A 57671-nucleotide genomic window follows, 5' to 3' on the forward strand; every position below is an offset into this window, starting at 1 on the left:
TCTTTGGTACGCTGAAGCATGGGAAGAACGATGCGCAAAGCCTTGAGCCAGCAGCAAAGCACAAGAAGATCGATTATCCGAAGCCGGATGGTGTGCTGACCTTTGATCGTCTTTCGTCAGTGTTTCTTTCGAACACCAACCATGACGAAAACGAGCCTGTGCATCTGCAGGTGGCTGACATGAAGCTGCAGCAGACATCGGAACATGATGTCTTTGCAGGTCCATCGACGCGCTACTGCCCTGCAGGCGTTTATGAATGGGTGGATGCTGACGGTAATTCCGCGGCTGATCCGCAGGCCAAGGATGTTCGCTTTGTGATCAACGCGCAGAATTGCGTGCATTGCAAAACTTGCGATATCAAGGACCCGAACCAGAACATCAACTGGGTTCCGCCACAAGGCGGCGAAGGACCGGTTTACGTAAACATGTAATGTTTGCTATTCCTATAGTATACCCTGTGCTGCTCTCTGTGATTGGAAATCCGTGACGTTGAATATAGCACCGGCCTCTTGCCATAGCGCTTGGCTACAATCAGAAGGGCCTTAATTCAGCAATATCATTGGGACGGGTGGCGGCATTCAACATAGGTCGAACCTGCCACACTTGGCAGTTATTTGCTTGATGAGTATAAAATCAGAGCGGTCGTGCCGCAGCTATCGAACCCGCGCTCAATGGCTACCATTCGTTGAGAGAAACACCATTCGAGGCTCCATGGAGAAACTCTGTTCTTTCCATTCGATAACTCTCAACGATAGAATAAAAAATTAACAGATTGTGGGGTCAGATCATCGTTGCGCTCGAAAGGCTGTCGCGAAAGCGGTTGCTTACGGAAACTGATTTTGCGCGCCAAGCTGGTGCATTACCGGCGAAAATACTGAATTTCTTCCCGCTGGTTCAATAAATTAATTCGGAGCGGGTCGTTCTTCGACCCGGTGACGGCCATGCATCTCATTAATCCTGATCGGGAAACAGCCCCGGCATCCACCGTCCCGCGTACTTCGCTGGAAACGCTAGTTTGAGCGCCGCGCGCGTTGATGTGGAGGACAGAGCGCCTATTTCGAGAAGCACGGACGTAACGCGCCGCGCGGTGCGATCACTAGTACCAAGAATCGCCTGGACCTCTCCGCGCTCAATCTGCCCCTGATAGAGGACGGCCTTCATTACGGTATCAGCTTTCGGAGGCAGGGTTCCGGCGCGGATTTCTTCTTCAGCCCAAATCAGGATGCGGCCACGTAACCGATCTGGCCGCATAAGGCTTTCCATGAATTCCACTTGATCGATGCAGGTTTGCAGAAAGAAACGCGTGAAGGAGGCGAGCGCGGCCTCGCTCAAGGTACCGCGCCCCTTCCCGATCCCCGAGGCGGGGGGCATCGCAGGCGGCAAGGTGGCCCTTGTAAGCTGCTTCTTGCCGTGCCAGCCCGCGTGCTACTGACCAAAGACCGCGCGTGTCCAGTGTCCTGCGCAACATGGCGTAGGACATGAGCCGAGCAACCCGACCGTTTCCATCTAGGAAAGGATGCACCCAGAGAAGCCGATGATGGGCACAGGCTGCGGCAAGGATCGGATCTATCCTGCCTGGAATGCTGTAAGCCTTGTGCATTCGTTCGAGAAATCGGGGCACCGCGCCAGGGCTGATGGCGATGTGCCGCCCAGCTTCGACATAGCGGGTGCGCAACTCACCAGGAACAACGGGAATCGTCTCTCCCGTCTCCGGGTTGTGGACAACGAGGAGTTCTGGCGGCAACAACTCGCAGAAACGACGGTGGAGTTCGATCACCGATACGGGTGCGGTCGGCGGCTCCATCATAACGTCTTCATCGATCCATTTCTGAACGGCAACATGCGCTTTGGCTTCAAGTTGAAGATTCCGTTTCTTCGGATCGGTGCTAAAATCGTTTCGCATAGCGCGTTCGATGTCTATTGGATGAGTATCGTGTCCTTCAATGAGGTTGCTATAGTAGCAGTTCATGGCCCGCACGAGATCGGCAAGAGCCTCAGCAATGGAAGCAGGAAGGCCACTTCGGAATGCGGCAGACTTCTCCGCAAGTTCAAGTACGAGATCATTTAAGTGCGCGCGCGAGGGGGAACCTTCCGAGACCATGAGGGGTTCAAACAAGCCTATTGTCTCGCCATTGTCGGGGATCGGCATTTGGCCTTCTTTCTGTCCGCTTCTCTGACCGCTACGGATATCAATGAAAATAGAATAATATCATACGCTTAAAAAAATTCAGTTCCGCCAATTTCCGTATGAATGGCCGGTTTAATGTCCGGTAGACGGGCGACGGAGGTTTTTTGTCACGAGATTACGTTTTTACAATGTATTATGGCGCCGGGAGGAAAATGATCATGATTGCAAGTCGCCCGAACACCGTCTCCAAAATTGCTAGTGTCATTCGCACTGATAGCGCCAGGATAGCAGGTGTTATGTGAAGGCGACTTACAATCGTCTCAGTCGAACGGAAAAGCGAACAGTGTCACGGTCAGGGAGGGAGCTTTTCAAACTGTACACCAGCATGATGCTTTGGGAAGCGGCTTGAGGTGAGCTTCGACTTGGAGTGGTGTCAAACCGCCATCGGCGAAATCCGTTGCCGATACGCGCACGACCAATGGATAATTTTTTTCGACCACATCCCTTACGGAAGCGAAGACGCCACCCACACTCGCCCCGGCCTGCCGTGGCGGGCCAAAGACTTGCACAGAAACCGCTTGGCAGCGATTAAATTAAGGTTTTAGCTGAAATAGAACTCAACCGTATCGCCATAGCTACCGATCGCACGATACAGGTAGAGCCGCTCGCCTTGATCTTAATTTACGTCCATCAAGGTTCCATTTACGTGTGACCTGGCGCTTCTATCGGTTGAACTGTTCAAGCAGTTTTGGACTCTCTTAAGATCCCAGCGATGCAGTTTGGATGGTCCACCTCAACACCATGTTCTGCCATTATCTCCTTCAGATCACCAAGCCTGAGATTGTAAGCAAGGTACCCTCGAACGCACAGCAGAATGACGGATTTATCGAAATGACGGCCTTTAAACATCAAAAATAATCAGATCTTTAAAAGTCAGAATCCTATCAGACCATGCGTTGACAAAAAGTTTGCAACAGATCCCAACAAAAGCGGCTTGCGCCAAAATCCAACGATTTAGGCCAATAGGAGACGCCGTTTTGGTTGGTCCGAACATACTTCGGGTTAGCTTATAAGAACCTCAAAAATGGACGCCCGGATAAGTTTTAGGATTCTAAGATAACGACACTGGCCTTCAACGCGGCTACTTTCAATCATCAGTTAAAGCATTCAACAAGCGCAATTTAGTGCGGTTCAACTCGAATCCGCAGAGGGAAATTCTGTTCTTTTTCAACAAAGGGCGCCCGCAACGAGTAGTGTTGGAGGATCTCGTGAATATAAATTTCAGATCATCGGGTATATCTGCAGAGCGTATCTCAACACGGCGGATTCTTGTAGCAGGCGGTGCAGGATTTCTCGGTTCTCATCTTTGCGAGCGCCTACTGAACGAAGGAAATTTTGTCATCTGCGTCGATAATTTTTCGACGGGGCGGCTTGAGAACCTGCGCAATCTCCTGCGATACGACACATTCAGCTTCGTGCGGCACGATATTGTAAACCCGATCGATCTGCCGGTGGACGAGATTTATAATCTCGCATGCCCCGCATCGCCGCCGCAATATCAAGCCGATCCGGTACATACAATGAAGACGAGCGTCATCGGCTCGCTCAATCTGCTCGAGCTTGCAGCGCATTATCAGGCACGGATTTTTCAGGCTTCAACGTCGGAAGTGTATGGCGACCCGCAAACACATCCACAACCGGAAGCCTATTGGGGCAATGTGAACTCGTTCGGCCCCCGGTCCTGCTATGACGAAGGCAAGCGCTCGGCCGAAACACTGTTCTACGATTTTCACAAGCAGTATGGCGTCGACATCCGCATCGTGCGCATCTTCAACACCTATGGCCCGCGCATGCGACCCGATGATGGCCGTGTCGTGTCGAACTTCATCGTTCAGGCCCTCAAGCGCGAAGACATCACCATCTATGGCGACGGCTCGCAGACCCGTTCCTTTTGCTATGTCGACGACCTGATCGAAGGATTTAGCCGGTTGATGAACAGCCCGATTCAGAAGCCCGTCAATCTCGGCAATCCGGGGGAGTTCACCGTGCGTGAGCTGGCCGAGCAGATCATTGCGCTGACAAACTCGTCCTCGCGCATCGTCTATCGCCCACTGCCCACTGATGATCCGCGCCAGCGGTGCCCCGACATTACACTCGCTAAACGCGAGCTTGGCTGGGAACCACAGATCGCACTGGTCGAAGGATTGAAGCAGACGGTCGCCTATTTTGAACGCCAGTTGGTCAGACCATCGGGCGAGCTTTTCGAGGTGGCGAAATGACCCCGTGGAACATACTGGTCACCGGTGGTGCTGGCTTCATTGGCAGCCATACCGCCAAGCTTCTGCACAAGAGCGGATTCTCGCCGGTCGTCTATGACAACCTGTCGACGGGTCACCGGTCTTCCGTGCGCTGGGGCGAGTTTGTCGAAGGTGATACGCTTTCGCAGGAACAGCTTATCGCTGCCGTCAGGACCTTTGATCCGGTAGCAATCATCCACTTTGCGGCCTCGGCCTATGTGGGTGAATCAGTCACGGACCCCGCGAAATATTATCGCAATAATGTCGGCGGGATCCAGTCCGTTCTGGAAGTCAGTCGCCTGACAGGCGGGCGCCCTGTCATTTTCTCGTCGAGCTGCGCCACCTATGGCATTCCGGATGTGCTGCCGATCCGCGAAAGAGAAGTGCAGAATCCAATCAATCCCTATGGTCGGACAAAGCTAATCGCGGAACATATGCTGGCCGACTATTCAGCAGCCTATCGCATGTCCTATGCGGCGTTGCGCTACTTCAATGCTTGCGGCGCCGATCTGGACGGTGAGCTGGGAGAAATGCACGTTCCTGAAACCCACCTGATCCCGCGCGCCATGCTGGCTGCGGCGGGCATGGCAGATTGTCTGGAAGTCTATGGCGACGATTATGAAACGCCGGATGGCACCTGCATTCGCGATTATATTCACGTGGAAGATCTGGCACGGGCCCATGTGCTTGCGGTCGAGCATCTTCTGAATGGCGGCGGCAATCTGGTCCTTAATCTGGGAACCGGACGTGGGACATCTATCAAGGAAATCGTTGATGCGATACACCGGCTCACCGGACGCAAGGTGCCTGTCGAAATGCGCGCACGCCGGGCTGGTGATCCGCCGGCTCTTTATGCCGACCCGGCTGCAGCGGCTGCAAAGCTTGGCTTTCGCACGCTCCATTCCGATCTCGACACCATCATCCGCACAGCTGCGCCCTTCTTTGGTCTGGAGATTCGGACATGACAAGGCGCGAATTTCATCCGGCCATTGACGGCGAAAATGGCGAAAGGGAACCATTGCTGGCACCCATCTTCACCGGCCGCAAACGGGTGGAATATGTGGTGGGCATCATCCTGTGGGCTCTCGCTATCAGCTATTTCTGGCAATGGTGGTTCATCAGTGCAAAGCACAATCATCTGGTCGGCTCCATTCTGGTAACGGCACTCTTGGCCTGGATCACGATCCTGCCGCTTTATTTCATCACTGTTTTCTTCCATGCAGCGCGCCCGACCGGCCCGCTTCGCATCCCCGCCGGAAGCCGCGTCGCCATGGTCGTCACCAAGGCTCCGTCTGAACCTTTCGAGGTGGTGGCTGAAACATTGCGCGCAATGCTGGCGCAAGATGTGCCGCACGATACATGGCTTGCCGACGAGGATCCTTCACCCTCGACGCTTGCCTGGTGTCGGGAGCACGGCGTGTTCGTTTCCACGCGCAAGGGCCGTGCTGACTATCATCGGCAGACCTGGCCGCGCCGTACCCGCTGCAAGGAGGGCAATCTCGCCTTCTTCTACGATCATTATGGTTATGAGCGCTATGATTTCGTCTCGCAGCTCGATGCCGACCATGTGCCAGAACCGGGTTATCTCTTCAACGTGCTGCGGCCCTTCGCCGATCCCGCTGTGGGTTATGTTTCCGCACCGAGCATCTGTGATCGCAATGCGAATGAAAGCTGGTCGGCCCGGGGGCGTCTCTATGTGGAAGCCAGTATGCATGGCTCGCTGCAGGCCGGTTACAATGGCGGCTTTGCCCCGGTCTGCATCGGCTCTCATTATGCGGTACGCACGGCGGCATTGAAGGAAATCGGCGGTCTTGGACCGGAACTCGCTGAGGATCATTCCACGACCCTGTTCATGAATGCGCATGGCTGGCGGGGTGTTCATGCGCTGGATGCCATTGCCCATGGCGACGGTCCGCGCACCTTTGCCGATCTTGTGACGCAGGAATTCCAGTGGTCGCGCAGTCTTGTGATGATCCTGCTACAATATACGCCGAAGCTGATCGGTCGGTTGCCCCTGCGTCTGAAGATCCAGTTCCTATTCTCGCAACTCTGGTATCCTCTCTACGCGTTCTTCCTGGCGCTGACATTCATTCTGCCGATAGCCATTCTGGCTTATGGCGATAATTTCGTCAGCGTTACCTATCCTGCCTTCCTGACGCACTTCATGCCGCAATCGCTCGTGATTTTGGCGCTGGCATTCTGGTGGCGTTCGAGTAAGACCTTTCGCCCGGTCGACGGCAGGATTTTCAGCTGGGAGGCGATGCTGTTCCTGCTGGCGCGGTGGCCCTGGGTTCTGGCTGGAACCTTCGCAGCTTTCCGTGACTGGCTGACCGGTTCCTTTGTTGATTTTCGCGTCACGCCGAAAGGCTCATCCGAGGTCGATCCTGTGCCACTACGGGTGATCGCTCCCTATGCGCTGATCTCCGGCCTGTCCATTATGCCCGTCCTCTTCGTCAGTGCTGCCGATCAGACACGCGGCTTCTTCGTCTTCGCCATCATCAATGCGTGCTTCTACCTGTTCTTGATGACGATGATCGTGATCCAGCACACACGCGAAAATCACGTGCGGATGACGAGCCGCTTCTATCGGCCAGCAATGGCTTGCAGTCTTACGGCGCTGGTCGCGCTGACTGGGTTTACTACTGTCGAGCGCGGACGCGACGGCATTGAGGCACTGAGTTGGGGCACGAAAAGCTTCACGGTATTTGACGACCGCTTCTCGGTTGCCGGTGCCGGCGTAGGCGGACGTGACGTCCACAGGACAATTTTCAATCCACGCTGGCGCACGAATACCGCTAGCGGAACGGACTAGCAGGAAAGGCGCGACGATTATGAAGATCGCTGTCATTGGTACGGGATATGTCGGATTGGTGAGTGGCACGTGCTTCGCGGCATGGGGACACGAGGTCGTCTGCGTCGACAAGGACGCCCAGAAGATTGTCCGGCTGGAGCGCGGCATCGTGCCGATCTACGAACCTGGGCTGGACGAACTGGTGGAACGCAATTTTGCCTTTGGTCGGCTGAACTTCACCACCAATCTGGAGGAAGCCGTCAAGGGTGCGGAGCTTGTCTTCATTGCCGTTGGCACACCAGCACGGGCGGGCCAAGGCGACGCCGATCTGTCCTTCGTCTATATGGCCGCTCGCGCGCTTGCGCCGCTGATCGACGACCACAGCGTCGTCGTGATCAAGTCCACCGTTCCGGTCGGCACAGGCGATGTGGTGCAGAAGATCATAGGCTCGGTTCGAAGGTCCGGCACATTCTCCGTTGCGTCCAATCCGGAGTTCCTGCGCGAGGGTGTCGCGATCCGCGATTTCCTCGAGCCTGATCGCGTCGTCATCGGTGTGGAAGATGAACGTGCACGTTCGGTACTCGTCGCCCTTTATGCTCCGCCACTCGAGGCAGCAAAGACGCCAATTGTAATTACGCAGCGCCGGACATCGGAACTGATCAAATATGCGGCCAATGCTTTTCTCGCAACCAAGATCACCTTCATCAACGAACTGGCGGATCTGTGTGAGGAAGTCGGCAGCGATGTCACCGAGCTGGCGCTCGGCATGGGGCTGGACAAGCGTATCGGTACCAGTTTTCTCAATGCTGGGCCGGGGTATGGTGGCTCCTGTTTTCCAAAGGATACGGTTGCGCTGTTGCGAACTGCCCAGGATCACGGGGTTGCCCTGCGACTCGTCGAGGAAACGGTCACCGTCAATGAAGCGCGCAAGCGTCGCATGGCGCTGAAGGTTCTGGATGCGCTCGGCGGCAGTGTCGAAGGCCGAACGATTGCCGTCCTCGGCCTCACGTTCAAACCCGATACAGATGATATGCGCGACGCACCGTCCATCCCGCTCATCGAAACCTTGCAGCGCTTCGGTGCCAGCATCCGGGCCTACGATCCCGCCGGAATGGAGAATTCACGCAGTCTTCTCAGGGACGTCGAGTTTTACGACGATCCCTACGAGTGCCTGAGCACTGTCGATGCGGCGGTGGTCGTGACCGAATGGGACAGTGTCCGCAAACTCGATCTCGTTCGGATGAAACAGGTCATGCGGGACGCTGTACTCGTCGATCTGCGCAATGTTTTTTCACCGGCGATTGCCAGGAATCTGGGCTTCCGGATTTCGACAATCGGCCGTCCCATTCAACAGCGGCAGGAAACAAGACCAACAAACGTTCTGCCGCACGCGCGCATCCGTCAAGCGCAAGAACCCTTGGCGGGTGCGCGCAACCTTAAGGTCGTGGGAGGTTCAAATGAAACATGTGATGTATGAAGACCAACGGTACCGATCTGGTCGGAACGCTGATCGGCGCAGATGCGTTCTGCCGCTGGTTGTCCTGCTTGCGGGGCTAAGCGGACCGGCTGGAGCGGCGACAGTTCCGTCAAATGGTTTGCCCGACGGCGCCCGTGTGATGACTCCTGCCGAGCTTTACCTACTCTATCGTGACAAGAACTGGCAGTGGGTTGACGGAGCTGGCCGGATGGAAAGCCAGAACCGTCGTTTCACCGCCCGTGTTGATGGCGAGAAAGGCAAGGCCTGGGCGGAAGGACGCTGGCGGATCACCTGGTCTGGTCAGATGTGTTTCGATGCGAAGTGGCATCTGGATCAGGGAGTTTTTTCGAACAAGACCTGTTTCTCCCACCGCATCGCCGATGGGACGATCTATCAAAAACGCGAGCCGGACGGTGTCTGGTACGTCTTCCGACATGCTGGCGAAAACAAGGATGATGAGGCGCACAAGCTCCTCCCCATCGAAACAATAACGCCAAAAACGGAAGCGCTGAATCTGGTGCTGCCCGTTGGCCTATCGCCCGTACAATAAAGGAGGCGGCGATGAAAACATCATATAAAATAACAACGGCCATTCTTTGCGGTGGGCTGCTTTCAACCGCTGTTTACGCTGCGAGCGGCGTTTCGGGTGCCAATGTCGACACCCGCAACATGTTCCACGACAAACGCCCGGTGATAACACCGCAATCCATCACGTTCGGGGCCTATGATCCGAGCGGGGATTTCACCAACGATCCCAATTCTCGCATCGAACATCTGTTCCTTCCGTGGGAAGATGTGGACCTGACGAGTCTGTCGACCGCTGATGCTTACGCGCAGGCACGGGGCCGTGAATTGCTGATAACCGTCGAGCCCTGGTCATGGGCTCGCGACTGGCGAGTTGCACCGGACGCTCTCCTGAACGGGATCGTGCGAGGGCATTACGATACAAACATGGCTGCCGTCTGCTCCGCTGCGTCGAAGCTGAAGAGCCCTGTCACTATTCGCTGGGCACAGGAAATGGATGACAAAACGGGTCAGTTCACGTGGTCTTACTGGTCGGCACAGAGCTATGTCCGCGCCTATCAGCATGCGGTCAATGTCTGCCGCAAGTCCTTGCCGAACGCCAAATATATGTGGTCCCCGAAGGGAGATGCGGGGCTTGAGACCTATTATCCGGGCGATGGCTATGTCGATGTGATCGGCCTGTCGGTGTTCGGCTATGAACCTTACGATATGCTGGAACTGGGGCATGCGTCCACATTCGTTGAGCGGACAAAACCGGGATACGAACGGGTAGTAGGCTTCAAGAAGCCGATTGTCATCGCCGAACTTGGCTATGAAGGAAGCGACGCCTATGTCCGAGCATGGGCGCAGGAGACCAACAAACCGCAACCTGAATTTCCGGAACTGACTGCGACCGTCTACTTCAATGACCGTGAAGTCTATCCGTGGCCACGGGGTGTTGGGCGGCCTGACTGGCGGGTTGCGAACCATCCGCTTGATTGATCCAGAGGCGCAAGTGCGTCTTGATCAGGTCATGCTCTGGACCGGTTCCAGTTAAAACAGTGTCGCTGGAACCGCTCTAAGCATTTGTTTCGTCGCATTTACCTCACGCAAAATAGCTTCGCACTTTTGCTGGAATTGCTTAACGTCTGAACAGGAATACGACAATGTTTTCGATCCGTTTGAGAACCGTAGGTGCGGCGCTGTCCGTGCTTCTTCTGGCAGGTGCTGCCGATGCGGCGCCGAAACAGAAAACTGAGGACTCGATCGCCGTCAAGGCTGCGGCGGCTGCACCGCTATCAGCCGAAGCGCTTGAGGCGCTTTATTCTGGTAAATCATGGAAATGGAAGGATGGCGGCGGCTATTTCTCTGCCGACGGACATCGTTTCATCGCCTGGTCGCAGAAAGGCAGAGCGTGGTCTAACGGGCAGGGGCGCTGGTACGCTACCAATCGCGGCAAGCTCTGCCTGGAGGCCTATTGGGTCAACAAGATGGGCGGTGGCAGCGATACGACCTGTTTCCTCCATCGCCAGAAAGGTGGCGTCATCTATCAGAAGCGCTCACTGGGTGGTAGCTGGTATGTCTTCCGCAATAATCCGCCACGCTCGACCGATGAGGCCGCCAAGCTATTGCGAGGCGACCGTGTCAGTAGGGGGTTGGCGATCATGAAAGCCAACGCGAGATGATCGCCAGGCACGCATATCGGCCCGCTCATCTGTATGGAGTTTTTGCGAGCCAGTGCGCCATCGAGCGCATCCCGAGAAACTTACGAGAGTTTTCGGGATGCGCGGTTCTAAACAAATTTGGAGCACCGATCTGATTGAATCAGACCGATACGCGGTTTAGTCGCGGATGAAGCAGCGGGATTTCTGCCCGAAGCCACTCGGCGTGCACACATATGGCGCACCGGCTGCATATTGCGTGGCGGAAACCTTGATGACCTTGGCCGATGCGGGCTTGTTGTATCGTGCCTGGCTATTCACCATGTACTTGACGAGGTAAACGGAAATCGTTTCGCTTTTCTGCTTGCCGGCATCCTTGGCTTCGGCGCCTGCCGTCAGGCACAATGAAGCGAAAAGTCCAACGATAATAGCGGCAGCCCATTTCAAGGTTTCGCGGCGCACAGTATATGCAAATACATTGTTCATACGATTGCCTCCGGTTGTTATTACCGTGCTTACTATCGGATACGAGTTAAAACTCCTGCCGGATATTCATGACAATTTTCATTAAATCCGATACAACCAGGTCATTTCATCAAATATATTCCGGCACCTCTTATGAAGTTTCTTAGGTGGCAGAAACCTCGTTGAACGCTGGCCATGCTCGCAAGCTATCACCTTAAGTGCAGTATTTTCGACGCTCATGCGATAGCGGCGTCGATGGATGCCATGATCGTCTGCACGGATTAACCCGGAATAGACTGTAGAGTTCCAGATGCTTTGATTTTACATGTTCAAGTGCTAATATCCGTGGAGGGACTTGGGTGGCGTTCCGCGTACCTTGGACCTGAGAGTTGGTTTGAGGAGTTGCCATGACGACCCCAAGCGACAAGGCTGTGAGCGATCTTAAGTCTGAATTTGTTGAGCGGCGCCAGTCTGCGCGAGTACAACTTACGCCGCTCGGCGAAAGTAGTCGCAGCACTAATATTCTGGCCCCACTGATATTTTCCACTAATTCACTGGGAGCCACAGAGCAGTTTTCTGCATGGAAAAAACATATCGCGGCTCTTTATGATGTGCGTATGCCCGATGGCGTTAATGCGAGTGACGGCTTTCTTGTATTGCAGAAAGTCTGGGATCTTCATGGTATGTTGCTTATAGAACAAAATGCGCCACCGTTTAGCTATGAGCGCACGCCAGAGCAGGTTCGATCCAGCCCGATCGATCACTGGCATATCAGCTTTTTGCGTAGCGGGCGCACTTGGACAGAAGTGGATGGACGCGTTGCTGAAAACGAGCCAGGCATGATCAACATCCGTTCACTTGGCTATCCTTTTCGTGGCCGGGCGCTCGCGACCGAAGCGGTGATGCTGATTGTTCCAGTCGACCATTTTGCAGGACTCGGGGGAATGCCCGAGGCCAGCAACAACGCCTCAATTGGAGGCTATCGGGCCAATCTTCTGATCGATTTCATCTCCAGTCTTCAGTTGGGGCTAAGTCAGATAACAAGTGGGGATTTGCCCGAGTTGCGGGATGCAATAAGGCAGATCGTATTCGGTGCTATTGCTCCATTGGTGAGAGACGGTAATGCGACTGAGCACGTCGCTTCGATGGGCCTGATGACCAAGGCGAGACGCTTTATCCAGAAGAACCTCATGTCTCGTGATTTGAATCCCGATGTTCTGAGCAAAGAACTTGCAATTTCTCGTACCCACCTCTATCAATTATTTGAAAGTTCCGGAGGAGTACTCAACTATATTCGTCAGAAGCGATTGCTTGCGGCGCACGAAATGCTTGCTGATCACTCTGAGAACCGGAAAGTTTCCGATATTGCCCAGTGGCTTGGCTTTGAAACAGCCGCGAACTTCACCCGGGCCTTCACCCAGCATTTCGGCTACAGCCCAAGCAGTGCCCGGAAGTCCACTTTACGGACCGATAGTATCGAGTGCATTCAGTCTGATGTGAGTCCTAATGAAACCTTATCAACTTTGTTGAGAAGGCTATCAACGCATGACACATAAGGGTTGAGAATATCATCCGGATAACCCGTCCCCTAAGTGAAAGGGCAGTCAGCACTTAGCAATTAGGATCCGAGGCACTGGCGAGTCTCACACCTGCCATCGAATTTGCCCCGGATACCGGTGTCAGCGCACTGTCAGAAGGTACTCTAAGCCTTGCGTGAAGCCACGCGGCGCAACGGTAAGGTGATCCTCGCCGTCCAAGACCGCAGACTTCAATTGCAAGTTCGGATACTTTCGGCTCTGCAACGCTGCTTCTAGAGCTCGGTTGTCGGCGACCATATCTACCGTTTGGTTGTAGCGCAGGTCGCCTTTGCGTTGTGCCTCATAGGCGCCAACATAAAGATAGACCTTTGCGTGCAAGTCCTTGTTTCGCTTGGCGTAAGCCGTCTCGAGCTTGAAAGTGTGGCGCTTGTCGTACCATAGAGAGGGGCTACCCAGAATATAGCCGCTAAACAAGTCAGGCTCGGTGAACAGTATCTGTGTGCCAAGTAAAGCGCCGTAGGAGTGGCCAAGGAAGAAGGATCTGGCGGAATCGGTCCGATAGCGGGCGGCAATAAATGGCTTCACCTGATCACCCAAGTATCGCTGATAGGCCCGTCCCTGTCCATGGATCGCACCAGCTGGTGCGCTCCTTGGGCCGTTCGAGGTAGGGGTGTAGTCGCGCTGCCGGCTAACCTTGCCATCCTCACCTTTTCCATAAGACAAACCGACAAGAATGAATTCCTCAATTCGGGGACCTTCGACATTCAGACGGCGGCCGATCTGTCGGATGATCGGAAAAGCGTAGTCAGCATCGGTGACGTAAAGCACGGGGTAACGCCGCTTTGGCTCCTTTACATAGGACGGTGGTAAGGCGACAAAGACTTGGTAACCGCGACCGGAAACCGGATCGGGCACATCCCAGACTTCGCTATCGATGATCTCGTACGCGCGCCCCGCTCCCGGTTGAGTTTTTGGCGTCGACTGAGCGTACGTGGGCGTCGCACCACTATGGACGGCGAAGCCTGCGATGACAGCTATCAGCAGAGCATTGAGAAAACATCGTCGCATGTGAAGTCTCCGCGCGTAGGATTTAAATGGCGTCAACCATTAATGGCGTAAACGCGCGGCATTAAGACTAAAAGTTTATCGGATGGATTCGTACTTAACAAAACGTGAGGGATGAGATCGGTGGTTCGGCTTTCAGCCAGCCACGCTGTAGGGCCTTTCGTAAAAAGTCACAAAATCCCGAAATTTTCGCCAGTTTTGGTTCAAGACGACAGGGGCCTAAATGGTCCGCTGTAGTGCTCTTTATCTACAACGAGTGGCGGGGACTTATTGAACCGAATTAGCCAATTCGATCCATTTGGTTTTGTGGTCTGAATATGTGATCAGGATAAGGGATTTCGCGCGCGTCTCATATGCTCCGAGTGCCTATTTCGCTTTATCCAACGCCGTTTCAGTATCTTGAAAAGCTAGCCCAAGGGCATGGTGCCTCTTAACTGATATCTTTTCGTCTAGCATCTGATCCTCCCTTAGAACGTTTCCCTTCAAGTTGGATCATATCCGCACGAGTTAAAGGGAAACGCTCTAGATGCTCATTAAACTATCGCTTATTTTTTACGACATGGCATGTCGGTACCTTCAGCGTTAATTGCCGTACCTGCGGCTGTTTCGATGCCATGAATAAGCTTCGAACGAGCCTCAATTGAAGCAAGCAGGGCTTCACCAAGATCCAAAGCGCGTTCAGACTGACGGACACTATAATCAGTCAAATATTTTGATGCCAATTCTGACTTCTCAGCCTTGTAGAGAATATCAGCCGTTGCCTGAACTTCCGGGATATCATCGATCTGCTTAGCTTCAAAGGCTTCAAGTGCTTGTGTGACCTCTGGAAGAAATGTCTCTGGATTAGCGCAGGTATGGTACATGATGCGCTTGAACAAACGTCCTGCAAACTGTGTTGCTTCCTGAGATTGATATTCGGCATTCAGAAATGTGGAACCTGCATCGCGGAAAAGGTATCTATGAATCCCATATTCTGGGATGACCTTATTGATGCCAATATGGTACGGCACGAATGGCGCGGTGACTGAGCCAGTTGGCGCAACCCATAGCAAATTGAGGCCTGAATGCGCTGTGTCCCGCAGCTGAGCTACTTCACCGTAGCCGGAGCGTTCGGTTGATACGCGTGGATCACGGACCAGCTTCATCATTTTTTTTAGCGTGACCGGTGCCATTTCATGCAGTTCTTTTTCAACTGTATCAATTGTCCAGTGTTTTTGGCCAGTACGCATGGGGCGGTCTTGTTCGCTGTAGACAGCATGAACATTGAATGGCTTATCACCTTCACGCTTCCACCAGCCCTGTTCTATAGCGACATCATAGAAATTGGGTGAGGCCATATAATCTTTACTATCAGTTATGTCGGCTGGAATTTCACCGATATAACCTGGATATGAGACGCGAACGTCATCAGGTCCTAAGCGTTCAGCAACCCATAATCCCTTGCCACCCGCAAATTGAAGCATCACCCAACCTTCATCCTTATCTGCGATCAGATGCGAGTTGCCGCCGTATGTCGTGTAGCCATGCTTATTTATTAAGTCACCAATGATTTCGACGGCCTCACGCGCTGTTTTCGCCCGCTCCAGTGCAATGCGTGCAAGGTCACTATATTGTGGTCCTGTTTGTGGATTTGGGGTCATTTTCACAAGTTCATCACGTGAGTTAGACCAGATATCTCGGATCGCGACGCCGTGCTCGTTCAGACCACCATTGGTCAAAGGTGCTGGAAAGCCTTCAAAATCGCTATAATTCATGTTTATATATTTATAGGTCTCAGGCACTTGAGGGATCTCGATAAGCTTGCCTGGCATGTAAGCTTTGTCAGTCGCGCCTACAGATATTGTCGAGCCTTCTGGATGCTTTTTAGCCGGCACTACGGTTAGCCAGTGACCGGACACTTCTTCACCCGTTCCGCCGATTAGAACAGAACCATCATCTGTTAAATTCTTTCCAACATAAAAACCATAGCTAGCAAAAGCATTTGAATAAAGCATTGATAGCATCAATACATTCAAAGACAGAACTTTACCAAATTTCAAAACTTTCATCACTTCTTCTTCCATTAATTACTACATTTCTCATACGTGCATCATCAAAAATATTCACGTACGTTTTCGTAACATCGGCACTTATAGCAATTATTTTCACTGTGTCACATTCGTTGTCCGAAAACATCAGCGATACATTCAGAGACAATCAATATATTAAAAATGAGCTGCTTCGGTTGTTATTTGGAAATGATGCGGGGTGTAGTTACTAAACGGAGATTTCTGTTTCACGCATATTCAATTGCCCAAGTCGGGGCGAGCCAATGTATTGTTATATCCTTATGGATCTCCATTTGATTGTTTAGGTTGCAGCTTTGAAGTATTGTTTGGTTCGTCCTGCAGCCTTGGATTTCATGAATGCACCTTGGCGAGCGAAATCTGTTTTTGCGGCGACACCCCAAACGACATGATCTTTGCTGGCTTCAAAGCTATTCATCATGTCGAGACAAATCGCTCTGAAATCATGAATCCGCATTTCGTTCGGGAAGCAATTCGCCATGATCTGATAGACAGCGATCCGTAGAAGCGATGTATCGGCGTCCGAAGTGACCGCAGACCGCTTGACCGGCTTGTCCTTACCACACGATTTTGAAATCTGCATTATAAATGACATCGTTTGAACGCCAGTCCGACAACCAAGGTCTGCAAACAGATGGTTTTCTGGTGTGCAGTCGTCGAATGCCGGTCGGAATCCATCAACACAAATTCTTTTGCCCGCTCAGGGGGCAATCGTCCAAAGGCTGAGCGGAAAGCAGTAATACACCCATATAACTTCGGCGATGGTTTCTTGCAATTGGCGTTCAACTATCATTTTTTTATGAACCAAAGTCAGCCAGTCGTTTGAACATTGCCATGTAGGTTTACAGCAGTCTTGAGCCCGATTGGTTCATCCATACGAGCTCGGCCTCAATAACATCGAAAGAGCTGCCGCAACGTACAGTTATTGACACAGGTCGAACGGTGCGATGACCTGACGAAGAAAGTCGATGAGTTTATTTGCAGCCAGAGATCTTGGGTGATTTTTTGGCGTAAGAAGACAGAGGTCAATCGTTGTTTCTTGAACGATGCGTCGTCTAATCAACATCTCGGGAGAGAAATCCAAGCCGACAAACGAGGAGACGTTCACAGCGACGGGTCATCTTTGCAGATCATTGGTTGTCATGGGTTGCGACTTGAGCTGCACGCCGCATATTCAAAAAAGCCACGACACTCGTCCTGTCTCGAAGGCAGCCCAATGCAAGTTCTCTTACGTGCCTCAATAAACTAGGCCATTCAGAATTCGAGTTTTCCACGCATGAGCCCTAATCGGGGAGAAGCCGAATTTTATGAAAGCACCCGAGCTTTCAGACACGCAGATTGCATTCGTTTTTGAGGCAGGCAGAAGATGGAATACGGATCACCTAAGAGCTCCATGAAACCTACAATAAAACTGCACCATCGCTCCATATAGTATTGATATGGAGTGATGAACCGGTGGGCCGACGACCTGAGGGTTCAACTACTAACGAGCAACATCATTATGCAACATGTGGTTTTCGCGAGACGACCGAGAACATTCATTTAAGGGAAATCAAATGACTGATAAAACTTCAGTAATTGTGTTTTCTCCTCCTCTTGTTGATTTGGTAGACAACAAGTTCTTCATCAAAGCGGAAGACGCTGATGGCAAGTGCTGGGACCTAATCGGCCCCATATCAGATGAAAAAGTTGCGATCCTGATCCGTGCAACGCTTCGCGAATTAGAAGATGGTTGGGGTTATTTATCAGCTTTAAGAGACGCGATTTCTGATACATCTCCAGGCAGCGATTAAAATGCTTTGCATAAAATACAGTGGCACTTTTGCAGGGTCCGGCGACTGGAATGCCATCTGTAGTGGCTTCGTTTAGCAGTTGGGAAACTGGCGAATTGGGAGCTCCCGAATACATAGGGGCCAACAGAATCTCATTCATTCTGAAGGTATATTATGCTATCCGATGCGGATGGTAATTATTCGGTTAAAAGAAAATACTATGCTTCTAAGAAATTTTTCAATCGTTTGCATTCTGTTATTTTTGTTCGCATTTTTAATGTCGTATCTCATTAACACGACAAAACAACCACGTGATCACTCTCCAAATGCATTCTTGCACTACGTCCGTTAAAGTATCCTGCTTCGCTACGGCTCTTAGCATATACCTGTCTGAGGTTTATATTATAGGGGGTTGAATCTTCGTATCTCACTGTTTGTAAGAAACCCCTAAATCTCCACGCAATCTGCACAGATCCTCGATATTATCTCAGCGTAACGATGCGACAAGCAGGCAGTAGATTAAGCTTGGACCGCAAAATGACAATCCGCCGCATTTCAATTTTCGCTATCGTATTAGGCGGGTTCTTCTTCGCTATTATTCTTGCTTTTCAAGAACGGAGTAGGTCTGCTGGGAAAGCAGAAGTAGCCTCCTCTGAGGAACGAGCGAGCGCTGTAACTATGAAAGTTACGCGGGAATCCGTTGTTATTACCGATGAACTGCCGGGGCGCATTGTGGCCTTTCAAAAGGTCGAAATAAGGCCCCAAGTCGGTGGGATAATTAAGAAGAAAGTTGTTGAAGCCGGCTCCCGTGTAAATGCGGGCCAGATACTTTTTGAAATTGAACCCGCTTTGTTTTTAGCAGACCTGGAAACTGCGCGAGCCGCATTGACACGTGCAGAGAGCGGTTTAGAACATGCTCGCTCGGCATTTCAGCGCGCTGAAGCTTTGCTCGCGAGTAAGGCAGCAAGTCTTAAAAATTATGAAGACGCACGCAATAATTTGTCGACAGCGCAGGCAAATCTGGCCGAGGCTCGTGCTGCTTTTCACCGTCGTCAGCTTGATCTTGACTTCGCCACCATAAGATCGCCGATTGATGGCTACATCGGGCGAACCGTCGCGGACGAAGGCTCTCTCGCATCAATTTCGGGGCAGACCGAACTCGCAGTCGTTCAGCAGCTGGAACGTGTTTATGTGGATTTACGCCTGCCTGCGACAAAACTCGATGCCGTGCAATTTGCGGCAGAAGAGAAAATAGGCCAGATTGAGATACTACGTGCCGATGGCAAGCCATATTCCTATCCGGCGAAGCTGGTGCTTTCAGATGTTACGGTTGACACCGTGACGGGCAATGCAACGATCCGAGTGCTCGTTGAGAATCCTGAATTGCAGCTTTTGCCTGGCATGTTTGTTCGTGCCCAAGTGCCAAGCGGATTGCTCTCCGATGTAATACTTGTTCCTGAATATGCTCTCGTTCGGACAGGAGGAGACGACGCCAGTCTTATGGTCGTTGATCCCGACGGGCGCGCAAAAAGGCGCAAAATAACGCTTGGAGAAGCCACCGCTCGCCGTGTGGTGGTCAAGTCAGGGCTTCAACCGGGTGAAACCATCGTAATTCGCGGTCAGGACCGTTTGCAGGATGGGATGCTCGTAAACGCCGATCACTCACCAAACGCGACGACTGTGAAAGACAAGATTTAAAGGCCAGATCACCATGCCACAATTCTTCATCAATCGCCCGGTGTTTGCCTGGGTTATTGCCATATTCATTGCATTGGCTGGTGTTGTTGCGATCCCACAACTGCCGGTTTCACGTTATCCTGTTATCGCACCGCCGAGTATCAGTATTTTCACAACATATACTGGAGCTTCTGTTCAAACGGTCAATGATAGTGTGGTTGCTCCTATCGAAAAGGAACTCTCAAGCGTCAAAAACGTTTTATATTATGAATCGACTGTCGACTCGACAGGTGCTGCGAATATCACGGTGACGTTCAAACCTGGAACGGACCCCGAACTCGCGCAAGTGGATGTTCAAAACAGGTTGAAAAATGCCGAGCCTCGCCTTCCAGAAGTCGTTCGCCGTAACGGAATAAATGTGGAAGCGTCAGAGTCGGGCTTCCTTATGGTCATTGCACTCAAGTCACGCAGCGGTGAGACAGACGAGTTGAGCCTTGGTGACTATCTGACGCGTAACATCGCCGAGGAGCTCAAACGCGTTCCCGGCGTTGGACGTACCCAACAATTTGGTTCCGAACGTGCAATGCGTGTTTGGGTTAACCCGACGAAACTGGCTGCCTACAACCTGAGCATGTCCGACGTGACGAGCGCGATTGCCCGCGAAAACGCTCAAGTTTCGTCGGGCAGGGTCGGGGATGAACCGACCGTTCCGGGGACCACAGTTTCAACGCCACTGATTGTGCATGGACAGTTGAACTCACCCGAGGCGTTTGCAGCAATACCTTTGAGAACCCAGACAGATGGCGCGCGGCTGCTGTTGTCCGATGTTGCACGTGTGGAACTTGGCGCACAGACTTTTGCCTTCAGCGTCAGCAGTAACAGCAAGCCTGCTGCAGCAGCGGCGATACAAATGTCGCCGGGTGCCAATGCCGTCAGCACTGCGGCGGCGATCGAAAAGCGGTTAGGTGAACTGCAGGCTACAATGCCGAGTGATCTCTCAGTCTCAATTTCCTACAATACCGCGCCCTTCGTGAAAGTGTCGATTTTGAAGGTGGTGCAGACACTTGTAGAGGCAATGGTTCTGGTGTTCCTCGTGATACTGCTGTTTCTGCAGAAGTTGCGGTACACATTGATCCCAACAATTGTCGCGCCGATCGCGCTGCTTGGCACATTCGCGGTGATGCTGGTTGCCGGTTACACGATCAATGTTTTGACCATGTTTGGCATGGTTTTGGCAATCGGTATCATTGTTGACGACGCCATTGTCGTCGTCGAAAACGTAGAACGGATCATGGCAAGGGAGGGGCTCTCGCCGAAGGAGGCTACTCGCAAAGCAATGCGCGAAATTTCGGGTGCAATCGTCGGGATCACATTGGTTTTGGTCGCCGTCTTTATCCCTATGGGATTGTCCGATGGTTCTGTGGGAGCAATCTACCGCCAATTCACAATGTCGATGGCAGTGTCGATCCTGTTTTCAGCCTTCCTCGCACTTACCCTTACGCCTGCTTTGTGCGCCACTATCCTCAAGCCTGTCGGCCCCCACGCAGAAGTACGTTTCTTCTCGTGGTTTAATACCAAGTTTGACCGTTTAAGTGCACGCTATACCGGCGCTATCGGCTGGATTTTACGGCGTGGTGTTCGGATATTGTTGGTTTACATTTTGCTCTTGGGAGTACTAGGCGTTAGCTACTCTCAACTACCGACATCGTTCGTGCCTGAAGAAGATCAGGGAAATTTCATGGCAATGTTCGAGCTGCCGGCTGGTGCCACAGCAGAGCGCACGCGGGAGATTATTGCAAAATATGAAAAACACACCGCCTCCCGCCCTGATATTACTGAGAGCATTGTTATTCAAGGTTTCGGATTTTCCGGCTCTGGTCCGAATGCTGCTCAGGCGTTTACCAGTCTTAAGGCTTGGAGTGATCGTAAGACAACGGTTAACGAAGAGATCGCGGCGGCGCAAGCGGCGATGGCGGATATTCCGGAGGGAACCGCGATGATAATGAAACCACCGGCCATTGAATCGCTGGGAACAACATCTGGTTTCTCCCTTCGCTTGGAGGATCGGGGTAATGCCGGGCCAACAGCACTGAAAGCGGCCGAGAGTGAGTTGATAAGGCTCGCCTCCAAGAGCAAATTGCTCACGGGCGTGATGACGGATGGGCTTCCAGATGGGCAGAATATTGCGTTGAATATTGATCGCCAGAAGGCGCTGGCTCTCGGTGTTTCTTTTTCAACCGTGAGCGACATGATTTCGACAGCAATCGGGTCAACTTATGTCAACGATTTTCCGAAAGACGGCCGCCTTCAACAGGTAGTCGTGCAAGCCGATGCACAGCATCGTATGCATATTGATGATGTGCTTCGCCTTGAAGTGCGCAATATTGATGGCGCGATGGTTCCCCTGTCGGAGTTTGTCCAGCCTGTCTGGCAAATGACGCCGCTTCAATTGGCGCGCTATAACGGCTACCCCGCTGCTCGTCTTTCAGGTTCAGCTGCGCCGGGTGTTTCGAGTGGAGTGGCAATGTCCGAGATGGAGCGATTGGCAAAACAGTTACCGTCAGGATTTGCGGTTGCGTGGACGGGGCAATCGCTACAGGAAAGACAATCCGCAACCCAGACGCCAATTCTTTTAGCCGCATCGATGCTCGTGGTATTTCTGGTCTTGGCCGCACTTTACGAAAGCTGGACAATCCCGCTGGCCGTTATGTTGGTTGTGCCGCTTGGCGTGCTCGGGGCTGTGCTGGCTGTGCTGGCGCGGGGCATGGAAAATGATGTGTTTTTCAAAGTCGGCGTCATTACAATAATCGGACTTTCTGCAAAGAACGCCATTTTGTTGATTGAATATGCTCGCCATCTGCGCAACGAGGGGCAAAGCCTCAACAGAGCAGTGCTTAAGGCATCGCGATTGAGATTCCGGCCAATTCTGATGACTTCACTGGCCTTTATCTTGGGGGTCGTGCCACTCATGATCGCGCGCGGGGCCGGTTCTGAAATTCAGAATGCAATAGGAACAGGGGTTTTTGGAGGAATGTTATTCGCAACCGTCCTGGCTGTTTTCTTTGTACCCTTGTTATATGTAACAATCAGCCGATTAATCAGAGTAAGAAAATAACACCGTCCGCCGAACCCAGTCGGTGCTTTAAATGAACATCCGTCGAAAACATTTCAGAGATGGTAGATAGCCATGAACAATGCTTTAATTCTCATTGTTGAGGATGAGCCCGAAATTGCTGAAATCATCGAGACGTATCTGTCTCGCGAGGGGTTTCGCGTTGTCACGGCAGGTGACGGAACTGTCGGGTTAGGGCATCATCTTCGTCTTCGCCCTGATCTCGTGGTCCTAGATATTAAATTGCCGGGACAGGACGGTTATGACGTTTTGGCTGCAATCCGCCGCCGCGGCAATACGCCGGTCATCATGTTGACCGCTTTGGCCGAAGACTTGGATAAGCTGCAAGCTTTACGTATCGGAGCCGATGACTACGTTGTTAAGCCTTTTAATCCGCTTGAGGTGGTAGCGCGTGTGAAAGCCGTCCTGCGAAGAAGTATGGGTGTGCAGGCTGAACGTTTGTTGCGCGTGGGGTCAGTAACCGTGGACTTACAGGCGTATCGTGTCACGGTTGAAAGGGACACAGGTCCTCTCACGCTTGAGTTAACAAAGACAGAGTTCCGTATTCTATCCCATATGGCTTCGAGCCTGGGGAAGGTTTTTGAGCGCTCGGAGTTGGTTGATGCGTGTCTGCCCGAAGGTGAAGCGCTCGACCGGACTGTGGATAGCCATTTGAGCAATTTGCGCCGCAAGTTAGCTGCCGCCGGAGCTGACGGATTGCTTACTGGAGTGCGCGGCGTTGGATACCGCTTGGACAATAAAAATGGGTAAAAACTTAAACTCATTGATTGTGCGTGCGATGATAATGCTTACGTTGTTGGCGTTCGCTGTGGTTTACTTCGGGCTGACGGCTTACTTTTTTTTCATTTATGAATGGCTTTATCCCGATTTCACCGATGATGACGTACTTCGGACGGGCGATATCATAACTCTGGGCCTTCTCTTAGGAGTGGGTATATCGACAGCTTCAGTGCTTGGGTGGGTTCTTGCAAAGCGGATTGTCGACCCGTTGAAGTCGGTTGCGAATGCGGCGCGCAAGATTGCAAATGGTGACTTCTCTGCACGCGCCAGTTTACGACACGAAAACTTCGGCGAGGCAAGGGAATTGGTTAATGACTTCAACCAAATGGCGGAGCGATTGCAGCGTGCGGAGGCTGAGTTGCAATATTCCAATTCAGCGATCGCGCATGAGTTGCGGACACCGCTGACGATACTTCGCGGCCGCCTGCAAGGCCTATTGGATGGAGCCTTTTCACCCAGTAGTGAATCCTATGCACGCCTTATCGGGCATGTCGACGACCTGTCGGCAATTGTCGAGGAATTGCGCACACTCGCACTCGGTAACGCTGGCAAACTCGACCTGAGGTGCACCCAATTTGACTTAGCGACAGAGGCTGAGAGTGTTCTTGCATCGCTGGAAGATCAGTTCGAAAAATCTGGGATCAAAACGGTGTCCGCGCTTGGCCATGCAGTTACAGTCGCTGACCGTTGGCGTGTGCGTCAGGCTTTCATAGCCTTGCTAGAGAACTGTTGCCGTTACGCACCGCAAAGCACCGTGTCCGTCGAGACCGGCGTCGCAGGCGAACACGTCTTTTTCCGCTGTAGCGACACGGGGCCAGGCCTCTCCGAGGAAAGCCGATTACGGGCTTTCGAACGCTTTTGGCGCGCTGACGATTCGAGGGGACGGGGCAGGGGCGGATCCGGTCTCGGCCTATCAATTGTGAAAGCGATTGCAAAGGCGCATGGAGGGGACGCCCGTATTCTCTCCCTTAAAAACTCCGGCTTTGGGATCGAAATCCGCATTCCTATCCGAGAAATCACGGCTTCGAATTGAGAGAACCAATGTCTCCAACGCCTCAAAACCCAGACGATTATGACAGTCTTGCCGCGCAGCACGTCTCATTGCGGCGTGTGTTAGCACTCTTCAGGCCTTACCGGAAAAGGATCGCGACTGTTATTGTGCTGATGTTGATCGCATCGGCAACCGGATTGGCAGGGCCTTTCCTTTTGCGTGCGATTATTGATGACGCATTACCCAGAAATGACCTCAAACTGTTGAGCCTGCTTGTGGCAGGTATGATCCTTGTCGCGCTCGTGTCAGCCGTAATCGGCGCATGGCAGGTGGTTCTAAGTTCACGTATCGGGCAGGCTGTTCTGCATGACCTGAGGGTGAGATTATACGCCCATCTGCAGAATCTTTCACTTCGGTTTTTCACGGGCACCCGCGTTGGGGAGGTGCAGTCCAGAATTGCAAATGACGTTGACGGTCTTCAATCGCTTGTCAGTGATACGGCTAATGAGCTCGGGCGCTCGCTCAGTTCTGTCATTATGACGGCTATCGCCATTATTATTCTCGACTGGCGATTGGCGCTCCTCGTACTGCTTATCGTGCCAGGAACACTTATTATCAGCGGCCGTGTTGCCCGGGCACGCGAGGCTATCACCTTTCAGCAACAGGGCCGCGCCGCCGATTTGTCGGTTGCCGTGCAAGAAACACTTTCTGCCTCCGGTATCATCCTCGCTCGCACAATGGGCCGTGCCACACATTTAAATCAGCGATTTAACCGCATCTCAGGTGATCTCGCGCAACTTGAGGTGAGATCACGCACGGCTGGTGAATGGCAGTGGTCCCTGATCGGCTTCGCGCTTGCTGTTTTACCGGCATTTACTTTGCTTGCAGGAGGCATGTTGATGCAAACACAGAATCCGGCAACCATAGGGACACTTGTGGCTATGATCGCTCTTCAAGAGCAATTGCTTTGGCCATTTGAGCAATTGCTAGAAATCGGACGTGATGCGCGCAAGACACGGGCATTATTCGCGCGCATATTTGAGTATTTAGACAAACCAGTGGAAATCACGGAGCGAGCAAACGCGAAAACTATTCCTCGGTCTGCGATGAAGGGAGAGGTGGAACTGGACCGTGTCAGCTTCAATTATGGTGAGGAGGGCCGTTCTGCTTTGCACGACGTCAGTCTTACCATTAAAGCGGGCAGCAATGTCGCGATTGTGGGACAAACCGGTTCCGGAAAGACCACACTTGGCTACCTTTTGGCGCGGCTTTATGACGTCGATAGCGGAGCCATCCGATTTGACGGTGTTGATTTGCGTGAGCTCAGCTTCCAGTCTCTATCGGAAATGCTGGGGGTTGTTTCTCAAGAGCCCTATCTTCTGCACGCTTCAGTCGCAGAAAACTTGCGTTTCGCGAAACCTGAAGCAACCGATGAGGAACTTTATGCTGCGGCTAAGACCGCCCAAATCCATGACCATATCATCGGTTTACCCGACGGTTACGACACAATCGTAGGGGAAGATGGCTATCGCTTTTCGGGTGGTGAAAAGCAACGTCTGGTTTTAGCCAGAACCATTCTCCGAAATCCTCCAGTGCTCTTGCTCGATGAGGCGACGAGTGCCCTTGATACCCGTACCGAACGTGCAATGTCATTGGCTTTAGCACGCATGTCGAAGGGCCGCACGACGATAACAATTGCTCACCGGTTGTCCACAATACGCCATGCCGATTTTATTGTAGTTATGCACGCAGGACGGATCGTAGAACAAGGCCACCATGATGCGCTTGAGGCTCTAAACGGAGCTTATGCAGAACTGTTGCAAAATTCATAGTTAAGATAGGCCTTCTGTTCCATCGGGTACTGACGACTTTAATTTGCGCCGCAATAAAGCCGGCGCAAATTAAAGTCATGCTCTCTGTCATTGAGTTGGAAATTTTCTTGTGAGATGTGATATTTTTTAACGTTGATCGGTTCGCGGTGAACTAACGGGCGGCGATAATGTGACCGCACCGAAGTCACATCCTATCTTTAATTCCTATCACCTTGGCATTGACCTCTGATCACTCTTTCTCAAGATAGATATCGGCAAGGTCACGGAGATCCCAGTTTCCGCCCGTCAAAACTGCACAGACATTCTCATCTTTTTGCACGTTTATAGAACCTGCCAGGAGAGCACCGATACCTATCGAAGCGGCGGGTTCAGCGATGAGTTTTGCGTCAGTTGCGAGCGCCCGCATTCCTGCACCTATATGCTCATCGTCAACCAGAACGATTTCATCGACATATTTCTCGATAATTGGATAAGGATTGCGGCCGGGCACACTAATCCTGAGACCATCTGCAATGGTATCGTTGAGAGGAAGTGAGGTAGGTTTACCGTTCTTGCGGCTCCAATAATATTTGGGCGTTAGAGCTGGCTCCGCGCCAATAACACGAACAGAGGGATTAATTTCCTTGATTGCCGTCGCAACACCGGAAATCAGACCGCCGCCGCCGACAGGAACAATCACGGTGTTGACTTCCTTCAGGTCTCCGAGGATCTCACATCCAATAGTGCCTTGACCCGCCATGACCATCGGGTCTTCAAAGCCATGGATCACCGCGTAGTTATTGGCTTCCGCGATCCGATATACTTCTTTCCATCTGGTAGCGTTGTCACCATCAAATAAAATGACGTCAGCACCTAAAGCTCGAGTGTTCGCAATTTTGATTTTCGGAGTAGTTACGGGGAGTACAAGGACAACTTTGACACCAATCATTCGGGCGGCATATGATAGTCCCTGTGCGTGATTTCCAGAAGAGGAAGAGATAATCCCGTTTGCAATTTTCTCACGTGGAAGCGCTAGCACGGCGTTCAGAGCGCCTCGAATTTTGAATGCGCCGGTCACTTGCAAGGTTTCTGGTTTCAGATAAAGATTACAACCGACTTTGGCCGCGATTTTGTCTGCTCTTAGAATGGGAGTATGCCAGACGTAGGGCTTAATCCGTTTCTGCGCATCTCGAATGTCTTTAATTGTTGGATAGTTTAGCATTCATCACCGCCTGCATGCGCTTTGCTTTGATCTTCGAAACCAAGCTTCCCGAGTGGTACGCTGCTATTGTTCCAAAAAGGAAAATCTAGTGCCCACGTTCTGGCGAAGGGCGCTTTGATAGATCGCATTCGCTGTTGTATTATCCTGAGCAGCCATCCCAGTCGAATCGAAGATAGTTATCTCTTCGGCATTCTCTCGACCAGCTTTTGTCCCCATCAAAATCTCACCAATTTCGGCGTGAATACCATTCATTGAAATCATGCCACGATTGAGTGCATGCCAAATCTCACCTTTTTGCGAGCACTGGATCGTCGAATCCGTGACGATTTTAGCATTCTGAAATATCTCAGGCTCCAGTTCCTGCTTTCCCAGAGCATCTGCCCCAATCGCAACAATATGTGTTCCTGGTTTTATCCATTCGGTTTCTACCAAGGCTCCCTTGCCGCGCGTGGTCGTAACCAAAATATCTGCTTGCTCTACAGCTTCTCGTTTGGATGCTGCCATTGTCACGGGAATATTGAATTCGCTTTCGATGTCAACTTTGTATTTTAACAGTGTTTCAGGGTGAGAATGCCACGCATGAATTTCCTCGATTTGCATCACTTCTCGGATTGCTCTAATCTGCATGCGGGCCTGATTGCCGGTGCCGATAGAAGTTACTTTTTTCGCGTCTTTGCGAGCCAACAATCTGACCGAAATCGCACCGGCAGCCCCAGTCCTTAGACCTGTAATCAGACTGCCATCCATCACGCATACCAATGCGCAACTTTGTGCGTCAAAAAGAAGGATAGTTCCCATACCATTTGGAACGCCATGACGAGAGGGATTGTCCCTGAACCCGCCTGAAGACGCTTTCATTGATATCATTTCTGATGATTTCAAATAACCCAGCTTGAAGTCAATTTCGCCGCGTGGAGCAGGTAAATTCAACCCCATATAACCTGGCTGTTCGACTTCGCCCCGGCTAAACGCGCGATAAGCGTCTTCAACAGCATCAATTACCGAAGAAATCGAAATGAGTTTTTTCACTTCATTTTTTGTCAATAATAACGTTTTCAAACTCGTCTCCGTCGGTCGAAAAATCTGCAGCGGATTAGATCGCCAAACCGAATGTCGCAATAACTGAGAAGCATAAAATGCTAAACTGATCTCAATTGCGGAACTTACCTCTGAAATGTCATGTTTTATTGACCAATCGTCGGCATCGTGGGCATGGCTTTTTTCGCCAGGCGCACGGGGGATATGCCAGTGAATAGCCTCCGAGACGATCAAGCCCGACGTCATCATGGCATCGGGCTTATTTTTTTATGTGGATAGTAGATCGATCAGGATGGACGTTCGCTGGCATTAGGACGCCATTTTATCAGCCGTGTTTCGACCACATCAAGAATGCTGTCGATAATCAGCACAAATATCCCTAGGATCAGGATGCCTGCAAAAACGCCCACGGCATCGAAATTGCCCTCAGCCTGAGCGATAAGGTAGCCAAGGCCAGCAGACGAACCCAGGTACTCGCCAATGATAGCTCCAACGACTGCGAAACCTACCGACGTACGCAAAGACGAGAGAATCCAGCTTGCGGCTGCGGGGAAATAAACGTGACGCAAGAGATCAGAACGTTTGGCTCCGAGAATACGCGCATTGGAAAGTACGACTGGATTAACTTCACGTACACCCTGCATTGCGTTGAAGAACGTAACGAAAAATACCAGTGTGACAGCGAGTGCCACTTTGGACCAGAGACCAAGTCCCAACCAAAGGACGAAAATTGGCGCCAGCACAACACGAGGAATCGCGTTCAGACCTTTAATGAAGGGGTCGAGAATCCGCGATGCACTACGACTAAGGCCGAGCCAAACGCCAGCTGCAACACCGAGAGCAGTTCCGATCAGATATCCAAGAACAGTTTCCGTCAAAGTGATCGATACATGCCGATAGAAGCTCGTATCACTTACCCATTCCACGACTTGATTGAAAATATTAATAGGTGCCGGAAAGAAGAATACGTCGATGAAACCCAGGGACGTACCCAGCTGCCAGCCACCGAGAATAACGACCAGCAAGCCAGCCTGGATAAGTCGTTCAGTCATGGCGTTCATAGCTTTTCTCCACTTCGCCGCGAAGCGACGCCCAAATGTTGCGGTAAAGATCCAAAAAGCGTGGATCAAGTTTAATTTCCGCGACATCTCGCGGGCGATCCAGATCGACGTGGAAACTGTCGATTACCCGGCTTCGGGGTCCTGCGGCCAGAACAACAACGCGATCTCCAAGCGCTATGGCTTCCTCCAGATCGTGCGTAATCATAACAACCGCACGGCGCTCTTCCTGCCAGAGCCGCAGAAGTTCATTCTGCATGAGGTGGCGTGTATGGATGTCGAGTGCGGAAAAAGGCTCATCCATCAAGATGACTTTTGGACCTGTGATCAGCGCCTGTGCCATTTGAACGCGCTTGCGTTGACCACCTGAAAGCTGATGAGGATAGCGGTGTTCAAATCCCTTCAAGCCAACCTTGGCGAGCCAGTTGAGCGCACTCTTGCGTCTCTCAGAGGTGCCTACACCTTTAAACATCGGTCCAAGCTCGACGTTCTCCAGTGCTGTTTTCCAAGGTAGAAGCGCATCCTGCTGAAACAAATATCCAATGTCGTTATGAACACCTGTGACGGCCTTACCGTCAATTGATACTGTGCCGTTTGAGGGTTTCAACAATCCCGCGATTGCATTGAGGATCGTACTTTTTCCGCAACCTGTCGGTCCAACGATGGCGAGAAACTCGCCATCTGCAACGGTCAGATTGACATTTTCGACGGCAACAAAGTTACCAAACGACATGGTCACGGCATCAATTGATACCATCGCTTTCGGGTTGGGACTTTTTGCGACTTCCGGCGCAGATTTGACGACGGCCAATGTCATTGCCTCCTCCTCCTAATTCGTAGCCGCGTGCGCTGCTTTATCGACGAAGCTGTTTGTATATGTTTTCGATAGATCGATTTCGGTTGCCCCAACTTTTTTGTTGAAGCTCTTCAGAACAACCAATGGTGTTTGGGTATCTTCTTCATCGAACTTTCCATCCGTGGAGAAGATCGCCTTGGCGTTCTGTACGGCTTTAATGTACGTCTCGCGGTCGCCAGAGATGAATTCCTTAGGTAGCTTTTCAACGATTTCCTCTGCCGAATGGGTGTTCATCCATTCCAGTGCTTTAACTGTAGCGTTGGTGACTTTTTGAATGGTTTCGGGATTGCTATCGATGTAGTTTTGCGTGGCATAGAGAACTGATGTTGGATAAATGCCCCCGTAGATTTCTTTGGCACCGTCGTCGCTGCGTCCGTCAATGAGAATTTTTCCGACGCCTTTGGCTTCGATAAATGTCGCAGCAGGATCATAATTAACCAGCAGGTCGATCTTGCCCTGTTCAAGAGCCGCAACCGCAGCCGAGCCGGAACCAACGCCGATCAAAGCAATATCATCTGCAGAAAGATTATGGCGCTGTAGATAATAACGAACGAAGAAGTCCGATGAAGATCCCGGTGCGGTAATACCGATTTTTGCACCCTTAATTGTCTCAGGTTTTGCTGGGTCGAATGTTGAACTGTTCCCACCAGCAAGAACAAGCCCGGAGTTGCGCGCCAATACGACGAAGCCAACCACGGCCTTGTTCTGTGACTGCATCTGGATCGTGTGGTCGTAGAAACCCACAGCAATATCGGTCGATCCGGCAACGAGTGCCTGCAAGGTCTTTGAACCGCCGGAAGCAAAATTTTCGACCGTGATGTCTAGTCCTTCTTTCTCATAAAGGCCCAGTCCCTGCGCAACAGGAAAGGGTAAGTTATTGAGATTGTAAGACCCGACGCTGATACGGACCGGTTCAGCCATTGCCGTTCCGGCAAAAGCTACAGTTGCTGCCAAGGCGAGCAAAAATTTACGCATTACTTCTCCTCCGATTATGAATGGTGCCCTCCCGGCGACCAGTTGAATTATGCCGCGCAAACGATCTGTTTGACAGGCTTAGCAAACACATGACCGTCAAATAGACGCCGGGCTGTGCGTAGTATTCCGGCAATTATCTTTCCCTCACGCTCCTGAAGCTTGACGTCGAGGTGGCCGCTGGGGTGCTCGATCGTCATCACAAGCGGCGGTTTACGAAGTCCGATGAGTTTCGATGCGACCGTATCAGCCGTTATGCAGGCGGTTGCGATGCCCACTGCGCCAGTTGTGGCAAGGGACGGATGACAATCATGTGGCATGAAGTAACGCACATTGATATCGCCGCCGCATTTTGGTCTGCTGATGAGTACCGGCTTGGGTGTGACCTGATTGGTAACGTCACCCATGCCCATACGCCTGCCGGCCTCGATTCGCACGCGTTCAAGCTTTACAAGAAGCGCAGTGTTAACATTGAGTTCCGGCGCGCTCTCGTACCCGCTCAAATTAAGAGCTTCAGCGTTGATAAGAACCATTGGCATCGCGCAATCAATGCATGTCACGGCCAAATCTTCAATCATCTCATCGGAAGCACCGGTAGGGAACAATTTACCAGTTCGTGCACCTGCGGCATCCATGAAAGTTAGCGCAATCGGAGCAGCTTTCCCGGGTACACCATCAATGCTGGCATCACCGAGATATGAAACTTTACCATCAGGTGTCGGCACTTCTGCCTCTATTAGCTTCCCCGTGTTGACGTTGTGAATGCGAACAATCGTCATTGTGTTCTGCGCTTTCATCAGTCCCGCTTCAATTGCAAAGGGGCCAACAGCTGCAAGCATGTTGCCGCAATTAGGTGCGGTATCGACCAATTGCTGATCGATACGGACTTGAGCGAAAAGATAGTCAATATCGGCACCGGGAATTGTCGATGGACCGACGATTGCAACTTTACTGGTCACAGGGTTTCCGCCACCAATACCATCGATCTGGAGCGGATGACCGGATCCCATGATCGAAAGCAGAATCTGATCACGTTCGTTGCGATCCGATGGAAGATCGGATGACAGAAAGAATGGGCCTTTCGATGTGCCGCCTCGCATCAATACACAGGGTATAGACATCAGATCGTTCATGCTTGCGCTTTCGCCTCCACTCATGTGTAGTGGGTATCAATCAGTTTGTTTATTGCACTCTGTGGCAAACTGATTGATATGTGAAATGCGAAGATTCGGAGTATTGATGCAAAATGAGCATTAATTGTGAAATACTAGACTTAAGAGCATTTCTCGCAATCGTTGAACTGGAGAGTTTTCACAGGGCGGCTGATACATTGAATATGTCCCAGCCAGCACTGAGCAGGCGCATCCAGAAGTTGGAATTGGCCATTGGTGCGCCATTGTTGGAGCGCACCACTCGACATGTTTCGCTTACAGCCCTTGGCACGGAACTATTGCCTCTGGTGCGGCGTATGCTGGAGGAGTTTGACGGCTCACTTTTTGCTGTGCGTGATCCTGCCGTTCAGCGCGGCGGCCTAGTGACTATTGCATGTCTACCGACAGCAGCATTCTATTTCCTGCCGAAAGTTATAAAGCAGTTCAATATCGAGTATCCAAACATCCGATTCAGAATTCTTGACCTTCCAGCCACTGATGGATTGCAGGCTGTTGCACGGGGAGAGGTGGAGTTCGGTATCAATATCATGGGAACAGCCGACCCGGATCTGATCTTTGATCGGCTTGTCGAGGACCCCTTCGTTCTTGCTGCCAGCAAAGATCATCCTCTTGCTGAAAAATCCGAAGTCGGCTGGGACGACTTAGCACCTTATCATTTGATCACAGTTCATCGCTCAAGCGGCAATCGAACATTGCTCGATGGAGCTTTGGCAAAATCCAACATTAAACTTCGTTGGTTTTATGAAGTAACTCACTTGTCAACCTCTCTCGGTCTTGTGGAGGCGGGGTTAGGCATATCTGTGTTACCGCAAATGGCTACACCACAAGGAGAGCATCCACTTTTGATTACGAGGCCTATTCGAAACCCCGAGATCTCAAGAACTATAGGCGTTGTAAGACGCAGGGGGGGCACGTTATCGCCGGCAGCGGAGCGATTCCTCAAAATGTTGATCGGCACATGGGGGAGTTTTTGAGGGCTTATTGGCAAGCAATTTCACGACGCCCTTATAAGTCGTTTTGGCTTGGTAAAGCTACTCCAAGTACACCAATCAGGCACATTAAGAATATTCTTGACCGGCGATCTCAACCAAGCGTTGGATTGCGTGTAGGGTTAAAAGCTACTCCTATATTCTTCACTCTACCGCAAAATCCCTACGGAAACGACGAAACGGGCTACTTCAACGCCAACCAATCAACCCCCGATATTAACGCATTAGGCGCAGGCTTTTACCTTTTAGGTCTGCAATTAGGGAGTGCCCTCAATCCCGGATGTATCGCACACATGGGCTTCGGACGCGGCAACCGCCTCCCAAGCGTCACGCGCAACAGTAGAAAAGTCGTAACGCGCCTTCATAGGCACTGTCCTTTGCTCTTTGTTTTTCGTCTAAAAGGTGCGCTGGGACCCAGCGACTTGAACGCAAATTGCGGCATTTAAGTTTCGTCGAACTTTGGACCTGTATGAGAGGGGTTTTCCGAGATCGCTGATCGTGGGCTCCAGCCGCCGCTGCCGCAGTGGCGGATTATCACTTTGAGCAGATGCCCATTTAGATCGTTGAAATAGAGCCCGCCGCCACCATCGTGGTAGTTCATCCCCGGCTTCCGCCGTTGGGGATCGGCCGAGTAATGCAAGCTCCGCTTGCCGAGTCGGTCATGCAAAGCGTCGATACTCGTGTCAACGAAGGGGAACTCGCAATGTTGCGGAACGACGGCACGACCCACATCCGTATAGTCGATGTGGACGCTATTGGCGGTGGAGGCCATGCAGAACAGCCTCCATCTGCGCAGCGGCGGCACTCCGAGCATTTCAGCAAGAAACAGGGCAGAATCGTGCGCCTCTCGCGTCGCCAGGATCGTGTGATTGATATCGATACTCATCAGCCGCCGCCCATTCCAAAGCTGATCTATTCTGAGCCGACCTGCCTGAGCGTCGAGGTCACCATTAGCACGGCAATGAGAGCCGCCCCCGCCACAATGTAGGCTGCTGAATCCCAGCCAAATCGTTCCAGTGCACCACCGATAGCTGCTGGACCAAGTAGCTGTCCGAGATTGTTGCCCTGAACGATCAGACCCATAACAATTGGGGTCAACCCTGCCGTTGGCGCCATAATTGGCGCGGAGGACAGCAGTATAGCCGGAACCACACCGCCTATCGCCGAAAACAACAGGCATAGGCCGAAGGCCGTACTTACCGGCAGCACGGGGAGAAATACCCCGAAGCTGGCCAGCCCCATAACGAGGCATGCAGCTATAAGGAGAGCAGGGCGGCTAAAGCCCTTGGAAAGGAGTAGTCCCGCTGTCAAATTGCCGATGACGTTCACGGCTGAGACCAGCGCGCTGAGCCAGCCGGCCATCTGGTGCGAGACCTGTAGCCGCTCCATCAGCAGCACCGGCAGGAAGCTGAAGACAGCGAAGAACATTAGGCTATAGAGCGAAAATGTGATCGCGAGTCCCACAGCTCTCCGGTCGCGCAGCACGATCATGCATTCGCCGCGTAAGCGGCTCCAGGACGTGTTTTGGCCTTTTTCGCCGGCAGAAATGAAGAGTGGAACGGCCAAGCAGATCAGCAGTGCCAGCGCGCTGCTTGCCCACCACATCGCCTGCCAGTTGTCAAACAGCGGTCCGACTAGCATCGCCGTCGCCATGCCGACGGGCATGAAGCAGCTCCAAAGGGCGAAGGCCAGGTCACGATCAGATGGTCGTGTAACTTCTTCGAGCAATGAAGGTGCAGCGACCGTCACGAGCAGGAAGCCCGCCCCTTCGATAATTCGGCCGGAAAACAGGCTTGGTAGTCCCGGTGCCGCCGCGCTAAGCGCTGCGCCGGCTGTGGTAATCAAAAGTCCGATGATGAGGATGCGTCTCGCACCGAAGCGCGCGACAAACGCACCCGTTGGAATGCCACCTATAAGGCCGATTACCGCAAATATTCCTGCCAGCCAGCCGATCGCCGTCAGTGCGATGCCAAAATCATGCTGCAACAGGGGCGCTGCAATCGCGGCCTTTCCAACTTGCAAGGCGGCTGTAATCCCGCTGGCAACTATGACGACCACGGCAGCCCAGCGCGTGGACACCGCTTTCCTTGTTGAAATCGAGTCCATCATGAGCCTCGTGCTAAGCGGCCGGCGACGAGTGCGGACGTGATCTCGGCGACATGCCGTCCCTGGAAGCGCGCGCCATCAAGCTCGTTTTCACTGACCGTGCGATGCCCTCCGTGACCATCATCAGCGAGCGTCGATGAGCCATAGGGAGAGCAACCCGTGATTTCGTCCATTCGCATCTGGCCCTTGAAGCTGTAGGGAAGGCCGACAATGATCATGCCGAGGTGGAACAGGACGGTCTGGGTGGACAGGATCGTTGTTTCTTGCCCGCCATGCTGGCTGCCCGTTGAGGTGAAGACGCTGCCCACTTTTCCGACCAGCTTGTCATCGAACCAGAGGTTACCGGTCTGGTCGAGAAAGTTCTTCACTTGGGACGCCATATTGCCGAAGCGGGTCGGTGTTCCGATGATGATGGCATCGTAATCCGCTAGTTCAGCCACCGTTCCGACCGGCGCAGACTGGTCGACCTTATATCCGGATTTTGCAGCAACCACTTCGGGAACAAGCTCAGGCACCCGCCTAATCGCCACGGTAGCCCCCGTCTCACGCGCGCCATCAGCCACCGCCAAAGCCATTGTTTCAACATGCCCATAGGAGGAATAGTAAAGCACTAGCACCTTCGTCATCTCGTTGTCCTCAAATTGATCTTGCAGGCCGAAAGGTTGCATCAAAAAGAGAAGCGAAATAAGTGATATAAAAATGATATAGATGATCATAAGGAAAGATCATGTTGGACGCCCTTACGCTCGATCAGCTACGTACATTCGTCACGATTGCCGACAGCGGCAGCTTCCGCTCCGCAGCTCAGAAACTTTCACGCGTCCAGTCGGGTGTAAGCGCAACCATCGCCAACCTTGAGAACACTCTTGGCGTTGAACTGTTTGACCGTTCTGGGTACAAGCCTACCTTGACATCACAGGGACAGTTATTGCTTGGCAACGCCCGCGACATCATTCTGCGCGTGGACGTATTGCGAGCCCACGCGCAGGGCTTCGCGCATGGCGTCGAAACGGAACTCGCGATTTCTGTCGATACGCTCTTCCCGATGCGGGAGGTCGCCCGCGCAATCTCACGGATGCGACATGATTATCCTGCTGTTGCCGTTCATGTATGGTCGGAAGCCATGGGCGGTCCCCTCGATGCGCTTCGAAAGAAGCGTTGTGCGCTTTCGGTGATGGTTGGTGAAGAGTTCCGCGACCCCCGCATCAAGTTTGAGCCGCTGAAAACCGTCAGCCAGGTCTCCGTCGTCGCTTCGACCCATCCGCTGGCCCTCCGCGATGAGGGCCGTCCACTGGAGCTGATGGACGTTGCCGATCATCTCCAAATTGTTCTGACCGATCCATCCGACATATCAGCGGGCCGAGATTTCGGGGTCGTTTCATCCAAGACCTGCCGCGTCAACTCCCAGGATACCAAACACCAGCTCATCCTCGGGGGAGCAGGCTGGGGGCGGCTCCCCTATTGGCTAGTTGAACGGGAGTTGGAACAAGGAACGCTCGTGTGCCTCAATGTCAGCGCCGTGGGTTTCAATGGCGAGGTCACGTCGAGTGCTTATGTCGCCCACCGCCGTGACGAGGGGCTAGGTCCCGCAGCGCAGAAACTTGCCGATCTGTTGATCAGCCAGGAATTTGTTGATCAGAGCGCGTAAAACTCTCCGTTTTAAGGTTCCCACGTCCTGACCCGATCCGAGCGCCCGGCTTCCGCTCCGCTTTGGCCGTGGGGATTGCTTGCGGCTTTGTTCTTAGGAGCGGTGCGAGCAATACTCAGGATGCGAGTTCCCACTCTAGTCAGCAGCTTCGATCCGCAAGCGGGGGGGAACCCTTCGTTTTGATAGCCCCCCTGCACCTTGCGACCCGGTTCGGCTGCAATACCCTCGGGATTAGAGGTTGCGAGGCGCTGGACTACGAGGCGCGGCTCCCGGTTACCTATCTTTCAGACACTGACTGGACTTCCCCTTCAAAAGTGGAGGGCTTCTGTCAGACAAGACTGATAGGAGACATAGAATTGAAGCAGCGAGAATTTACAGAAGAGTTCAAACGCGAAGCCGTTCGGATTTTAATGGCGAGTGGTCGAAGCATTTCATCAGTTGCTGAGGACCTTGGGATTGGAAAGTGAACGCTTGACCGTTGGCGTCGTAATTTTGCTGAGAAAGATCTGCTTTCTGGTCCACATGAGGACATGAGCCAAGAGCTTGCCCGGCTTCGTAAAGAAAACGAACTTCTGCGGCAGGAACGAGATTTATTAAAAAAAGCGACGGCCTTCTTCGCTCGGGAGACAAGTCGATGAAGTTTGCATTCATCGACATGGAGAAGGCCCACATTTCTCTGTCACGGCTTTGCGCTTTCGCAGGAGTCAGTATCAGCGGTTATTGTGCATGGAAGCATCATTTGCCCAGCCGTCGCCAACTCGACGATATGATCATCCTGGCTCACATTCGTAATCAGTTTGAGCTGTCACGTGAAACTTATGGCAGCGCTCGAATGCATGTTGAACTGAATGAAGAAGGTATTCGAGCAGGACGTCACCGTACGGCGCGACTGATGGGTGAAAATGGTTTGAAAGCCCGACAGAAAACGCGCTTCAAACGCACGACCGACAGCAATCATGGTGAGCCTTTCGCTCCCAATCGTCTGGATCAGGACTTCACTTGTGACGGACCAGATCAGAAATGGGTGTCGATATCAGTTACATATGGACCGCAGAAGGCTGGCTGTATCTGGCAATCGTTGTCGATCTTTATTCTCGTCGCATCATTGGCCGGGAAGCACGGGATCGGATGAAAAAGGATCTGGCGATAAGTGCTTTAAAGAAAGCTATTGCAATCCGGCAACCAAAGCCGGGGCTGATCCAGCACTCGGACAGGGAAGCCAATATGCCAGTTATGAGTATCGCAGAATTCTCGAAGCGAACAGCATGCTTCCATCTATGAGCGGCAAAGTAAATTGCTATGATAAGGCAATGGTGGAAACCGTCTTCAAGACGATCAAGTCGGAACTGATATGGAGAACTGTGTTCCAGACCAGAAATGACGCAACCAAAGCCATTGGCGAATATATTGACGGGTTCTATAATCCCGTGCGCAGACATTCTGCCCTCGGGTATAAATCGCCGATCCAGTTCGAGATCATGAACCGTAAATTAGTGACAGGACCTCTCCACTAAATAAGGGCAAGTTCAGTTCCAGTACGCTGATCACAATTGCAATATGAATAATCAGGTAACTTCTTGTGCATAGCGACGAAGGTGATCAAGCAAGCTTGCCGCATAACTAGGTAGTTGTAATTCATTCCTTACGCAAAGGTAGAGATTGCGATCGGCCCAGCCCTCATCAATTTCCGTGATGTTTATAGCCATGTAGCGCCCGTAACGAAGCGCTGCCGTTTGAGGGACAATTGCTATGCCTGCACCGCATTCAACCGTGAGACAAACGCTTTCGAAGTTCTCTGCACGGGTTCGGTAATCGACGGCGCGGCCGAGCTCATTGGCAAGCCTGCTCATAAACTGCATCAAGGCTGTGTGTTTTGGCAAACCAATTAATTTGAAATCGAGGATTCTAGAATAGTTCACGGGCGATGCTGCAAGCGGATGTTCGATTGGCGTAACAAGGACTAGCCTGTCGGGCACAAAACGCCAGCTTTTCAAGCCGCTCATGTCTGCAGAAGATGCGACAATGCCAATGTCTGCCTCTCCGTTTCTTAGCAAGCTCACGACTTCAAGACTCGGTTTGTCCTCGACGCTGACCGTCACATCGGGGTGTGCTGCAAGAAATGTCCCAAGGGTATGAGGGATATGTTCCGCTAACATATTCGTGTTCGATAGCAACCGTACATGACCGCCGCGACCATCGGAAAAATCATCAAGTGCGGCCTGTGCCCTCCGCGCATCGTCGATAATCTTGCGCGCGTTCCGCGCAAAAATTTCACCTGCAAGCGTCGGGCGAATACCGCGCCCCGTTCTGTCGAACAGCTTGAGATTAAAGGCTTCCTCCAGCTTTTTTAGTCGCGCACTGACTGCCGCCACAACAATATTGTTCTGATTTGCAGCAGCGGTGAGGCTACCACCTTCGATGGCGGATACAAAAATGCGCAGGTCAATTAGATCGAATTTCACAGGTCAAGCTTTCACGTATGATGAAATCTGAATTTAGCAAAGACTGATTTTCTTATCTAGTCACTTGGAGCTATTCCAAACAACAGGCCACGGAACATCGCATACCCAACTCTCTGAATTATTGAAGAGAATAGGAATATCCAAGAAATTTCGATTCTTAGATTGCTATGCTTGTCCCGTTTCGAGCGAGGCGAGCAGGTTGTTTTCAAAAAGAGAACAATCTTCGGCTCGCATTGAATTATTCATGCTTCATGAAAGCTCGTTTAGAATGTCGCAATCAGGCAGCTTCAAGCAATACCCCGTTGCACCCCGTCCTTCATGGAAAGCACTCCTTGGCGCAACAGCCGTTTTTGTTATGGCATTCGGATCAGAGGCGATAGCTGATGAGCCGAATGCGGAACTGATCGCCAAGGGGCGCTATATTGCCACTGCATCGGATTGTGCAGCCTGCCACACGGCGCCTCACGGCGGTCAGCCCTTTGCAGGTGGTTATGGCATCACGTCACCGCTTGGCACGATTTTTTCGACAAATATTACGCCATCAAAGGCCGATGGCATTGGCACTTACACTGAGGAAGAATTTGCGCATGCCGTCCGTGATGGTGTTGCGAAAAGTGGTTCGCATCTTTATCCGGCTATGCCTTACACGGCCTATGCGAAGATGACAGACGAAGACGTGAAAGCGCTTTACGCCTATTTCATGCATGAGGTGAAGCCAGTTGATCATCAGCCGCAGAAGACTGAACTGCCGTTCCCATTCAGCGTACGTACGTCAATGGCGGCATGGAACCTTCTGTTCCTTGATAAGACGCGTTTCACCTCGAATTCCAACAAATCTCAAGAGTGGAACCGTGGCGCATATCTCTCTGAAGCGCTGGCACATTGCAGTACTTGTCATACACCACGCAATGATCTGATGGCCGAGCGGGCTAGCCAAGCACTTTCCGGTGGTTCGCTCGGTTCCTGGTATGCGCCAAACATTACCTCTGATCCAGTCAGTGGTATTGGTGACTGGTCACAGGATGAATTGGTGCAATATCTGCGCAAAGGTCATGTTGCGGGCAAGGCGCAGGCGGCAGGTCCTATGGCAGAAGCCATCGAACACAGTCTCCAGCATTTGACCGATGAAGATCTGAAAGCGATTGCGGTATACGTAAAGGATGTGGCTCCGGTTTCGTCCGGCACCAAAACTCCGCGCGACAAGTTCGGCAAACCATCAGTAACAGAATATGCGTTGCGCGGTCTTCCGGGGGAAAAACCAAATGAAAGTGGCTTCCGGATTTTCAGTGGTGTTTGTGCAAACTGCCATCAGATGAATGGTGAAGGCAACAAGCATTATCCGTCGCTGTTCCACAACACGGTTACGGGTGCAGAGCGTTCAGACAATCTACTTTCCGCAATCCTATTTGGTGTCAATCGCACGGTAGACGGGGAAACGGCATTCATGCCGGGTTTCGGTCCAGATGCTTTCTATACAGACCATCTTTCCGATCAAGATGTTGCCGATGTCAGCAACTATGTGCTGGCGCAATACGGTAATCCGGATGTCAAAGTGACGCCCGCCGATGTCAAACTGATCCGCGAGGGTGGACCGAAGCCGCTGATTGCCAAACTCGCACCATTTGCGGCACCGGCGATCGTGATCGGTATTCTGATCCTTATAACGGTCATTGTCTGGCTGGTTCGTCGCCGCAAGCGTCTAATGCGCGCCTGATCGGCTTTTTTCTTTATTTGCCCATAGCATTGAGCACTCCCTCAGGAGACCAGTAATGCCAGTTGATAATTTTCTGGACACCGCTTTCGGTCGTCAAATCTCTCGCCGATCTGTCTTGCGCGGAACTGTTGCACTTGCAGCGCTCGGCGCCACAGCCGCTCTGGCCGGTCCACTGCCTGCAGCTGCAGCCGATGCAACGCAGCAAGACTTCATGCAGCTCTCGACGTTTCTGACCGGCCATAATCTCGATCCGGTGTTGGGTAGCCGCTATTTCGCGGCCCTGCAAAAGCGGAATTCCGATTTCGTAGCGCGGATGAATGCGCTCGGTTCGGTCGTTAAGCAGAGTGATGCTGCAAATATGGACGCATTTCTTGAGTTGCCTTCCGTTGATGCAAAGCTGATGGAAACCGCAACCAAAATTGTGTCGGCCTGGTATCTCGGCGTGGTCGGTGAGCCGGAAGATGCAGAGCTTATAGCTTACGGAGAAGCGCTGATGTACCGCCCGACGCGAGGCATCCTGGCGATCCCAACCTATGGACCTGGCCCAGACGCCTGGGGTCCGAAACCTGATACCAAGATCTGACAGGAAGAGAAAAATGGCAAACGACGCATATGATGCGGATCTGATCGTTATCGGTTCGGGCGTAATGGGCGGGATCATTGCCAGCAGCCTTGCAAAAGCTGGTAAGAAAGTGATCGTGCTGGAAGCGGGTCCGCGCGTAGATCGCCGCGATATTGTTGAGACTTTCCGCAATGCTCCTGTGAAGCTTTCGCTGGCCAATGCTAAGTTGCAGGGCGCAGGCTCGCCGTTTCCGAGCCTGCCACACGCACCATCCACCTATGGTGATTATCTCCAGCAGGTGGGTCCAGTGAAGTACAACACCTCATACCTGCGTGTCGTCGGCGGTACGACATGGCACTTCGGTTCGTCGCTTTGGCGTATGATCCCAAACGACTTCCGCCTGAAGTCGCTTTATGGCCATGGTCGCGATTGGCCGGTGAGCTATGATGAACTCGAGCCATTTTACGCTCGCGCTGAAACGGAGCTCGGTGTCAGCGGCGTCGATGGTCAGGATGAAAGCGGGCAGGGGGGGAGTGCCTATCCGCCGCGTTCGATTCCTTATCCGATGCGTGGTCTGAAACCGAGCTATATGTTCACTCAGCTTTCGGAAAAGCTCTCAAGGGGCGGTTTTAACCCGATCCTTGAGCCGAATGGCCGCGCAACGCGCCCTTATGGCCAGCGTCCGGCCTGTGGTGGCAACAATAACTGCAACCCGGTTTGTCCGATTGCTGCAAAATATGATGGTTCGATGCATATCGACGAAGCCGAACGCCATGGCGCGATCATTCAGGACAATTCTGTTGTCTGGAAGATCGATGCTGATGATGGCGGTAAGATCACCGCAATCTGGTACAAGCGCCCGGATGGTTCAGAGCATAAGCTCACCGCACGTTATTTCGTGATGGCTGCTTATGGCATTGAATCTCCGAAGATCATGCTACTTTCAAAGTCTGATCGTTTCCCCAACGGTATCGCGAATTCATCTGATCAGGTTGGTCGCAATCTGATGGACCATACCGGCATCAGCATGAATGTGATGGCGAAGGAAGATTTCTGGCCAGGTGAAGGTCCAACCCAGCTTCTTGTTTATCTCAATCAGCGCGATGGTGAATTCCGCAAAAATTATCCAAGCTATAAGATCAAGGTTCGGAACACCGTTCCGACGGGTCAGACAACCGCGAGCCTTTTGAAAAAGGGTGTTCTTGGTTCAAAGCTTGATGCCGAAATTCGCCGAAATTCGGCGCGCTCGTTGAACTGGGCAGTGGATTTTGAAACTTTGCCCTTGGCTGAAAATCGTGTCCTCCCAAGCACGGATAAGGTTGATGCGCTGGGTATTCCTGTTCCGTCAATCTATTACAGCGTGACCGATTACTGGAATGCAGGCCGCGACCGCGCATTGCAGGACTTTGATCAGATCGCCAAGCTTCTGGATGCAGACATCGTCAGCACCGATGTGAAATGGCAGAACCGCCAGCACATAATGGGCACAACAATCATGGGCGACGATCCAAAGAATTCGGTGGTTGACCGCGACTGCCGCACGCATGATCATCGCAACATGTTCATTGCGGGCACCAGTGTCATGCCTTCTTCGTCTTGCGTAAATCCAACGCTGACAGGTGCGGCGCTTAGTGTGCGCATCGCTGATACTTTGATAAGGGAAATCTAAGCAGGAAGTTAGCGGCACGCAGACGTTAACTTTATTGAAGCCTGCGTTTGCAAGGATGCGATTGCGGCCCCGAATTGTTCATCAATATTTGAGAGCAATTCGGGACGGTAACTTTCTGGCAGCGACGCAGGCTAGCTGTGCAATGTGTTGGCAGTATCCAAGATACCAACAGCAGAACGTTATATTCTATCGCTTGGGAACTTCTTTCAAAAAGTTGCCAAGTTCATCGCTGTATAGCTCCGCTACATTACTGGTTGTCGCATGTCCGCGGGTTTTACTGCTCGCAGGGATTATCAGATAACTGCCATGTGGCATCCGACCAACTGCGGATTGCAGATGGCCGAGCTCTTCCGGATTGCGCTCATCATCAGCTGCGTTGATCGCAAAAAGATAGCTGGTGATTTTCTCAAGATCCTTTGATGGATCGAAATCTTGAGAAGCGTTCCACTGATAAAGTGTGTCATTTGCATCCGTGATTTTTGCCTCAGCGAGTTTTGTGTCGACATAGGTACTGGCTTCCGCATTTGTGGGGGCGGCTTGCCACAGTCGGGTATTGCCACCATTGGTCGCAAGATCATACCAGACAGAAGCGATACGAAGATTTTCTGGTTGGGTCTCGTAATTGCCGCTTTGCCAAGCGGGATCGGTCGTGATTGCATCAATAAGCATTCTGCGCATCATCCAGTTTCGTCCGGCCATCGGTGCCGGAAGGGACGCCATAGGGACCAGTGCATCCGCAAAATCCGGATAGCGAATTCCCCAGTTCCAAACATGCATCCCGCCCATTGAATGTCCAAGAATGAGGCGCAAGTGATTAAGTCCGAGGCCTTCCTTTACCAGCCGATATTGCGCTTCAACCATATCGTCATAATTGTAATGCGGAAATCTCATGCGCAATCCATCCGAGGGCTTTTGCGACCCGCCCGCACCGATGGAGTCCGGCAATATCAGAAAGTACTTTTGGGCATCGAGTGGTTGTCCGGGACCAAAGAGAGCTTCCGCAAATCCCTTGTTCAGCATCTTCTTGGCTGATCCATTGGTGCCATGCAAAATCAGTACCGCTTCGCCAGCGGGGTTGCCGATGGTCAAATAGTGCGTTTTCAGATCCATGGTACTGCCATCATGGAAGCGAAAATTTTTGATCGTGTAGTCGTGTTCTACCGGCTTAGGATAGTTTTCAGCCATGACTTGGTTTGACGCTTGAAAGGTCATTAAAAGAATTGCTGTGAGCAGCAAGGCCCCACGTTTTACATGGCGTATCATGTACAGTTCCTCCTCCATTAAACTACGATATTGTGTTCTCCAACCCTCCCTGTCTGAAACAGTTTCCCGTGAGTGTTTGAGAGTGCCCAACAAAAAAGGCGGGGCAAAACCCCGCCACTCAGGCTTATTCCGCTAGTTCTCGCATGACCTTGATCAGATCTGTTTTTCCTTCAAAGCCGATGCCTGGAAGGTCAGGCATGACGATGTGGCCATCTTCGACCTTCACACCATCCGGGAAACCGCCATAAGGCTGGAAGAGGTCCGGATAGCTCTCATTACCGCCAAGTCCCAGCCCAGCTGCAATGTTCAGGGACATCTGATGGCCACCATGAGGGATGCAGCGAGAAGGCGACCAGCCCAGTTGATCGAGCACATCAAGCGTTCGAAGATATTCGACAAGGCCATAAGAAAGTGCGCAGTCAAACTGTAGCCAGTCCCGATCCGGGCGCATACCGCCGTAGCGGATGAGGTTCCGCGCATCCTGATGTGAGAACAGGTTTTCACCTGTTGCCATCGCACCGGGATAGAATTCGGAGAGAGCGGCCTGAAGCTGGTAATCGAGCGGATCACCTACTTCTTCGTACCAGAACAGCGGGTATTCACGCAGCATTTTTGCGTAGGCTATGCCGGTTTCCAGATCGAAACGACCATTCGCATCAACGGCCAGCCGGGCTTCTGTTCCGACTTCTTCAAGAACGGCTTCGATACGGCGCTTGTCTTCGTCGATGGATGCACCGCCAATTTTCATTTTGACGACATTATATCCGCGGTCAAGATAGCTGCGCATTTCCTTGCGCAGTGCGGAATCGTCTTTGCCCGGATAATAATATCCGCCAGCCGCATAAACGAAGACACGCGGGTCCGCCTCCACACCCTTGGTTTCTGCGAGAAGGCGGAAAAGCGGCTTTCCAGCAATCTTTGCGACTGCATCCCACACGGCCATGTCAATTGTACCAACTGCAACCGAGCGTTCGCCATGCCCACCAGGCTTTTCATTGGCCATCATTGCGGCCCAGATTTTATGCGGGTCGAGATTATCTCCGGCTTCGTTGAACAGGCTTTCAGGATCTGCCTGCAGGATACGATCCCGGAAACGTTCACGGATGAGGCCGCCCTGTCCATATCGACCATTCGAGTTAAATCCATAACCCACAACCCGGCGGCCATCACGGACCACATCAGTAACGACTGCCACGAGGCTTGCCGTCATTTTGCTGAAGTCGATATACGCGTTACGGATCGGCGAAGAGATCGGTTTGGTCACTTCACGGACTTCAATGATGCGCATGATATGTGTCTCCTATTCTACTGAATTCTTCATGCTAGGCGTGCTGATGAGTGGCTTCTGGCACAGCTTGAGCGGTAATTTTCCGCGGCGTTTGGCCTTTTTGTTCGGCGATGACCTGACGTACAGTGTTCATATCCAGCTCGCCTTCCCATTTGGCGACCGCAATCGTTGCAACGCCATTTCCGATCAGGTTCACGACAGCGCGTGCTTCGTTCATGAAGCGATCCACGCCCAATAGCAGGACCAAGCCAGCTACGGGTACGGTGTGAAAGGTGGAGAGGGTTGCGGCGAGAGTGACAAAGCCTGCTCCGGCGACGCCTGCTGATCCTTTGGACGTGAGCAACAAGACGCCCAGGATACCCAGCTGACCCCAGAGGCTAAGATCGGTATTGGTGGCCTGCGCGATAAAAATTGCGGCCATTGTCAGATAAATACAGGTGCCATCAGCGTTGAAGGCATAGCCTGTTGGCAGCACCAACCCGACGACGGGTTTGCTGACACCAAGGCGTTCCAGCTTGGCCATCATGCGTGGCAGTACCGCTTCGGTGGAGCAGGTGGCCAGGGTGATGAAGATCTCATCTTTGAAGTATCGGAAGAACTGAAGAAGCGGAAAGCCTGACCATCGTGCCACGGTTCCGATGACGAGAACTACAAAAAGGATGGATGTCAGATATACCGCGAGCATCAGGTGGCCGAGTGACCAAATTGTCCCAATACCGTGTTTGCCAATTGTATAAGCAACGCCAGCGCCAGCGCCCAACGGCGCGAGCTTCATGACCATTCCAACGATACGGAAAAGCGCCTGCAGCGACACATCGATCACATCGACGAAAGGTTTCGCTCGCTCGCCGATCTGTACCAGGGCGACCCCAAACAGAAGCGCGATCAGAATGACTTGCAACATTGCGCCGGAAGCAAATGCACCGACAATGGTTTGTGGAATGATATCCAGAAAGAAATCAATGACGCCGCCGTGTTCGGCAGCAGTCTTTTGATACCCGGCAATTGATGATGTATCGATCTGACTGGCATCAATGTTCATGCCAGCACCTGGTTGCATCAGATTAACCACAATCAAGCCAAGTACCAGAGCAATCGTGGATGCGATCTCGAAATAGATGAGCGCAACGGTTCCAATGCGCCCCACTTCGTGGACATTGCCCATTTTCGCGATACCCAAGACCACAGTTCCGAAAATGATCGGTGCGAGCAGCATCTTGATGAGTTTGATAAAGCCGGTTGCAAATGGTTGCAGTGAGGTCGCAATGTCAGGCCAGAAGAAGCCAATCAGGCCGCCAATGACAATTCCAATCAAAACCTGGATATAGAGCTGACTTAACAGTCTTCTCATTATTTCCTCCCAATAAAGAAGAGCTGCTACCTTCGCCCTCCCGGCAGCACGTCTCTCATGTGAGGAAATTCATAACGTCGGATAACTGAAAATGACCAATGCCAACTATCACTTGATCAATGCCAATCTTGCATAGATAGATTTGCGATATCCGTCTCAGACCTTCGAGTGGGCGTTTACTGCCTTTTGCCAGAACTGCTCTGCATGAAGGCTGAGACGTGTGGTCGGGCGGATAAGTGTAATGTCCACCGGAATGTCGAATTCATGGCCGCCAGCGCGTGCCAGTTGACCGGCTTTTATATCACGTTCCGCCAATGAAAGTGGCACCCATGCGACACCCTGGCCCTCCTTGACCATCTCAAGCAAGGTCGCAGCAAGGTCAGAGCTAAACTGGGTCTGAAGTGCCGGTCGCGATCTGTTTTCCGACCAGTATTCTTCCAGAATACGACCAAGGCCAGAGGCCGAAGCATAGCTCAGTTGTGGTATCGGTCTGTCTGCCGTTGCCTGATCGAGGCTCCATCGCGGTTCACCATTTTCACCAGGAGCCGAGAGAGGGACAAGCACATCCTGGCTGATTGTCTGGGACATAAACTGGCGGGTCGTCAGCTTGTTTTTTGTTTCGGGACGGCGATGGCAGATCAGGAAAACTGCGTCTCCGCTCAATAGTAACGCTTCACATTCGGCATAACTGTCGGTGATCAGGCTTGCAGAGCTGATGCTGGAATGGCCAATGGTTTGCAGCATCCATCGTGGCACGAATGTAAATGAAAGTGCGTGAGTGGAGGCGATCGATAAGTTTCGCTCTGCCTTGCCAGCCGCTTCGCGCGTTTCCTCGCGGGCACGTTTGATATCGCGGATGATCACGCTGGCACGTAAATAGAAAATGCGACCAGCATTGGTAAGCGCAACAGAACGGCTAGTCCTTCTCAGCAAAGGTGCTCCAAGCCATTGCTCGAGCATTTTTATCCGTCTGCTGAAGGCTGGCTGCGTAACATTGCGCCGTGTCGCTGCAGCTGAGAAGTTCAACTCATCAGCCAAGGTTATGAAATCTTCAAGCAGATCGATGTCCATCCTTGTGCTTTCTGAATTTGGAAGTTCGCATTTTTTGCAGAAGCTATCCCAAGTGCACCATCCAGGTCGAGCTATAATGCCGTTTTAGGCGCCGATCGTTTTAATTGGCCATCAATCACATCGGCGGCAGTTCAGGCTTATGACCCGTATTTAAAGATTTTTGGGTCGTGAAAGAGAAGTGGCGCGGGAAGTCGAAGCAGCAAGGATTGAATGGAATTTCTGGCTAACTTTGAATTAAATGTCCGAAAGAGGAAACACCATGACGTGGCGACCGCGCCGGAACCACAGCCCAGCTTATTAAGGAGAACCTGGCGTTTGCCGCGCGCATTTTCTGGTAGACGCCTACGGTAAGAATAAAAAACTTTGTTTTTCGGCGTTTTGGCAACGTGACGGTCGCGCTTTCAAGGCGTGCATGCTCCGACGTCTATGACTTACATCCAACGAGCGAAAATGCTTAATAGCAGAAATGACCCAACCTACATCTGACCAAATCGAATTACTCGCCATTGCCTTTGAGCGCTTCACCCGTCGTTTCAAGGTCTTGGAGGCAGCGGCAGCGATGCAGAACTCGCTCAACGCCCTCGACATTCAGGCGCTCCTTTTCATAGATGAACATCCCGCTTGTAACCTGGGAGATGTCGCGCGCCACCTTCAGGTAGCACTGACGACAATGTCGTCTTCGGCTGACAGGCTGGTACGCCGGGAAATGATTGAACGACAGCGCCCCGAAACGAATCGCAGGTCGGTCGCCCTGTCTATCACCGAAAAAGGAAAGCAAGCAGTTACAGGCTATATTGATGGATATCGGGCCTCTTGCAAAGCAATGCTTCAAGCGCTCGATCCCGCTGACCAGGCCGAGTTCTTACGGCTGACGCAGCAAATTGCTAAATACGATACTTGAATAATACGAAATTCGTAGTATGTCTCTGCCATAGAAATGACCAGGGACACTTTGATGACTCACAACTCGCTCACCGCTCTCATCACCGGAGCAAACAAGGGTATCGGCCATGCCATCGCGTGGCAGCTGGGTAAAGCTGGACACACCGTTTGGCTGGGTTGTCGGGACATTTCACGCGGTCAGATTGCAGCGCGCGAACTGCTTGGTGACGGGATCGATGCTCGTCCAGTCCAACTTGATGTTACTGACGCTGAAAGCGTTTCCGAAGCCGTCAAAACTGTCGAGAGCGCGGTAGGTCATCTGGACGTATTGGTAAACAACGCCGGACTTATGTTTGGCCAACCACCTTCACTTGCTGAGGAGTCAATTGATGAGATGCAGCGAATGTTCGACACGAACGTATTCGGGGTGATGCGTGTCACTCAAGCCTTCTTGCCCTTGTTGCGAAAATCCAAGGCAGCTCGGATCGTGATGATGAGCAGTGGCCTTAGTTCGTTGACGGATGCTCTCGACATGCGAAGTGAAACATGGACGGTTGGTTTTGGCGGATACTGCGCATCCAAGACGGCATTGAATATGTTGACCGTCAAGCTCGCGAAAGAGCTGGATCGGGAAGGGATCAAGGTAAACGCAGTCGATCCCGGCTTAACCTCGACAGACATGACAGGAAACGGAGCTGGGCATTCGCCTGAAGTGGGTGCTCGACCTGCCGTAGCTCTGGCAACGACTCACGCATACGGGCCCACAGCAGGGTTCTTTGCTTGCGCGGCATCTGGCGACCTCCTTCAAAAAAGCTGGTAATCCCTGTCCTGAAGAACTTAGAAGTGCCCCGCTATTCCGAGTTCCCATTTACTGCTTCGCGGCAGCCGCTGATCATCAATCACGACACAGGTTGCATGAAAGAGTGACATTCATGGCGCGCATTTTGCCGCGCCATCGACCAGCTCGTCACGGTCGCCATCGACCGAGATGTTTTGAGCCGTGATCAAGGCCTTGCGGCAGATTTTCAATTACTTGCCGATAAAAGTGATCTTCAGGATATTTCTTCCCGCCTCCGACCAGCTAGTTTCGCTTCGTCTTTTCAACGTCTATCTTGTGCAGAATCCACCCCTTCATTTAATGGTTCACCCCTGATTTATCAAAATGCTTGCAAGTTAATTCTGCTTCAGATTAAACATGACTAACAGAGTCTTGTTTCGGAAAATTCGTTTTGACCATACCCAAAAAGCTGATGAGCGCTCGAAAGGCTTGCATGCGGATGCGTGCAATCTCAGCAGGTGAGCATGAATTTTCCCCGCACGTATTTGAAAGGCTTTCTGCGTGAGCTGGGATATACAGGAGCTATTTCGGCGACACGCAAGTGGAATTGCGCGTTCTTTGCGCAGAAGAGGCCTCGACCCGGAAACTGCTGCTGATCTTACGCAAGACACGTTTGTAAAAGTGTTGGCGTCTCGACCGTCTGATGCAGCGCCCAAACATAACCCGAAAGCGTACCTTTATCGCATCGCCGGAAATTTAAGTGTCGATCAAGTGCGGCATGAGCGCGTATTGGTTCGTGTTCATCTTTCCGACGATGACTTTTCGGCAATAGCAGATCCTACACCGTCTGCTGAAACTGTTGTCTATGATCGTCAGAAGCTCAAGTGCGTCGAGGATGCGCTTGCCGAGTTGCCGCGGCGTATTCGTGAAGCTTTTGAACTTCACCGAATGGGTGGTTTAACGATTGCCGAAGTTGCAAAACAGCTTGAAATGTCGACGACAAGGACATGGGTTTTGATCAGAGACGCTTATGAGCATCTGGAAGATCGTCTCAATGGGTTTTAACCAGATCATAAAAATATCTTCTCACCGGAACAGTGTGCGTATAGGGATAAATCGATAGCAGCGGTTTTTAATTAATCCCATTTTGGATGTTGAATGAACGACGTGTCGGAAGAACGCAGATTGTTTCGTGAAGCGGCAGATTTGGCTATTCGCTTGCAGAACGATGCTGCCAACCCCGTTTCCGTCGAAATGGTTCGCAATTGGATAAGCCGCAGCCCCGCTCACGAAGCCGCTTGGCGGCGTGTCGCCACCATTCACGGTATGGCCGGTAAGATTCTCAGTGATCGTAAAAAGGCCACTACTGGTCCCAGCAGGCGAAATTTTATCGTCGGCGGTGTGGCGGTACTCACCGCAGCTGGCGTGGGTTCGTTGATGTTGCCAGATCTGATCATCAAGGCGAAGGCAGATCATTTGACCAAAGTCGGTGAAATCAAAAGCATTCCGCTTTCTGACGGAAGTGTCGTGACGCTTGGGCCTGACAGTGCAATCGGGATCGGATTTACAGATAGACTGCGCGAGATAAGCTTGCTTGCCGGAATGGCATATTTTGAAGTGGCCTCAGATAGTGCACGTCCATTCACCGTGGAAAGCGGGTCGTTTAAGGCCAGAACACAAGCGGCCGCATTTGATTTCTCCAATGATGCCGACGTCGTATCTGTGTCAGTTGATCAGGGGCTTATCGATGTCACGGCCCCGGGCTTTCCCGCGAACGGCAAGGAGCAGCTGAGTGCCGGCGAGTGGATTAATTTTGATCCGAATAATCGCGTTCTTAACAGAGGAAGCCGCGAAATTTCGCAGATTGCAGTCTGGCGAAAAGGCATGATTGTCGCCGAGAACGAGTCTGTGTCTTCTTTAGTTGCCAGAATTGCGCGTTGGCAATCAGGCAAAGTTTTTGTGGCGGATCGCTATCTTGGATCAAAAATTGTCAGCGGCGTTTTTGATCTCAACAATCCAATCCGTGCGCTCGAAGCTGTCGTCCGTCCTTTTGGCGCCAAAGTACGTCAAGTTGCTCCTTATGTGACGGTTATCTCGTCAGTTTAAAAAAACTTGAGAAAAAACGGAATAATTTCGTTCTCTATCCGTAATAGACATTAAGGGCTGCGGAAAATCCGCGAGTTAGCCCATTTTGTGCGAATAACGGAGCGGTTGGCGATGGGGCAAAAGTCTCGGATCAGAAATTTCAGCATTACGAGCAAAAGGCTGCTCGTTCTTGGGCTTTTGGCAACGACTGCACCCATCATTGTCGTTTCAACCGCCGTTAAAGCCGATGCTCAAGTTACATATTCTGTTCAGGCTGGGCCGTTAAGCGGTGCATTATCGAGTTTTGGCAGCCAGTCAGGAACGCAGATTTCCTATGAAGCCTCGATTGTTCAAGGAAAGACATCTCCAGGGATCCAGAAAGCTGTAACCCGAGAGCAGGCGATTGCTCAGCTGCTGCGCGGAACCGGCCTCACCTATTCCTTCACCGATGCGTCGTCAGTCGTTATCTCCCAACCCTCATCTTCTGGCACCGGCTTGTCAGCAGATGGCACGACTGTTCTGAATACGATCACAGTTACAGGGATTGGTGGAGCTACAACCGAAGGTACCAATTCTTATACGACCAGCTCAATGTCGACTGCAACAAAATTGCCAATGTCGATCCGTGAGACGCCGCAATCTGTTTCTGTTGTCACTCGGAAGATGATTGATGACAAAGATTACCAGACCCTTGATCAGGCCATGGCGGACACGCCCGGCGTAACCACAAAAATCGGTGCATCCAGTGTGCGTCATGAATATTGGTCGCGCGGTTTGGAAATCGATAATATTCAGTATGATGGAGTCTCAAACAACGTTCATTACTTTGCCCGCGACAGCGATGGCCAGGATGATCTCGACATGTATGATCGGGTTGAGGTCATAAAGGGGGCCGCTGGTCTGACCACAGGTGCGGGCAACCCGGCTGGTGCGATCAACCTGATCCGTAAACGCCCTCTTGACGAGACTAGGGCAACGATTACGACAAGAGCCTCTTCATGGGGTAACGGACGAGCTGTAATCGATTACTCTACCCCGCTCAACGATACGAAGACGGTTCGCGCCCGTATTGTAGGCGCCTTTGGAGCAGGTGACAGCTACAAAGACTATTATTCCAATCGTGATGGCATGTTTTATGGCACAATTGACGCCGATCTGACCGAAGATACGACGTTAAACATTGGCTACAGTTATCAGAACCAGAAAATCGACGGGTTTGACTGGGGTGGTTTGCCGGCGCGACCAGATGGATCTTTCTACGATTTCAGTCCCTCAACATTCCTCGGGAATGACTGGGATTATTTGTATCGTCGTCAGAATACCTTGTTTGTTGACCTGGAACATCGATTTGACAATGGTTGGACATTGAAAGCCGACGGGCGTGCAGCGTGGTCAAGAGCTGACATGCGCGGTGGTTATACCTGGTGGATTGGCGACGACCTTTGGTTCTATCCGGGGCGCTTCCCTTACGCGAATGATGTTTACTCGTTCGATGTCAATGCCTCGGGCCCGGTTGAAATCTTCGGTAGAGATCACGACTTCGTTTTCGGTGTTAATGCATCAAGAACCAATCTTTGGGTGGGTGTGTCGAATTGCGCAAGTTCGATTATGGATCCAACCACATGGGATCCTGGTGCGGAGCCTGCGCCCGAAGATATTCCTTTGACCAGTGGGAGTGACGAGAGGACCGACCAGATTGGCGCGTATGCATCGGCGAGATTTAGTCTAACAGATGATCTCAAACTGATAACCGGTGGCCGTGTGTCATGGTGGAAGTGGGATAAGGAGCAGACCTCCTATACGAGTGGCGCGACAACGAGTTCTGACTATAGCGCTAATGCTAACTTCGTTCCCTATGTCGGTCTTGTTTATAACATCACGTCCGACCTGACTGCTTATGCGAGCTATACTGGTATTTTCAAGCCGCAAAACTACTATGGGCGAGATGGCAGTCTTCTCAAGCCAATCGAGGGGACAAATCTCGAAGCCGGCGTCAAAGCGGAATTTTTCAACGGACAACTCTCTACCACTGCTGCCGTGTTTCAGACCAAACGGGACAATGTGGGGCAAAGGATTGTTGGAGTTTCCTATTGTAATCCTTTGTCAAGTAGTTGCTATGAAGGCGTTGATGGCGTCGAAACCAAAGGCTTCGAGTTGGAGGCGCGAGGGGCGCTTACGCAGCACTGGAACATCATGGCAGGCTACACCTACTCGGTTTCCAAATATACGGAAGGAAGCTTGGAAGGTCAGCGCTTTAATACGACCCAAGCCCCGGCGCATGTATTCAAGCTATATACGTCCTACTCCATGCTCGACGATAAGTTGACGATCGGGGGTGGCGTGCGTGCGCAGAGCGAGATCTATTCCAGGACTGAAACTGTAAATCTTGTACAGGGCGCGTTCGCCGTCGCTGATGTAATGGCCAAATACGACATCAGTGAAAAGACAGCTATCCAGTTCAACGTCAACAATCTTTTTGACAAACGCTATTACACGTCAATCGATCCGACAGTTGGTTTGAACAATTGGATGGGAGCGCCGCGCGAATTCAGGCTCAATCTTAAGCACACATTCTGACTTGTGACCTGATGCAGCAAGCTGCATCAGGATCAATCTGGCGTTAGCGATATGAAACTGAAATTGCTCCTATGTCTGGTACTTCTGGTATTGAGAAGTCACAGCTTGGCTTTTGCTGATGCAGATTTTCCTATAGCGGTCAAACACGCGCTTGGGACGACTGTAATTAACACCTCTCCAGAACGTGTTGTTACTATTGGCTGGAGTGGTGAGGATACACTTTTAGCTCTTGGAGTAACGCCGCTGGCAATGCCCCGTTATGGGACTTTTGCGAGCGGCATATTCCCGTGGAATGAGGAAAAACTGACGCAAAAGCCAGCACTGCTCGACTTCGGCATAGATTATGAAGCCATTGCTGCGCTTAAACCGGATTTGATCCTCGGTGTATATTCGGGCATCAATCAAATGTCGTATCAACGGCTTTCATCGATTGCACCAACGGTTGCATATCGGTCCGGACCTTGGCGTGCGGGCTGGCGTGAGCAGACGACAATAATTGGTGAGGCGCTTGGCAAACCTTATGAGGCGGAAAAGCTTGTAGAAGGCGCGGATGAATATCTTGTGGCTCTTGGAAAATCCTATCCCGAGTTGTCTGGCAAGACGTTTACTTTTGGAACCTTCTTTCGCGGTTCGAGCAATCTTGTCGTCTATTTGCCAGCGGATCCGCGGGTTAAAGCCTTGCGCCTTATGGGACTGGAACTCTCTCCGGGTATCGAACTACTTGCCAAGAAATATCCCGAAGAGTTCTCAACAGCTGTAAGCCTCGAAACGATCGATAGCGTCGATGCGGATATTCTTATCCTATGGTTTGGAGGCGAGGCTCGTGCATCGCTGGAAGCGCAAAGGCTATTTCAGGCACTCGGCTCTGTGAGACGAGGTGCATATGTGGCGCTTGAAAGTCCGGTTGAAGTCTGGGCGACGTCTGCACTGAGCGTTTTGTCCATACCTTATGGATTTCAAAGATTTGCAACGCGGCTGGCGGATGCCGCAAGAATTCCGAAGGATTAGAATATTGAGCAGTCACGTGGCAATTCAAAACAGAACAACAGCCGAGTCTGATCCCCTACCTTATGCCTATGACTGCTTCTGGGCAGAGGTTGTGTCATTGGAAGAGATTACGCCATCGATGAAAAGGTTTATCTTCAAGGTCGATGGCGGGGAGCGCTTCGTTCCAAGCGGGTGTCCTGATGAATGGGTGAGGCTGACTTTCAAACCGAATTCTCAGACGCCGCTTTCGTTACAAATCCGTGATGAGAACGGCAAATGGAGATGGCCTGATGGGGCAGAACCATGCCCGGATCGGCCTTACACCGTGCGTCGTTGGGATGGTTCTCGTTGCGAGATAACAATTGATATTGTTGCCCATGATCATGGTCTCGCAACCGAATGGGCAAAGTCAGCCCGCCCCGGGGATAGAGTGGGCGTTTGCAACCCTGCGGGTCGTTTCCGTCTCCCCACACAAACAGATTGGGTGCTGATGGTGACGGATATTACCGGTCTGCCGGCTGTTGCTCGGGTTGCGGAGGAGCTACCCTTTGGCTTCAAAGCATATTTTCACATCGAGATACCGTCGGATGCCGACAAGCAATCTTTGCGCACACAGGCAGAGCTTGATCTCGTTTGGCATGTAGGAGGCGATAAAATCGGGGGAGAGAAAGGCCACTCGCGATTGGCGAGTATAGCGGCCGAGATCAAAGCCCTGCCGGAAGGAAACGGTTATATCTATATCGCAGGTGAAGCGAAGATGGTCTCGCAAAGCCGTAAGCACTTTCGAGATGTGCTTGGCTTTGACAAAAGCCGGATCGAAGCGATTGGCTATTGGATTGAAGGTCAGTCTCGCGGATGAGGCGTGCGCTCTCAATGTCTGATTTGCTGCCAGGTTCTGTCGGGCGATCGGCTTGGAGTGCCGTTTTGGTTGGGTTGTTCCTGCTAACAATTGTATCGACAATCAGTTTTGTTGTCGGTGCAAGGGTTATTTCCCTAGAGAGGATCTTTCGGCTTTTTCTGGTCGATGATCCATGGTCATTCGACGGCATTGTATTGTTTGATTACCGTTTGCCTCGCACTTTACTGGGCCTTCTTAGCGGAGCTGCATTTGGCGTTTCGGGCGCCTTGATCCAGGCGGCGACGCGAAATCCGCTGGCTGATCCGGGGATATTGGGTGTGAATGCGGGAGCCGCATTTTTCGTAACACTCGCGGTGGGACTACTCGGCTTTCATTCGATTAACTCCTATATTTGGTTCGCGCTGCTGGGTGCTGTGGTCGTAACATTTGCGGTCTATATTATTGGTGCTACAGGACGCGAAAATGCCACGCCGGTGCGATTGGTACTGGCAGGTGTTGCATTATCAGCTGTTCTGGGTGGCTTGGGATCAGCAATTACATTGCTCGATCCACAGGCTTTTGATGCCCTGCGGCTATGGGCGATAGGCTCAATTGCCGGGCGTGATATGCATGTCGTTGTTTGGGTGGCGCCGTTTATCGGTTTGGGGCTTGTGATCGCCTTGATTGCGGCGCGGTCGTTGAATGCTGTGGCGCTCGGCGATGACCTGGCGCGTTCGCTTGGCACCAACATTTTGCGCACACGAATCTTAAGCGTTATAGGTGTGACGCTTCTTGCCGGTGCTGGAACGGCTGCCTGCGGCCCGATCGGCTTCATTGGTCTGATGGTGCCGCATGCCATGCGTTGGCTGATTGGTCCTGATCAACGCTTGATTATTCCACTGACGATGATCTACGCGCCGGTATTGT

At 51.9% G+C, this 57671-nt stretch carries 48 protein-coding genes and 3 pseudogenes (1 of these 51 running past the window's edge); 29 read left to right on the forward strand and 22 right to left on the reverse strand.

Features of this window, described 5'->3' with window-relative positions; translation table 11 throughout:
• The coding region (locus tag QSJ70_RS21085) for a 4Fe-4S dicluster domain-containing protein (RefSeq protein WP_285539330.1) at positions 1–431 on the forward strand (431 nt) is incomplete at its 5' end.
• A 520-nt stretch (positions 432–951) separates the two neighbouring features.
• On the opposite strand, the gene QSJ70_RS21090 is transcribed toward QSJ70_RS21085, so the two are convergent.
• The 3 genes and pseudogenes from QSJ70_RS21090 to QSJ70_RS21100 form a co-directional block, all read right to left on the reverse strand.
• A complete protein-coding gene (locus QSJ70_RS21090) occupies positions 952–1251 on the reverse strand; it encodes a hypothetical protein (RefSeq protein WP_285539331.1) in 300 nt (99 codons plus the stop codon).
• Entirely contained in the window at positions 1208–2149 is a 942-nt protein-coding gene (locus tag QSJ70_RS21095) for a Fic family protein (RefSeq protein WP_285539334.1), read from the reverse strand. The genes QSJ70_RS21090 and QSJ70_RS21095 overlap by 44 nt, the downstream gene beginning before the upstream one ends.
• A 493-nt stretch (positions 2150–2642) precedes the next feature.
• Positions 2643–3037: pseudogene (locus tag QSJ70_RS21100) on the reverse strand (DDE-type integrase/transposase/recombinase); the annotation flags it as partial.
• Positions 3038–3396: 359 nt separating this feature from the next.
• Between QSJ70_RS21100 and QSJ70_RS21105 the strand changes: the two are divergent.
• The 7 genes from QSJ70_RS21105 to QSJ70_RS21135 all read left to right on the forward strand — a co-directional run bounded on the left by QSJ70_RS21105 (position 3397) and on the right by QSJ70_RS21135 (position 10882).
• Positions 3397–4407: a UDP-glucuronic acid decarboxylase family protein gene (locus QSJ70_RS21105; RefSeq protein ID WP_215779472.1), complete on the forward strand. Its 1011-nt coding sequence runs from the start codon at positions 3397–3399 to the stop codon at positions 4405–4407.
• On the forward strand, positions 4404–5390 hold the full coding sequence (gene galE, locus QSJ70_RS21110) for a UDP-glucose 4-epimerase GalE (RefSeq protein ID WP_285539339.1): 987 nt from the start codon (positions 4404–4406) through the stop codon (positions 5388–5390). Before QSJ70_RS21105 ends, galE begins: the two co-directional genes overlap by 4 nt.
• The gene (locus tag QSJ70_RS21115) at positions 5387–7237 is read left to right on the forward strand and encodes a glycosyltransferase family 2 protein (RefSeq protein ID WP_285539340.1); all 1851 of its coding nucleotides are present in this window, start codon (positions 5387–5389) and stop codon (positions 7235–7237) included. The genes galE and QSJ70_RS21115 overlap by 4 nt, the downstream gene beginning before the upstream one ends.
• A gap of 19 nt (positions 7238–7256) precedes the next feature.
• Positions 7257–8693, forward strand: coding sequence for a UDP-glucose dehydrogenase family protein (locus QSJ70_RS21120; protein WP_285539342.1), 1437 nt, complete (start codon positions 7257–7259; stop codon positions 8691–8693).
• Positions 8686–9243 carry a DUF995 domain-containing protein gene (locus QSJ70_RS21125; RefSeq protein WP_502871707.1) on the forward strand — a complete coding sequence of 186 codons (558 nt, stop codon included), beginning with the start codon at positions 8686–8688 and terminating at the stop codon, positions 9241–9243. The genes QSJ70_RS21120 and QSJ70_RS21125 overlap by 8 nt, the downstream gene beginning before the upstream one ends.
• Before the next feature lie 11 nt (positions 9244–9254).
• Complete coding sequence (locus tag QSJ70_RS21130; RefSeq protein ID WP_285539347.1) at positions 9255–10199, forward strand: glycoside hydrolase family 26 protein; 945 nt, start codon at positions 9255–9257, stop codon at positions 10197–10199.
• 164 nt (positions 10200–10363) lie between these two features.
• Complete coding sequence (locus QSJ70_RS21135; protein ID WP_285539349.1) at positions 10364–10882, forward strand: DUF995 domain-containing protein; 519 nt, start codon at positions 10364–10366, stop codon at positions 10880–10882.
• A 156-nt stretch (positions 10883–11038) separates the two neighbouring features.
• Here the strand turns inward: QSJ70_RS21135 and QSJ70_RS21140 are convergent, their stop codons facing one another.
• Positions 11039–11344 (reverse strand): hypothetical protein, encoded by a 306-nt coding sequence (locus QSJ70_RS21140; protein ID WP_285539351.1) that lies wholly within the window; start codon positions 11342–11344, stop codon positions 11039–11041.
• 386 nt (positions 11345–11730) lie between these two features.
• Between QSJ70_RS21140 and QSJ70_RS21145 the strand changes: the two genes are divergently transcribed.
• Complete coding sequence (locus QSJ70_RS21145; RefSeq protein WP_285539353.1) at positions 11731–12879, forward strand: helix-turn-helix transcriptional regulator; 1149 nt, start codon at positions 11731–11733, stop codon at positions 12877–12879.
• A gap of 123 nt (positions 12880–13002) precedes the next feature.
• On the opposite strand, the gene QSJ70_RS21150 is transcribed toward QSJ70_RS21145, so the two are convergent.
• The 4 genes and pseudogenes from QSJ70_RS21150 to QSJ70_RS21165 all read right to left on the reverse strand — a co-directional run.
• On the reverse strand, positions 13003–13929 hold the full coding sequence (locus tag QSJ70_RS21150; RefSeq protein ID WP_285539355.1) for an alpha/beta hydrolase: 927 nt from the start codon (positions 13927–13929) through the stop codon (positions 13003–13005).
• Between the two features lie 542 nt (positions 13930–14471).
• Positions 14472–15989, reverse strand: a complete 1518-nt coding sequence (locus tag QSJ70_RS21155; RefSeq protein ID WP_285539358.1) for a C69 family dipeptidase — start codon at positions 15987–15989, stop codon at positions 14472–14474.
• 286 nt (positions 15990–16275) lie between these two features.
• Positions 16276–16575 (reverse strand): hypothetical protein, encoded by a 300-nt coding sequence (locus QSJ70_RS21160; RefSeq protein WP_285539359.1) that lies wholly within the window; start codon positions 16573–16575, stop codon positions 16276–16278.
• A gap of 556 nt (positions 16576–17131) precedes the next feature.
• Positions 17132–17224, reverse strand: a pseudogene (locus QSJ70_RS21165) (type II toxin-antitoxin system VapC family toxin); the annotation flags it as partial.
• A gap of 324 nt (positions 17225–17548) precedes the next feature.
• Here QSJ70_RS21165 and QSJ70_RS21170 point away from each other — a divergent pair.
• From QSJ70_RS21170 to QSJ70_RS21195, 6 genes are all read left to right on the forward strand, one after another.
• Positions 17549–17785, forward strand: coding sequence for a hypothetical protein (locus QSJ70_RS21170; RefSeq protein ID WP_215779431.1), 237 nt, complete (start codon positions 17549–17551; stop codon positions 17783–17785).
• 657 nt (positions 17786–18442) lie between these two features.
• Complete coding sequence (locus QSJ70_RS21175) at positions 18443–19462, forward strand: efflux RND transporter periplasmic adaptor subunit (RefSeq protein ID WP_252349157.1); 1020 nt, start codon at positions 18443–18445, stop codon at positions 19460–19462.
• 13 nt (positions 19463–19475) lie between these two features.
• Positions 19476–22556 carry a multidrug efflux RND transporter permease subunit gene (locus tag QSJ70_RS21180; protein WP_285539364.1) on the forward strand — a complete coding sequence of 1027 codons (3081 nt, stop codon included), beginning with the start codon at positions 19476–19478 and terminating at the stop codon, positions 22554–22556.
• 72 nt (positions 22557–22628) lie between these two features.
• The gene (locus tag QSJ70_RS21185) at positions 22629–23324 is read left to right on the forward strand and encodes a response regulator (RefSeq protein WP_285539367.1); all 696 of its coding nucleotides are present in this window, start codon (positions 22629–22631) and stop codon (positions 23322–23324) included.
• On the forward strand, positions 23317–24387 hold the full coding sequence (locus tag QSJ70_RS21190; RefSeq protein WP_285539369.1) for an ATP-binding protein: 1071 nt from the start codon (positions 23317–23319) through the stop codon (positions 24385–24387). The genes QSJ70_RS21185 and QSJ70_RS21190 overlap by 8 nt, the downstream gene beginning before the upstream one ends.
• Before the next feature lie 8 nt (positions 24388–24395).
• On the forward strand, positions 24396–26177 hold the full coding sequence (locus QSJ70_RS21195; RefSeq protein ID WP_285539371.1) for an ABC transporter ATP-binding protein: 1782 nt from the start codon (positions 24396–24398) through the stop codon (positions 26175–26177).
• Positions 26178–26406: 229 nt separating this feature from the next.
• On the opposite strand, the gene QSJ70_RS21200 is transcribed toward QSJ70_RS21195, so the two are convergent.
• From QSJ70_RS21200 to QSJ70_RS21225, 6 genes are all read right to left on the reverse strand, one after another.
• Positions 26407–27378 carry a threonine/serine dehydratase family protein gene (locus tag QSJ70_RS21200; protein ID WP_285539373.1) on the reverse strand — a complete coding sequence of 324 codons (972 nt, stop codon included), beginning with the start codon at positions 27376–27378 and terminating at the stop codon, positions 26407–26409.
• Between the two features lie 63 nt (positions 27379–27441).
• Positions 27442–28437 (reverse strand): ornithine cyclodeaminase family protein, encoded by a 996-nt coding sequence (locus QSJ70_RS21205; protein WP_285539566.1) that lies wholly within the window; start codon positions 28435–28437, stop codon positions 27442–27444.
• A 266-nt stretch (positions 28438–28703) separates the two neighbouring features.
• Positions 28704–29477: an ABC transporter permease gene (locus QSJ70_RS21210; protein WP_285539375.1), complete on the reverse strand. Its 774-nt coding sequence runs from the start codon at positions 29475–29477 to the stop codon at positions 28704–28706.
• Positions 29461–30291 (reverse strand): ABC transporter ATP-binding protein, encoded by an 831-nt coding sequence (locus QSJ70_RS21215; protein ID WP_445558158.1) that lies wholly within the window; start codon positions 30289–30291, stop codon positions 29461–29463. The genes QSJ70_RS21210 and QSJ70_RS21215 overlap by 17 nt, the downstream gene beginning before the upstream one ends.
• A 12-nt stretch (positions 30292–30303) precedes the next feature.
• Entirely contained in the window at positions 30304–31305 is a 1002-nt protein-coding gene (locus QSJ70_RS21220) for an ABC transporter substrate-binding protein (protein ID WP_285539377.1), read from the reverse strand.
• Positions 31306–31352: 47 nt separating this feature from the next.
• Positions 31353–32435, reverse strand: coding sequence for a 4-oxalomesaconate tautomerase (locus QSJ70_RS21225; RefSeq protein ID WP_285539379.1), 1083 nt, complete (start codon positions 32433–32435; stop codon positions 31353–31355).
• 113 nt (positions 32436–32548) lie between these two features.
• Here QSJ70_RS21225 and QSJ70_RS21230 point away from each other — a divergent pair, with 113 nt between their 5' ends.
• A complete protein-coding gene (locus QSJ70_RS21230; protein ID WP_215779413.1) occupies positions 32549–33448 on the forward strand; it encodes a LysR family transcriptional regulator in 900 nt (299 codons plus the stop codon).
• Positions 33449–33905: 457 nt separating this feature from the next.
• Here QSJ70_RS21230 and QSJ70_RS21235 read toward each other — a convergent pair whose 3' ends face one another.
• From QSJ70_RS21235 to wrbA, 3 genes are read right to left on the reverse strand one after another with little or no spacing between them, the layout of a single operon-like run.
• Positions 33906–34349, reverse strand: a complete 444-nt coding sequence (locus tag QSJ70_RS21235; RefSeq protein ID WP_285539381.1) for a VOC family protein — start codon at positions 34347–34349, stop codon at positions 33906–33908.
• A 26-nt stretch (positions 34350–34375) separates the two neighbouring features.
• Entirely contained in the window at positions 34376–35542 is a 1167-nt protein-coding gene (locus tag QSJ70_RS21240) for an MFS transporter (protein ID WP_285539382.1), read from the reverse strand.
• A 26-nt stretch (positions 35543–35568) separates the two neighbouring features.
• Positions 35569–36195, reverse strand: a complete 627-nt coding sequence (gene wrbA / locus QSJ70_RS21245; RefSeq protein WP_285539383.1) for an NAD(P)H:quinone oxidoreductase — start codon at positions 36193–36195, stop codon at positions 35569–35571.
• A gap of 101 nt (positions 36196–36296) precedes the next feature.
• Here wrbA and QSJ70_RS21250 point away from each other — a divergent pair, with 101 nt between their 5' ends.
• Together QSJ70_RS21250 and QSJ70_RS21255 are read left to right on the forward strand one after the other, a co-directional pair.
• The gene (locus QSJ70_RS21250) at positions 36297–37217 is read left to right on the forward strand and encodes a LysR family transcriptional regulator (RefSeq protein ID WP_285539385.1); all 921 of its coding nucleotides are present in this window, start codon (positions 36297–36299) and stop codon (positions 37215–37217) included.
• A gap of 410 nt (positions 37218–37627) precedes the next feature.
• Positions 37628–38731, forward strand: a pseudogene (locus tag QSJ70_RS21255) (IS3 family transposase).
• A gap of 51 nt (positions 38732–38782) precedes the next feature.
• Here QSJ70_RS21255 and QSJ70_RS21260 read toward each other — a convergent pair.
• Complete coding sequence (locus QSJ70_RS21260; RefSeq protein WP_285539387.1) at positions 38783–39679, reverse strand: LysR family transcriptional regulator; 897 nt, start codon at positions 39677–39679, stop codon at positions 38783–38785.
• A 244-nt stretch (positions 39680–39923) separates the two neighbouring features.
• On the opposite strand from QSJ70_RS21260, the gene QSJ70_RS21265 reads away from it, so the two are divergent.
• The 3 genes from QSJ70_RS21265 to QSJ70_RS21275 are packed head-to-tail and all read left to right on the forward strand — an operon-like array spanning position 39924 to position 43624.
• Positions 39924–41393: a c-type cytochrome gene (locus tag QSJ70_RS21265; RefSeq protein WP_285539389.1), complete on the forward strand. Its 1470-nt coding sequence runs from the start codon at positions 39924–39926 to the stop codon at positions 41391–41393.
• Positions 41394–41448: 55 nt separating this feature from the next.
• A complete protein-coding gene (locus QSJ70_RS21270; protein ID WP_285539391.1) occupies positions 41449–41976 on the forward strand; it encodes a sugar dehydrogenase complex small subunit in 528 nt (175 codons plus the stop codon).
• A 13-nt stretch (positions 41977–41989) separates the two neighbouring features.
• Positions 41990–43624 (forward strand): GMC family oxidoreductase, encoded by a 1635-nt coding sequence (locus tag QSJ70_RS21275; protein ID WP_285539394.1) that lies wholly within the window; start codon positions 41990–41992, stop codon positions 43622–43624.
• Positions 43625–43810: 186 nt separating this feature from the next.
• On the opposite strand, the gene QSJ70_RS21280 is transcribed toward QSJ70_RS21275, so the two are convergent.
• The 4 genes from QSJ70_RS21280 to QSJ70_RS21295 all read right to left on the reverse strand — a co-directional run bounded on the left by QSJ70_RS21280 (position 43811) and on the right by QSJ70_RS21295 (position 48597).
• Entirely contained in the window at positions 43811–44905 is a 1095-nt protein-coding gene (locus QSJ70_RS21280) for an alpha/beta fold hydrolase (RefSeq protein ID WP_285539569.1), read from the reverse strand.
• Positions 44906–45011: 106 nt separating this feature from the next.
• On the reverse strand, positions 45012–46175 hold the full coding sequence (locus QSJ70_RS21285; RefSeq protein ID WP_285539396.1) for a mandelate racemase/muconate lactonizing enzyme family protein: 1164 nt from the start codon (positions 46173–46175) through the stop codon (positions 45012–45014).
• A gap of 34 nt (positions 46176–46209) precedes the next feature.
• Positions 46210–47526 carry a C4-dicarboxylate transporter DctA gene (gene dctA / locus QSJ70_RS21290; RefSeq protein ID WP_285539398.1) on the reverse strand — a complete coding sequence of 439 codons (1317 nt, stop codon included), beginning with the start codon at positions 47524–47526 and terminating at the stop codon, positions 46210–46212.
• Positions 47527–47682: 156 nt separating this feature from the next.
• The gene (locus QSJ70_RS21295) at positions 47683–48597 is read right to left on the reverse strand and encodes a LysR family transcriptional regulator (protein WP_285539400.1); all 915 of its coding nucleotides are present in this window, start codon (positions 48595–48597) and stop codon (positions 47683–47685) included.
• A 466-nt stretch (positions 48598–49063) separates the two neighbouring features.
• Between QSJ70_RS21295 and QSJ70_RS21300 the strand changes: the two genes are divergently transcribed.
• The 8 genes from QSJ70_RS21300 to QSJ70_RS21335 form a co-directional block, all read left to right on the forward strand.
• Complete coding sequence (locus tag QSJ70_RS21300; protein WP_285539402.1) at positions 49064–49498, forward strand: MarR family winged helix-turn-helix transcriptional regulator; 435 nt, start codon at positions 49064–49066, stop codon at positions 49496–49498.
• A 54-nt stretch (positions 49499–49552) separates the two neighbouring features.
• The gene (locus QSJ70_RS21305) at positions 49553–50299 is read left to right on the forward strand and encodes an SDR family oxidoreductase (RefSeq protein WP_285539404.1); all 747 of its coding nucleotides are present in this window, start codon (positions 49553–49555) and stop codon (positions 50297–50299) included.
• 519 nt (positions 50300–50818) lie between these two features.
• Positions 50819–51322 carry an RNA polymerase sigma factor gene (locus QSJ70_RS21310; protein WP_285539406.1) on the forward strand — a complete coding sequence of 168 codons (504 nt, stop codon included), beginning with the start codon at positions 50819–50821 and terminating at the stop codon, positions 51320–51322.
• A gap of 93 nt (positions 51323–51415) precedes the next feature.
• Positions 51416–52363 carry a FecR family protein gene (locus QSJ70_RS21315; RefSeq protein ID WP_285539408.1) on the forward strand — a complete coding sequence of 316 codons (948 nt, stop codon included), beginning with the start codon at positions 51416–51418 and terminating at the stop codon, positions 52361–52363.
• A gap of 111 nt (positions 52364–52474) precedes the next feature.
• Positions 52475–54919, forward strand: coding sequence for a TonB-dependent siderophore receptor (locus QSJ70_RS21320; RefSeq protein WP_285539410.1), 2445 nt, complete (start codon positions 52475–52477; stop codon positions 54917–54919).
• Between the two features lie 51 nt (positions 54920–54970).
• Positions 54971–55927 (forward strand): iron-siderophore ABC transporter substrate-binding protein, encoded by a 957-nt coding sequence (locus tag QSJ70_RS21325; RefSeq protein WP_285539412.1) that lies wholly within the window; start codon positions 54971–54973, stop codon positions 55925–55927.
• Between the two features lie 91 nt (positions 55928–56018).
• Positions 56019–56765, forward strand: a complete 747-nt coding sequence (locus QSJ70_RS21330) for a siderophore-interacting protein (RefSeq protein WP_285539571.1) — start codon at positions 56019–56021, stop codon at positions 56763–56765.
• Positions 56766–56779: 14 nt separating this feature from the next.
• Positions 56780–57671, forward strand: partial view of an iron chelate uptake ABC transporter family permease subunit gene (locus QSJ70_RS21335; RefSeq protein WP_285539413.1) — the 5' portion only. 131 nt of this gene lie beyond the right edge of the window; the window shows 892 of its 1023 coding nt (coding positions 1–892); it begins with the start codon at positions 56780–56782; the stop codon falls past the right edge of the window.

Origin of the sequence: Brucella sp. NBRC 12950 (assembly GCF_030268145.1) — a bacterium.
Classification (GTDB): Bacteria; Pseudomonadota; Alphaproteobacteria; order Rhizobiales; family Rhizobiaceae; genus Brucella.

Bases quoted from the DNA above. Each gene is read 5' to 3' on its own strand.
- QSJ70_RS21090 (WP_285539331.1), bottom strand. From the start codon at position 1,251: ATGCGGCCAGATCGGTTACGTGGCCGCATCCTGATTTGGGCTGAAGAA.
- QSJ70_RS21095 (WP_285539334.1), bottom strand. From the start codon at position 2,149: ATGCCGATCCCCGACAATGGCGAGACAATAGGCTTGTTTGAACCCCTC.
- galE (WP_285539339.1), top strand. From the start codon at position 4,404: ATGACCCCGTGGAACATACTGGTCACCGGTGGTGCTGGCTTCATTGGC.
- QSJ70_RS21115 (WP_285539340.1), top strand. From the start codon at position 5,387: ATGACAAGGCGCGAATTTCATCCGGCCATTGACGGCGAAAATGGCGAA.
- QSJ70_RS21120 (WP_285539342.1), top strand. From the start codon at position 7,257: ATGAAGATCGCTGTCATTGGTACGGGATATGTCGGATTGGTGAGTGGC.
- QSJ70_RS21125 (WP_502871707.1), top strand. From the start codon at position 8,686: ATGTATGAAGACCAACGGTACCGATCTGGTCGGAACGCTGATCGGCGC.
- QSJ70_RS21130 (WP_285539347.1), top strand. From the start codon at position 9,255: ATGAAAACATCATATAAAATAACAACGGCCATTCTTTGCGGTGGGCTG.
- QSJ70_RS21135 (WP_285539349.1), top strand. From the start codon at position 10,364: ATGTTTTCGATCCGTTTGAGAACCGTAGGTGCGGCGCTGTCCGTGCTT.
- QSJ70_RS21140 (WP_285539351.1), bottom strand. From the start codon at position 11,344: ATGAACAATGTATTTGCATATACTGTGCGCCGCGAAACCTTGAAATGG.
- QSJ70_RS21145 (WP_285539353.1), top strand. From the start codon at position 11,731: ATGACGACCCCAAGCGACAAGGCTGTGAGCGATCTTAAGTCTGAATTT.
- QSJ70_RS21150 (WP_285539355.1), bottom strand. From the start codon at position 13,929: ATGCGACGATGTTTTCTCAATGCTCTGCTGATAGCTGTCATCGCAGGC.
- QSJ70_RS21155 (WP_285539358.1), bottom strand. From the start codon at position 15,989: ATGGAAGAAGAAGTGATGAAAGTTTTGAAATTTGGTAAAGTTCTGTCT.
- QSJ70_RS21160 (WP_285539359.1), bottom strand. From the start codon at position 16,575: ATGCAGATTTCAAAATCGTGTGGTAAGGACAAGCCGGTCAAGCGGTCT.
- QSJ70_RS21170 (WP_215779431.1), top strand. From the start codon at position 17,549: ATGACTGATAAAACTTCAGTAATTGTGTTTTCTCCTCCTCTTGTTGAT.
- QSJ70_RS21175 (WP_252349157.1), top strand. From the start codon at position 18,443: ATGAAAGTTACGCGGGAATCCGTTGTTATTACCGATGAACTGCCGGGG.
- QSJ70_RS21180 (WP_285539364.1), top strand. From the start codon at position 19,476: ATGCCACAATTCTTCATCAATCGCCCGGTGTTTGCCTGGGTTATTGCC.
- QSJ70_RS21185 (WP_285539367.1), top strand. From the start codon at position 22,629: ATGAACAATGCTTTAATTCTCATTGTTGAGGATGAGCCCGAAATTGCT.
- QSJ70_RS21190 (WP_285539369.1), top strand. From the start codon at position 23,317: ATGGGTAAAAACTTAAACTCATTGATTGTGCGTGCGATGATAATGCTT.
- QSJ70_RS21195 (WP_285539371.1), top strand. From the start codon at position 24,396: ATGTCTCCAACGCCTCAAAACCCAGACGATTATGACAGTCTTGCCGCG.
- QSJ70_RS21200 (WP_285539373.1), bottom strand. From the start codon at position 27,378: ATGCTAAACTATCCAACAATTAAAGACATTCGAGATGCGCAGAAACGG.
- QSJ70_RS21210 (WP_285539375.1), bottom strand. From the start codon at position 29,477: ATGAACGCCATGACTGAACGACTTATCCAGGCTGGCTTGCTGGTCGTT.
- QSJ70_RS21215 (WP_445558158.1), bottom strand. From the start codon at position 30,291: ATGACATTGGCCGTCGTCAAATCTGCGCCGGAAGTCGCAAAAAGTCCC.
- QSJ70_RS21220 (WP_285539377.1), bottom strand. From the start codon at position 31,305: ATGCGTAAATTTTTGCTCGCCTTGGCAGCAACTGTAGCTTTTGCCGGA.
- QSJ70_RS21225 (WP_285539379.1), bottom strand. From the start codon at position 32,435: ATGAACGATCTGATGTCTATACCCTGTGTATTGATGCGAGGCGGCACA.
- QSJ70_RS21230 (WP_215779413.1), top strand. From the start codon at position 32,549: ATGAGCATTAATTGTGAAATACTAGACTTAAGAGCATTTCTCGCAATC.
- QSJ70_RS21235 (WP_285539381.1), bottom strand. From the start codon at position 34,349: ATGAGTATCGATATCAATCACACGATCCTGGCGACGCGAGAGGCGCAC.
- wrbA (WP_285539383.1), bottom strand. From the start codon at position 36,195: ATGACGAAGGTGCTAGTGCTTTACTATTCCTCCTATGGGCATGTTGAA.
- QSJ70_RS21250 (WP_285539385.1), top strand. From the start codon at position 36,297: ATGTTGGACGCCCTTACGCTCGATCAGCTACGTACATTCGTCACGATT.
- QSJ70_RS21265 (WP_285539389.1), top strand. From the start codon at position 39,924: ATGCTTCATGAAAGCTCGTTTAGAATGTCGCAATCAGGCAGCTTCAAG.
- QSJ70_RS21270 (WP_285539391.1), top strand. From the start codon at position 41,449: ATGCCAGTTGATAATTTTCTGGACACCGCTTTCGGTCGTCAAATCTCT.
- QSJ70_RS21275 (WP_285539394.1), top strand. From the start codon at position 41,990: ATGGCAAACGACGCATATGATGCGGATCTGATCGTTATCGGTTCGGGC.
- QSJ70_RS21280 (WP_285539569.1), bottom strand. From the start codon at position 44,905: ATGGAGGAGGAACTGTACATGATACGCCATGTAAAACGTGGGGCCTTG.
- QSJ70_RS21285 (WP_285539396.1), bottom strand. From the start codon at position 46,175: ATGCGCATCATTGAAGTCCGTGAAGTGACCAAACCGATCTCTTCGCCG.
- dctA (WP_285539398.1), bottom strand. From the start codon at position 47,526: ATGAGAAGACTGTTAAGTCAGCTCTATATCCAGGTTTTGATTGGAATT.
- QSJ70_RS21295 (WP_285539400.1), bottom strand. From the start codon at position 48,597: ATGGACATCGATCTGCTTGAAGATTTCATAACCTTGGCTGATGAGTTG.
- QSJ70_RS21300 (WP_285539402.1), top strand. From the start codon at position 49,064: ATGACCCAACCTACATCTGACCAAATCGAATTACTCGCCATTGCCTTT.
- QSJ70_RS21305 (WP_285539404.1), top strand. From the start codon at position 49,553: ATGACTCACAACTCGCTCACCGCTCTCATCACCGGAGCAAACAAGGGT.
- QSJ70_RS21315 (WP_285539408.1), top strand. From the start codon at position 51,416: ATGAACGACGTGTCGGAAGAACGCAGATTGTTTCGTGAAGCGGCAGAT.
- QSJ70_RS21320 (WP_285539410.1), top strand. From the start codon at position 52,475: ATGGGGCAAAAGTCTCGGATCAGAAATTTCAGCATTACGAGCAAAAGG.
- QSJ70_RS21325 (WP_285539412.1), top strand. From the start codon at position 54,971: ATGAAACTGAAATTGCTCCTATGTCTGGTACTTCTGGTATTGAGAAGT.